The organism is Myxococcus llanfairpwllgwyngyllgogerychwyrndrobwllllantysiliogogogochensis, from assembly GCF_006636215.1.
Lineage (GTDB): Bacteria > Myxococcota > Myxococcia > Myxococcales > Myxococcaceae > Myxococcus > Myxococcus llanfairpwllgwyngyllgogerychwyrndrobwllllantysiliogogogochensis.
The window spans coordinates 1-57184 of the sequence record NZ_VIFM01000020.1; the positions used below are offsets into that span (position 1 = coordinate 1).

The following is a 57184-nucleotide window of genomic DNA, read 5'->3' on the forward strand; positions in this document are numbered from 1 at the left end:
GCCCACCACCGCCACCTTCTTCGCTTCCATGTCCGCCCTCCGTCGAGTCATGCCCGGGAAAATCCCGAGCACTCGACGACTCCACGAAAATGGGGGGCGAAAGGTTACAGGAGGCTCACCACCAGGACGCGGCGCGTCGTGCCGGGCAACGCACCGTACGGGCAGCCCGGATGCGCAAATTCCGCGAGCCAGGTGTCATCCCCTCGCGAGCCCTTTCCCCCGCGAATTCATCGCGAGTCGCCTGCACGGAAATCCCGGTTATGGTGCGGGCACTCAGGGCCGGTTGGAGTCACGCATGCGCCACGTCACCATCGCCGTTGTCGCGAGTCTGCTTCTCACGGGCTGCAGCAACTATTGGTGGGTTGCCCCACTGCTCCCCATCGACCGCTTCGACCACCCGAGCACCCGGTCCAACACCCAGCCCGTCTACAGGGAGCCGCCCCCCGCCCCCTCCAGCGAGCCCGTGTACGGACCTGCCCCTTCCTCGGATGCACCGGACGCTGAAAAAGAAGAGTCCAAGTCCGCCGACGAAGCCTCCTGAAACCTCCTGGAAGGGTCGCACGTACCAGGGTTCGTCATATGGCGCGCACGCTCGCGCCACCCCAGGACGTGCCCCATGCCTCAGCTCGCCGCCCCGCCGCAGCCGCTCCGCGCTCCGTCATTCTTCCTGCTGGACCCCGCCCACGACGTCGAGCGCCCCCTGCTCCGTCACGGCCGCCCCACCCTCATCACCTTCCTGCGCGGCACCTGGTGCTCGTCCTGTCAGGCCTTCCTGGAGCGCCTCTCCCCACTGCACACCACCCTGCAGGCGCGCGGCGTGGACCTCGTCGGCGTCGTCTGCCAGGGCCGCCACTGGGTGAAGAGCTGGCTTGCCCTCAACGCCCTCCCCTTCCCCCTCCTCGTCGACGAACAACGCACCGTCGCCAAGGCCTATGACGTCTACAAGGCGCTCGGCCTCGACGGCATCCACATCGCCCGGCCCGCCACCTTCCTCGTCGATGCCCAGGGCCACATCGTCTGGCGCTACCTCGGCGACGACCGCGCGGACCGCCCCGCCGACGCGAGCCTCCTCGACGCCCTCCAACTCCTGCGCTGAGACATGTCTGATACTTGATTTCGCTCGGACGGAAACCTTCCGCCCCGGCTGATGACAGACACAGCTTCCGGGTCTGGTTCACCTCGTCCCTGAGTGGATACGACCCCAGACGTCACGCCAGAGGAGGCAATGTCAGAGGTAGTCGTAGAATGATGGACGTCACGGCGGATTTCCCGCCGGCTCTGAACAAGGCACGCACCCATGAAGATGCTCCTCGCCGCCCTGCTCACGCTGCCCCTTCTCGCCTGTGGCCCCGCCTCCGAGCCCGCGCCTTCCGAGACCCCTTCGCAAGTCGAAGCCCAGTCAGAGCAGTCCAGCGAGCTGTCCTCCTCCGCGCCCCGCGAGCGCTCCATCCGACTGCGCACCGGCGTCACGCTGCGCTACGTGGAGCAGGGCTCGCGCCACGGCCCCGCCGTGGTCTTCCTTCATGGCTACACGGACTCGCACCACACCTGGGACTTGAACCTGTCCCTCTTCTCCCGTGACTTCCACATCTACGCGCTGGACCAGCGCGGACACGGGGACTCCCCGCGCCCGGTGTGTTGCTACACGCAGCAGTTCTTCGCCGCGGACGTGGCGGCCTTCCTCGACGCCGTCGGCGAGCGACGCGCCATCATCGTCGGCCACTCCATGGGCAGCTTCATCGCGCAGCAGGTGGCGCTGGACTTCCCGCGCCGCGTGGAGGCCCTGGTGCTGGTCGGCTCGGCGCCCACCGTCGCCGGCAACGAGGTGGCGCTGTTCCTCAAGTCCGTCGTCGACGAGCAGGTGGGCACCGTGGACCCGGACTTCGTCCGCGAGTTCCAGTCGAGCACCTTCGTACGCCCCGTCCCCGCCTCGTACCTGGACACGCTCATCTCGGAGAGCCTGAAGGTCCCCGCGCGCGTGTGGCAGGACACGCTGGACGGCATGCTCGCGGAGGACCACTCCGCGCGCCTGCGCTCCATCCGCGTGCCCGTGCTCGTGGTGGGCGGAGACCAGGACGGCTTCTTCCCCGTCGCGCAGCAGCAGGCGCTCGTCAACGCGCTGCCCGATGCGCGATTCATCCTCTACCCGAACACCGGCCACGCGCCCCACGCGGAGCTTCCCCAGACGTTCGTGCGCGACGTGAGCCAGTTCCTGCGGCGCGTGTCCCGGTAGCGCTCGGCACGGACTACGCGGGCCCTTCGGCTGCCGCGTCCTCAGGGGGCTTCAGGTTCGCCCCCGGCGTGTCCGAGCGGGCCAGCAGCACGGCGGCGGTGAGGATGAGCGCGCCGCCAAACACCTGACGCAGACTGAGCCGCTCGTCGAGGAAGAGCGCGCTCAGCACCACCGCCGTCAGCGGCTCCATGTTGGACACCAGCGAGGTGTTCACCGGGCCGATGCGCGCCATGCCGAGGAAGAAGAGGAAGACGGCGGCCACGGTGGAGATGAGCGACAGCCCCACCACCGCGCCCCAGCCCAGGCCCGTGGTGGGAAAGGACGGCCCCTTCACCAGCATGGCCAGGCCGAAGACGAGGCCCGCGGACGAGAGGATGACGGTGCTGGAGACCAGCGGCCCCGCCTTGCCCGCCACCCGCGCGCTGGTGACGACGTACACCGCGTAGAGCAGCGCGGACAGCAGGCCCAGGAAGACGCCCGTCGGCGTCACCGCGCCCTGCCGCAGGTCCGCCGTCAGCCCCGTGCCACACAGGGCCAGCACCACCGCCACCCACTTGAGCCGGCCCAGGCGCTCGCGGAACACCAGGACTTGAAGAAGCGCCACCAGCGCGGGGAACGAATACAGCAGCAGGGCCACCAGCCCCGCGGGAGCGAACTGGAGCGCGGCGAAGTACACGCCCGCCTCGCTCACGTAGCCCACCGCGCCCAGCAGGATGAGCCCCACCAGCAGGCGGCCCTTCGGCAACGGCTGGCGCATGGCCACCATGAAGGCGGCCAGCACCGCTCCGGCGAACGTGAAGCGCAGGAAGAGCAGCGTGAAGACGTCCGCGCCCGCCGCATAGGCGAGGCGGCCGAAGAGTCCGAGCGCGCCGAAGCACGCTCCGGACAGGGCCACGATGAGGAAGCCAGCGGTGCGATTCATGACGGGAGCGGCGGCACGCTGCTCCAAGCCGCGCCCCATGTCACGCGCCACGCGTCCGGCCCCTCCAGCCCGGACAGAGGGTTACCAGTTGTTCACGGACCGCAGGTCGAACACGTCCGGGAAACCATTGGCGCGCAAAATTTGTGAGGCCACCGCGCTGCGACCACCGGCGGCGCAATACACCACCACGGGGGTGCCGGGCGGGCCCACCTCGGCGACACGCTGGGGCAGCTCCTGCACGGGGATGTTGCGCGCGACGTCGGGGTGGCCCTGCTGAAACTCCTGGGGGGTGCGCACGTCCAGCAGCACCGCGCCATCCGCGACGAGCTGCCGGGCCTTCTGGGACAGTTCCTGGGGCGTCATGCGCGGCAGCATGCCTGATTCAGGCAACAGTGGCGCGCGCTTCACACGAGCCCGTGTTGCCTTCACGGCGAAACGCGCCGCTCACTCCTCCGCCCCTCCCGCGTGGAGGTCCACCGTCTGCGAGAAGTCCTCCTCCGACTGGACGATGAGCGTCTGAAGACTGGGGAAGCGCGGCTTCACCAGGGCGACGAGCCCATCCAGCCTGTCGCGGGCGTCATCCTCCCGCGTGTACTCGAGGGTGAGCTCCGTCACGCTGTCCGAGCGCACGTCCTCCAGCTTCATCCCTCCGTCCATCTCCAACGTGAGGCTGCGCAACCGGGGAAGGAACTCCACCAGCAGGCTCATGGCGAACTGCCGGGCGCCGAGCCTCAGCGTCTCCGTGGTGTCGACATGCACACGCCTGCGCCGCCAGGTGAAGGCGGGCATGAGGACGATGCGGGAGTGCGCGTGGCCATTCCACTCCGGCTCGAAGCCGTGCTTGCGCAGGGTCTCCACGATGACGCGGCCCACCTCCTCCGCCTGCGCGGACACCTTCGCGTCCTCTTCCTCCGACAGCTCGCCTTCCCTGTCGTCATCCTCCACGTCGTTCACCAGGCCGTAGGCCAGGTGCAGCGGATGCCCCTCCAGCGCGGAGTCCGTGTCCTGCTCGTGGAAGAACACCGTGCCCCGAATCTTCTCCCCCTTCGCCCGGCGCTCATCCGCCACGCCCCGGGACACCTCCCACCCGCCGCTCAGCGTGGTGGAGGCCGACACCTCCGCGACGAAGCCCTCGCGCCGCAGCTCCTGGAAGGCCGCCTCCAACCGGTCGGAGGCAATGACCTCCGGCCACGTCTTCTCCTCCTCCGCCCGCGCCCGGATGAACGCGAGGAATTGCTCCATCACCCTCCGCTGGACCCGCACATCCACCACGTCGTCCCAGTCGGAGCTGCCCGTGTAGTCGAAGACCTGGTCCAGCGGGTGATGGCCGTATTCGAAGACCCGAATCACGCCCTCCACCACGCCGGGCACCAGGGCCACCTCGTCCTCGGGCAGCACCTCCTCGGGCACGAAGCCCAGCGCCCCCAGTCGCTTCGCCAGCGCCTCCGCCTGCGACTCCAACCCCAAGCGCCGCGCCAGCCCCAGCATCGGCACGTCACCGTGTGTCGTGGCGAGCGCCTCGAAGCGGAAGCTCCAGTCCTCCTCGTCGAACGTCTCGATTCCCACCGCGAGGTGCCCGTCATCGAGCCACTCCGTCGCCGCGTCCTGCCCCGCGGGCTCGAGCAGCTCCTGGCCGAGCGCGAGCGCCTCCAGCTCCAGCACGTCGTCGGCCGGGTTCGGCCCGGTGTCCAGGGCCCCCAGCCGCCGCGCCAGCTCCGTCGCCCGCTCGAAGAGCCCGCGCTGCCGGGCCCACAGCGGAAACCTCACCTCGCCCCGCGTCGACGCGAGGAAACGCGTGATGACGAGTCCCACTCTCTCATCAATCAAGTCGATGCCCACGAACGCGGAGCGGGAGGTCGGATACGTCGCGACATTCACGTTCGCCACACCGGCCATCACCTCGTCGGAGATGGCGCGCACCCGCGCCCTCAGTTCTTCCTCGTTCACACCGGGCTCCTACTCGTTGAGAGCATCGCGAAGACGCGGGCCACATACCGGCAGGAGAACGGGGGGCCCCAGGGGATGTCGCATCGCGCCGGCCTTCACGCACATGCCCGCATCCACGGCCCGCACTCCATCGTACGAGAGGCCAAAAACTGGAGGTGTCACGGAGGGGCGCTACAGTTCTGTGCCATCATGTCACTCGACAAGCAGGCATTGATGCTCCAGCTCGCCGAGCGCCTCCAGCAGAGCGACAGGCTGGCCCACCGGGCCGAGGCCGAGGCCCGCGAGGCGGCCCGCAGTCTGGCCACCGAGTCGGAGAAGCGAGAGGACGGCCGCGCCGCGCTGGAGTTCGGCAGCCTGGCCACGGGACAGGCGAATCGCGCCCGTCGCGTGCAGGAGGAGCTCAAGGCGCTCTCCAACTTCGGCCAGGGGCCGGTGCCGCGCTTCCCGCGTCAGGGGCCCGTGGGCCTGGGCGCGCTGGTGGATGTGAGCACCGAGGACGAAGAGGGCTTCGCCGAGCGCACCTTCTTCGTGCTGCCCGTGGGCGCGGGCACGGAGCTCACCGGCCCCGGCGGCGACGGCTTCCTGTCCGTCATCACCCCCGCATCCCCCGTGGGCCGCGCGCTCATGGGCCGCAAGGCGGGCGACACCATCGAAGTCACCCTGGCGGGCGAGGTGCGCGAGTGGACGGTGCTCGAGGTCGCCTGAGCCCGGGTGTCCCACCCCTGTCGTCCGGGGTGTCCTGCCCCCGACGAAACGTCAGCGAGCACTAGAACCCATGGGCCCTGACACGCGTGAATCCAGGAAGATGTTCCCACTTCCCGCACCGCGTTCACTCCAGGCGCCCTCCAACTCGACGCTGCTGCCGCTCACGTGGCCCGCCGCCCTCATCGGCCTGCTGTTCGGCGTGCTGATGACGTATGTGCCGTACGAGTTCCGCGTGGCCGCCTTCCGGCCGCTCTACCCGTACGTTCGCCTGCTGGGACTCACCTACCTCACCGGCAGCATCTGCTTGATGGGCGCGCTCTTGTATCCGCGCGCCCCGCGCTGGCTGGACGTGGGCGGACGCGTGCTGCTCGGCGCGGCCATCGGCCTGTACTGGTGGGTGCTGAATGTCATGCCCGGCAGCCTCACGGGCATCGTGCTGTATCCGCTGTTCTTCATCGGGCTGCTGCTGGAGGCGTGGCCGTCCATGCGCCAGCGGCCCACCCTGCGCATGCTGGCGGCCCTCACCGGCACCGCCTTCGGCGTGGCGCTGCTCACCGCGCCCGAGCGCTTCCCCTTGTCCGTCTACGCGCACCTGTCCCCGTTGCGCCCGGTGGTGGGGCTGCTGTTCACCGTGGGCGGCGTGGGGCTGCTGCTGCCCACGCGCTGGCTGCACCCGCGCATGCCCGCGCTGCTGATGGGCGCGCTGGCGGTGCCCTACGGGCTTCTGGCCTACGCGCTGGCCCGAGGCTCCGCGTGGCTGGGCGCGAGCGTGTACACCGTGCTGGCCCTCGCGTGCGTGGCCCAGGCAATGAACTGGCGACCGCGCGCGCCGCGCACCGTGGGCTGGAAGCTCCTGCGAGGGCTGGCCTTCGCCGGACTGGTGCCGCTGCTCGCGCTGGGCGGGCTCGCCGCGTACATGGCACAGCGGGCCATCGAGAAGCAGGTGCGCGACGACACGCGCTACGCCGCCGCGGGCGAGGCGGACTTCCTGCGGCGCTACCTGGACGACTCGCGCGAGTCGCTGCACCTGCTGCTGGAGTCCCCGGGCTTCCGCGCGGCGCTCGCCAGCGGAGAGCGGGAGCGGTTGGAGCCGTACCTGGCGAACCTCGCCGCGCGCGAGCGCACCTTCCACGCCGCGTTGACCATGGACGAGAACGCCCAGGTGCTGGCCACGTCCGAGGGGCCGGAGGGCTGGGGCTTCAACATCCAGGGGTACTTCCCCGAGCCCCCCGCGCCCGGCGAGCTGCCCCTGTCGCTGCCCTTCATCCGTCCGCACAACCATCCGCTGGTGGCGGTGGCCCTGCCGTTCGAGCTGGAGGGCTCCCGGCGCGGAGTGCTGGTGGGCCTCTTGTCCCTGGAGCGGCTGAGTGAGGCCGCCACGCCCGCGTCCCAGCGCTTCCGCGTGCAGGTGTTGGATAGGCGCGGCCAGAAGGTGCTTCGAGACACCGCCGAGGGCGCGCAGTTGTTGGGCGAAGCCCACCTGCCGGAGGCGCTGCGCGAGGAACTGGAGCGTCCAGGTGGGGGCGTGCTGGAGGCCTTCGACGCGGCGGACCGGCGCGTGCTCGCGGCCGAGGCCCCGGTGGAGGGCTCGCCGTGGAGCGTCGTCGTGACGCAGGAGCTGGGCGTCGCGTACGCGGCGATTACGCGCATGAGCGCGGCGGTGGTGGGGCTGGTGCTGATGGGCGTGCTGATGGCCCTGGGCCTCTCCCAGTTGGTCGCGCGCGACGTCATCCGCCGACTCGACACGCTGCGCGAGGCCACCGCCGCCCTGGCCGCGGGTGACCTGGCCCGACGCGTGGAGGTGGAGGAGGACGACGAGCTGGGGGAGCTGGCGCGCGGCTTCAACGAGATGGCGGACCGCACGGGCGCGGCGCAGCAGGAGCTGAAGGAAGCGGTGCGCACGCGCGAGGAGTTCCTCAGCGTGGCGAGCCACGAGCTGCGCACGCCGCTGACGCCACTCAAGGGCTTCGCCGCGCTCACGCTCCAGCGCCTGGAGAAGAGCGGCGACTTCCCGGAGCGCGAGCGGCTGCTCAAGGCGTTGCGCTCCATGGCCCGGCAGACGGAGCGACTGGCGAGGCTGGTGGATGACCTGCTCGACACCGCGCGCATCCAGGGCGGACGCTTCGAGCTGGAGCGACAGCGCGTGGACCTGACGCCGGTGCTGCGCGAGGTGATGGAGCGCTTCGAGCTGCGCGGCGAGGGCGGCATCACCTTCGAGCTGCGCGTGCCCGAACATCCCGTGGAGGGCGACTGGGACGCGCCCCGGCTGGACCAGGTCATCACCAACCTGGTGAGCAACGCCGTGCGCTACTCGCCCCAGGGCGGCGCGGTGTGCGTGACGCTGGAGGAGGCGGCGGACCACGTCCTCATCCACGTGAAGGACCAGGGCATCGGCATTCCCCCGGAGAGCCTGGCGGGCCTGTTCCGCCCATTCGCTCGCGCGTCCAACGCCACCGCGCGGCACTACGGCGGCCTGGGCCTGGGCCTCTTCATCTGCCGCGAAATCGTGGACCGCCATGGCGGCACCATCTGGGCGGAGAGCCCGGGGCCGCAGCAGGGCAGCGCCTTCCACGTGCGCCTGCCTCGCCTCGTCGAGCCCCAGGTCACCGACGTGGCGGCCTGAGCGTCCACGGCCCTCGCCTCAAGGCTTGGGTTCGGGCGCGCCAGGCACCGACAGCCATTCCTCCGGGATGTCGCCGCGCGGAAGCTCCAGCACGAAGGTGGAGCCGCGCCCCAGCTCGCTGGTGGCCTTCACCGTGCCGCCGAAGGCCTCGACAATCTGCCGGGTGATGTAGAGCCCCAGGCCCAGGCCGCCGTAGTGCCTGTCGCTCACCGCGCGCTCGAAGCGCTCGAAGATGCGCGGCAAGTCCCGAGCGGAGATGCCGATGCCCCCGTCCTCCACGATGAGGCGCGCGGTGCGCCCATCCGCCTCCACGAGCAGGCGCACGGGTTGGCCGGCGCCGTACTTCAGCGCGTTGGAGAGCAGGTTGGTCACCACCTGCTCCAGCCGCAGCCGGTCCCACCGGCCCAGCACCGGCACCGGCGCGTGCATCTCCAGCGAGCAGTGCAACTGCGCCGCGGAGGGTGCGAAGCGGTAGAGGATTTCCGCCGCGACGCTCGCCAGGTCCATCTCCTCCAGCTCCAGCTTCAAGCGGCCGGCGGTGATGCGCGACACGTCCAGCAGGTTGTCCACCAGGCTCGTCAGCTTGCGCACCTGGCGCTGCACCACGTCCAGCGTCTCGGAGACGCGCTCCGCGGACACGGGCTTGCCATTCGCCGCCAGCAGGTCCACCTGCTTCTGGAGCAACTGCACCTTGAGGTGCAGCGGCGTCAGCGGCGTCTTCAGCTCGTGACTCGCGATGCCCAGGAACTCGTCGCGCAGGCGCACCGCCTCGCGCGCTTCACGCAAGAGCCGCGCGTTGTCCAGCGACAGCGCCGTGCGCCGCGAGAGTTCCTCCGCCAGTCGCTCGTCCTCGTCACCGAAGGCCGGCGCCCCGTCCGTGCGGAACAGCGCCAGCGCGCCGATGATGCGCCCGCGCGCCACCAGCGGTACGCCCAGGTAGCTGCTCAGCCCCAGCGAGAGCAGGAGCCGCGCGTGCTCCGCGTCCCGCGTGAGGGCCACCTGCTGCTCCTCCGTCAGCTCCGCCGTCCGCTCCGTCCGGCCCGTGAGGAACAAGGAGGGCAGGCCCCGAGGGTCCAGCGTGTCCGGCGGATACCGGCACAACATCTCCACGAGCAGCACGTGCCGCTCGGGTTCCGCGTGCACGGCGGCGACGGCGCGCACCGACTCGCCCGACGAGCCCAGGAAGAGCACGCCCGCGTCCGCCAGCGAGGGCACCAGCAGCCGCAGCAGCGGCTCCATCTGCGCCTCGGTCTCCAGCTCGGCGCCCAGCAGCGCGCCCGCCTCGGCCAGAAGCCTCGCGGCCCGCGTCGCGTCCAGGCGGGGCAGCAGCTCCTCCCGCGCACGCAGGAGGACCCCCGACGGAGCCTCCTCCGCGCTCCCGGCGGGCGATATCGGGAACACGCTGCCTCGGAGCACCACCACCGTGCCATCCGGCCGGCGCAGTCCCCAGCGCTCCTCGCGAACCCCTTCTCCCGCGAGCGCACGCGTCAGCGGAGAAACTTCCAGTGGCACGGACGCGTTCTCCGGGCGCACCCAGTCGCACCCAGGCAGGCAGCCATGCTCCAGGCGCTCCGGAACGGGGATGCGGAACTGGTGTCCCGCCTCGGCGTTGAAGGCCAGGACATGGCCCGCGGCATCCATCAGCAGGAGCGCTTCGCCCGTCTGCTCGATGAGCAGACGAAGGGCCGCGTCGCTCAGCCGGGCTTCCGCCCGTTCCACGAGCACCTGACGAATCTTCGAAAGCTGGGCGCGGCCAGAGGACATGAGTTCAGGGGATTTCTGCTCGTGGCATGGTGGCATCCCGACCCGCCCGAAGGAAGACAGCTCCCCGCCCTCGCTCAACACCTGAGAGGGCGCGGTCTGAATCCCAACCTTCCTGGGGTCAGGTCAGCCCCCTTGCCTGTACTGCAGGAAATCCTGAATCGTTGGATAGTTGTACATCGCCCGGACTCCTCGTTCGTGCGACGCGTCCACTTCCTCGAGCCTCAACATGCAGACGCCGCCCGCCAGGCCTGATTGGACTCCCCACGAGCGCCGGTACCGGCTCGTCATCGACAGCCTGAAGGAGGTCGTCTTCCAGACGGACGCGCAGGGTGCGTGGACGTTCCTCAACCCGGCGTGGACGGAAATCACGGGCCACACGGTGGAGGACTCGCTCGGCAAGCCCTTCTCGGAGTTCGTCTACGAGGAGGACCAGCGGCGCAGCCTGGAGGGCTTGCGGCGGCTGGTGACGAAGGAGCTGGAGTACGTGCGCACGGAGGTGCGCTACGTGAATCGCGGCGGCGGCTTCCGGTGGGTGGAGGTCTACGGGCGACTGATGGTGGGCGAGGACGGCGCGGTGCTGGGCACGTCCGGGACGCTCAACGACATCACCGAGCGCAAGGCCTCCGACGGCGCGCTGGCGCGGCGAGAGCGCTACCTCACCGCGCTGGTGGAGATGCAGCAGCGGCTGCTGGCGGTGCGTGACGGCGGAGATTTGTACGGGCCGGTGCTGGAGCCCCTGGGCCAGTCGTCGGGCGCCAGTCGTGTGTACGTCTTCGAGCTGCACCCGGGCCCCGCGGGAGAGCGCTGGTGCAGTCAACGCGCGGAGTGGTGCGCGCCCGGCGTGCGCGCGGAGATAGACAACCCGGAGCTCCAGAACCTGCCGATGGAGCCGAACCTGGAGCGGTGGGCGAAGACGCTGTCGCGCGGGGACGTCATCGAGGGGCTGGTCGAGACCTTCCCCCCCGTGGAGCGCGAGCTGTTGGAGCCGCAGGGCATCCTCTCCATCCTGGTGCTGCCGCTGCGCGTGCAGGGCGTGCTGACGGGCTTCGTGGGCTTCGACAACTGCGCGGAGGCGCGGCGCTGGGACCGGTTGGAGGTGGACCTGTTGTCCGCGGCGGCGGGCGCCATCTCCGTGGCGCTGGAGCGCAAGGAGTCCGAGCGCGCGCTGCGCGAGCGGGAGCGGCGCTTCCGGCAGCTCGCGGAGAACGCGTCGGACGTGCTGTACCTGTACCGCTGCGAGGCGCCCAGGGGCTTCGTCTACGTCAGCCGCGTGGCGCACGCGAAGCTGGGCTACGGGCCGGTGGCGCACTACGGCGACGCGGACCTGTGGTACCGGCGCGTGCATCCAGAGGACCGGGACGCGCTGGAGCGACTGCTGGAGGCCCCGCGCGCCTCGGCCGGTGCGCCGGTGACGGTGCGCTACCTGCATCCGGATGGGCGCACGCTGTGGCTGGAGCACGTCGTCGTCCCGGTGACGGACCCGATGGGGCGCATGGTGGCGGTGGAGGGCCTTGCGCGCGACATCACCGAGCGACGTCAGGCCGAGGAAGCGCTGCGCCTGTCCGAGGCCAGCTTCCGCGCGCTGCTGGAGGGCGTGCCGGACGCGGCGGCGATTGAGCGGGACGGGCACATCGTCTACGCGAACGCGGCGCTGGTGGGCACGCTGGGCTTCGAGCGCGCGGAGCAACTGGTGGGCCGTCAGTTGTCTGAGTTCGTGAAGGACATGCGCGGCACGGAGGCGGTGAGGGCGGGCGCGCTCACCGGTGAGCGGCGGCTGGTGCGGCGCGACGGACGCACGCGTGTGGCGGAGGTCGTGTCCCTGCCCCTGCGCTTCGACGGCCAGCCCGCGGTGGTGTCCATCGCGCGCGACGTGACGGAGCAGCGGCAGCTCCAGGCGAGGCTGACGCTGGCGGACCGGCTGGCGTCGGTGGGCACGCTGGCCGCGGGCATCGCGCACGAAATCAACAACCCGTTGGCCTTCGTGCTGTCCAACCTGAGCTTCATGTCGGACGAGTTCCGCCGCAACCTGCCTCCGGGCGACGGTGCGACGGCGCTCCAGGCCCGGCTGCGGGGCGAGCCTGATTTGGGCGAATGGGTGGAGGTGCTGCACGAGGCCTGCGAGGGCGCGGAGCGGGTGCGGCAGATTGTCCGTCAGCTCAAGACGTTCTCCCGACCCGACGAGGAGAATGTGTCGCCGCTGGACGTGCACGGGGTGCTGGAGTCGGTGGCGATGATGGCGGCGAACGAGATTCGCCACCGCGCGCAGCTGCGGCGCGAGTACGGCGACATTCCCTCGGTGATGGCCAACGAGGGGAAGCTGAGTCAGGTGTTCCTGAACCTCGTGGTGAACGCGGCGCAGGCGATTCCGGAGGGCTCCGCGCACCGGCATGAAATCCGGCTGGCGACGCGGCGTGATGGACGCTCGCGGGTGGTGGTGGAGGTGCAGGACACGGGCGTGGGGATTCCGCGCGAGGTCATCGACCGCATCTTCGACCCGTTCTTCACCACGAAGCCGGTGGGCGTGGGCACGGGCCTGGGCCTGTCCATCTGTCACAGCATCATCCACGGGCTGGGCGGTGACATCACCGTGGAGAGCGAGCCGGGCAAGGGCACCCTCTTCCGCGTCAGCCTGCCCACCATGGAGCAGGACGCGCGCGCGGTGGCGGCGGCGCTCGACGTGACGCCCCGGCCCCTGGTCCAGCCCCGAGGACGCGTGCTGGTGGTGGACGACGAGCCCGCGGTGGGACGCGTGTTGCAGCGCATCCTCCGGGGCCACGAGGTGGAGGTCGCCTGCAGCGGACGCCAGGCGCTGGAGCTGCTGGAGCAGGGCATGGAGCCGGACGCGGTGCTGTGTGACGTGATGATGCCGGACCTGACCGGCCGCGACGTCTACGAGTCCGTGCGGCGCGAGCACGCGGGCCTGGAGGGACGCTTCGTCTTCGTGTCGGGCGGGGCCTTCACCACGGGCGCCCGGGAGTTCCTCGCCAGCATCCCGAACCTCCTGCTGGAGAAGCCCTTCGACGAGGGCCGCGTGCGGCGCGTGGTGGAAGACCTGGTCCGGCTGCGACGTCCCACCGCGGAGGCGTGAGCATGTGGAATGACGTGGAGCTGAGAGACCTTCCGGCGTGCGCGGCACGGCTGCTGGACGAGGTGCGCCGGGCGGACGGGTTCGCCTTCGTTCGCGAACAGGCGGCAGAAGCCGAGGCAGTGGACGAAGGGCTCGTCACCGAGATGACGGCGGGGCTGGTGAAGAGCTTCGGGATGTACCGCCAGCCTCGCTACCTGCGTCCGGAGGCATATGCCTGGGAGGAGCGGGACGGCGTGCGCACGGCGCGCATCCGGCCGCTGTCCGCCCTGCTCCTCTACTGGGCGGGCGGGGACGTGAGCCCCTACGTGCCGCAGGTGGTGTGGGGCACGGGACTCGTCGGCCACCACTACGAGGAGACGGCGTCGGAGAACGTGCTGGAGTTCGGCGCGACGAACTTCGACTCCTCTGGCGGCTTCGACCTGGGCTCGCCCGGACAGACGCTGGTGGAGCTGGCCGAGGACGAAGCGCTGAACGAGCTGGAGGTGTTCGTCCCGCTCAAGAAGCTGCTGCTGGTGCGCACGCTCCAGTGCGCGCACGCGGCCGTGCGCAAGGCCGTGAAGTCAGAGGCCTTCCGCGAGCTGCCTCGCGAGGAGTCGTTCCGATTCTTCGCCACTCCAGGACACGACGAGCCGTCCTTCGTGCTGCCACACGAGCCCTGAGCGCGTCCTACTTCACGCCGTCCAGCGGCAGCGGCCCGCTGTCCAGGACTTGCTGGCGGGTCACCACCTGGCCGTACTCGGCTGTCCGGTACGCGGTGCCTCCGGACTCCGTCGCCCCGTGCAGGCGCACGTCGTCCGCGGCGGGCAGGTAGCCTACGCGCAGACGCAGCTCGCGCACGGCGGACAGCTCGCGCGTCACCTCGGGGCCCGTGGCATAGGGCATCGACGTGCGCAGCGGCAGGGGCACGAGCAGGCGGCGGGACGCGGTGGTGCCGGGCTCCACGCGACTCAGGGCGGGGACCTCGGGGGCCTCCACGTCCAGGTTCTCCGGGACGGGCACGAGCTGACGCAGCAGCACCGCGCCATCACCGGAGAGGTCCACATAGGCGCGCTCGGGCGCGAGGCCCACGTAGCCCGTGGGGCCCCACTCCGGCAGCCCGTCCACCAGCAGCACCGCGTGGGAAGAGGCGTTGCGCACCGCGTACGCGACAGCGAGCCCCTCGGGCCCGCTCGTCACCGACTCCACCTTCAGCTCCACTTGCGCATGGGCCACGCGTCCTCCCGGATGCGCGGGCTGATTCGAAGCCCGCGTGCAGCCCACGATTATCGCCAGCGCCATGCAGCAGGCGCCAGCTTGGAGCAGGGCTCTCATGCGAGAGGGCTGTTAGTAGTGCGGCCGGGTGGGCAGGTTCAGGTCGTCGCGGAGGACGTTCTCACCGGGGCGGCCACCCTGCACCACGTCCGGCGTGGCCGGGTTCTGGTCCAGGTCGACGGGCAGACCCACCGCGGACGTCTCCAGGTTGCGCGTGCCGTCCTTCGAACCGTTCGCCAGCGTGCCGTTGTTCATGTCGGACGCGTGCACCAGCTCGTGGAACAGGCCGACAATCGGAGGACGGTTCATCCACTCGTCAGCGCCCAGGGAGATGCGCGAGGTGTTGTAGTTCACCGTCGCGTCCGTGCCCTTGCCCGGCGTGCCGTCCTTGTTGAAGAAGCCGTCGTTGAAGGCCGTGCCGGACGCCGTGTTGCCACCGGACGTCTCCGAGATGGTCGTCGTCTTTCCGCTGTCATCCAGCGAGCGCAGCAGGTCCTGGCCCGACGGCAGCGAGCGCATCGCGTCCAGGTCCGACTGCACGCGCGCCTGGAACTCCGGCGTGCCCTTCACCGACACGGAGCTGCCCCGCTTGTCCGCGTCCGTCATGTCGACGATGGTCCGCGTGTCTCCGGCCGAGTCGGCGCTCTCCTCGCCCTCCTCGACATAGAGCTTGTCCGTCCCGCCGTTGCCGTTGACCGTGTCCTTGCCCGCGCCACCCGCCACCGCGTCGTTGCCCTCGCCACCACTCAGCGAGTCATCGCCCCGGCCGCCGATGACCTGGTCGTCACCCGCGCCACCCGTGGCGGTGTCGTCACCCGCGCCCGCGTCGATGTAGTCGCGACCCTCGCCGCCATTCACCAGGTCATTGCCGTCCAGGCCGTAGAGCACGTCGCGACCCGCGCCACCGTTCACCAGGTCGTCGCCCGCGCCACCCTCGACGTAGTCGTCGCCGTCGTCACCCGACACGGTGTCGGTGCCCGCACCACCCAGCACCGCGTCGTTGCCCGCGCCGCCGATGAGCGTGTCGTTGCCCGCGCCGCCCGTCAGCTTGTCGTTGCCGGCGCCGCCGTCCACCGTGACGTCCTGCGTGACGCTCGCGTCCAGGGTGATGCTGTCGTTTCCGTCGCCGCCCTGGATGATGGCGCCCTTGGCCTGCTCCGCCGTCAACGTCACCGAGTCCTTGCCCGACGTGACGGTCAGCGACCCATCCTTGCCCTGCGACACCGTCGCGGTGTTGTTCCCCGTTCCCAGGTCCACCACCGTCTGGCCACTGGCGTTGGTGCTCACCTGGGGACCCGCGGCAGCCGCCGCGTCCTTGATCTTCTCGCCGACCTTGGCCACGGCCTTGCCCACGGCCGACCCCGGACCCACCGGCGCACCCTCGCCACGAATCTCCGAGAGCACCGGACGGGACGCCGCACCCGTGCGCGGGGCCGCCTCGAAGCCGTCCTGCATCCGCTGCGCGACGGCCGTCTTCACCGCGTCGGGACGCTGGGCCTGGGCGGGCTGCTTCACCGGCTCCGGCTTCGGCTCGGGCTTCACGGACGTGGTGGGACGCGAACCGGACTTGCCAATCGTGGTCATGACGACTTCTCCCTGAGAACGAGGCACCCGGTACAGTCCCAGCGGCCAATGCCGGGGCGGACGAACGCCGACCTCCCCGATTATCGGGGTCCCCGGGTGGGAGTTGCTTCGTTTCTTGAATCCTGGGAGCGAATCGGTGGATCCGCGTGGCCGAGGCCGGCGCAAGCCCCCTGCGCAAGGACAGACGTCTGGGTTTACTTCCACCCTCCAGCGCCCGCCACCGCAACGCCTGACATCGCTCCATCGGTCATCGGGGGGACCCTCCTCCCGGTGACCGATGCGGCCCGGGAGCGGACGGGAGACTGTGCCGTCCACGTCAGCCCTCACACCCCGAGGAAACACATGAACCGCACCCTGCTGCTGCTGTCCGCCGCTGGATTGCTCGCCCTGGGCGCGCTCTCGCTGGGCAGGCCTCCTCCGCCTCCTCCGCCGCCCGTCACCGACACCAGCCACACCGTGGCCCAGCCGGATGAGCAGCCGGCCACCGCCGTGCTGCCGCTCATCGTCGCCCAGCCCTCCGATGGCGCCCTCACCCTCTCTGGCAAGCTGTCCGGCGCCTATGTCCAGCCGGGCGCCAGCGAGGCCTTCGCGTGGATGGAAATCAAGGCCCGCCCCATCGAGAGCGGACGCCGCGTCCCGGTGAACATGGCCCTGGTGGTGGACCGCTCCGGCTCCATGGAGGGGCAGAAGCTCACGGACGCCAAGCGCGCCGCCGCCGAGCTGGTGAGCCGCCTCACCCCCGAGGACCGTCTGGCGTTGATCCACTACGGCACCGACACGAAGGTCATCGCCAGCCGGCTCGTCACGGACGCCTTCCGCGAGGAGCTGCTCGCCGCCATCAGCGCCATCCGCGCGGATGGCTCCACCAACATCAGCGGCGGACTCTCCGATGCGGCCACCGCGCTGCGCGGCCACCTCGCCCAGTACCGCGTCAGCCGCGCCATCCTGCTGAGTGACGGCCAGCCGACGACGGGCTTCGTGACGGAGCCGGAGCTCTTCAACCTCACGCGCAGCCTGCGCGACGAGGGCATCACCGTCAGCGCGCTCGGCGTGGGCGAGGACTTCCAGGCCAGCCTCATGCGCGGCATGGCCGAGCAGGGCGGCGGGTTCTCCGGCTTCATCGACAACTCCGCCCGGCTGGCGGAGGTCTTCTCCCGAGAGCTGGACCAGGCCACCAGCACCGTCGCCCGCCGCGTGGAGCTGCGGCTGACCCTGCCCCCGGGCGTTCGCGACGTGGAGGTCATGGGCCTGCCCACCACCCGCGAGGGCAACGTCGTGAAGGTGCCGCTGTACGACCTGGCCAGCGCGCAGTCCGTGCGTGTCGTCGTGAAGCTGACGCTGCGCGCGACAGCCTCCACCGAGCCCGTGCGGCTGCTCGACGCCACCGTGCGCTACCTGGACGTGGCCCGCGACGCGACGGCGGAGGCGACGCTGCCCCTGTCGGCCCAGGTCACCGAGGACGCCGCCCTGGTGCGCGCCCACCTGGACCGGGACGTGCGCGTGCACGCGGTGCGAGCGTTGGGTACCCAGCAGATGCGCGCCGCCGTGGAGGAGATGAAGCGGGGCAACCGGAAGGCCGCCGTCGGTCTGCTGGGCAACGCCAAGAAGCTTTTTGGCTCGTCCCCCTCCGCGCTGTCGGGGGAGCTTGCGGAGCTGGACCAGACAGAGGCAGCCTATGGGCGGGCGTCGAATGACGGTGACGTTCGCCGCGAGTCGCTGAACCTCTACAAGAAGACGATGAAGAACTTCGGCGAGAACAACGCCTATTAGTCAGGACGGTGCAGCCCCCATGGCCCTCTCCCTGCAGTTCCTCCACCGCGAGGAGTTTGAATCCCGCACCTTTCGCGCGCTGGGGGGAGGAGCCTGCATGGGCATCTTCGCGGCGCTCGCGCTGCGCGTCTGGGAGCCCTTCACGCCCATCGTCCGGCTGACGCTGGAGCCGGGCTACTTCGCGGTGGTGGCCGCCGCGCTCGCCGCCGCGAGGCCCCTGAAGGGCTACGGGCTGGGCCTGCGCGCGGCGCTCACCGTGCTGCCCGTCTTCCCGTTCCTCTTCTCCGCGCCCCACCCGCTGCCCCAGAGCCTGGCGGCCTGCATCGCCGCGGCGCTGGTGACGTGGCTGGGCAACGGCCGTGAGGCCGCGGGAACCTCCACCGCCGTCGCCGCGAGCGCCGCCGCCGCCGGCATCCTCGCCCCGGTGGGCCTGTACGTGCAGCAGGTGCTGGATGCCCGCTTCCTGGGCGACATGAACCTGGTGTCCCTGGTGGTGGGCTTCGCCTGCGTGGCCCTCTTCTGGAGCATCGGCACGCTGCCCTCGCACCTGGTGCTGCACACCGACACGGTGGAGGCCCGGGGCCTGGCGCTCGGTGACTCGCTCAAGGGCGAGGCGCAGGAGCTGGCCGCGCGCGCGCTCGGGTTGTACCAGCAGTGCAAGACGGCGGTGCTGCGCATGCCCGCGAGCACCGGCCGGCAGGAGCTGGTGGGCGTGCTGGAGAAGATGGCGTCGGAGAGCTTCTCGCTCGCGGAGGCCCACGCGGCGCTCACCGCGCAGCTGGACTCCGTGGTCGCCCATGACGTGGACGCGCAGGTGAAGGAGCTGCGAGCGCGCGCCGCCGCCATCCAGGACACCATCGCCCGGCGCCAGCTGGAGCTCGCCGCGTCCTCACTGGGCGAGGAGCTCAACCACCTGGATGCCCTGAGCCGCAAGCGCGAGCGGCTGTTCGCCCAGCTCCACGCGCAGGTGGCGCTGCTGGAGCGCGCCCGCGTGTCCTTCATCGGCGTGCAGGGCCATGAGCTGGGCTCCAAGGGCGAGCAGGCCGCGCAGCTCGCGCGACGACTCAAGGGCCTGGGTGACGACTCCACCCAGCCGCCCGCCCCCGAGGACGCGCAGGACACGCCGCGTCCCACCTCCGAGGCCACGCGCCTGCGGAGCTGACGCCGCGCCCCTAGTTCTTCTTGGCCTTGCTCCGGGTCTTGCGCACGGCGACACGGGCCGGCTGCTTGCGCTGGGTCTTCGCCCGGAAGCTGCCGGGGGGCGCGTGCAGCTCGTCGGCGATTCTCCGCTCGATGGCTTCTCGCGTGTCTCGCGCGACGATGAGCGCCGCCTCGATTTCCTCGCGCACCCGCGCCGCCTGCTCCTCCGCCGCGGCTCGGTACTCCGAGGTGGTCCGACGTAGGGCCAGTGTCCCTCGGTCCGCCGGCTCCACGCTCCGCGCCACCGCTGCCTGCCCCCGGGCCCTGCTCCCCCGCGACTTGTCTTCCCCTGCCTTTTCCGCCATGGGAGCCTCCACGCGCTGATCCCTTCCGTCGAAAGTGGGCCGTGGTCTCCTGTCGGGGAAGTCCGCCGCTCAACTCGGCCCCCATCCAGGCGGGAGGGCAGGCACCCAGCCGGCGGACCGGCAAGCAGCGGTGCTTCTCTTGCATCGCAGAAAAACGTAAAAGCAGGCCGGATGATTGTGGCGCAAGGGTGCCGGGCCCCTGCTACTCACAGCGACGCCGCATGGGCGGGCAGCGTCCAATTGCGAGGGATACCGTGGCGGTCAGCGAACCCTTTTCATTTCTGAAGCACCGGAAGCACAACCTGGACCGGATGACGCTGGGCGACCTCGTCTACTCGTTCTTCACGTACTACGCGGTCCTGGCCTACATCACCGTGGGCATCGTCAGCCTCGTGTACGCGGTGAAGTGGTTCGACAACCCGGTGCGCATGCTGCTGGCCATGCTGGCCGCGAGCGTGGTGTTCCCGTTCGGCTGGTACCTGGTCCACAAGAACATCCTGCACAGCCGCTTCCTCTACAAGACGCCCTTCACCGCGGCGACGTGGAAGCGCATCCACTTCGACCACCACCAGGACCCCAATGACTTGCGCGTGCTCTTCGGCGCGCTGGCCAACGTGCTGCCGACGGTGGGCGGCGTCATCGCGCCCATCGGCTATCTCATCGGCGGGAAGTCAGGAGCGGCGGCGGCGCTGGGCTGGGCGATGGTGGTTACGTGTTTCTATGAGTTCTGCCACTGCATCCAGCACCTGAACTACACGCCGAAGCTGGGCTTCCTGAAGGAAATCAAGCGCCTGCACCTGTCTCACCACTACCACAACGAGCAGGGCAACTACGGCATCACCAACTACTTCTGGGACCGCCTCTTCGGGACCTTCTATTCGAAGGCCGGTGAGAAGCCCAAGAGCCCCACCGTCTTCAACCTGGGCTACACCGCCGAGGAGGCCAAGCGCTACCCGTGGGTGGACAAGCTCTCCAACGGCACGCGCGGTGATGACCACCCGCGCCGCTTCTGGCAGGGCAAGGAAGGCCAGGGCACGCAGCCGGAAGACGCTTCGGCGCGAGTGGGCGGCGAGCCGTAGACGAAGGGAAACGGCGAGCCTCCTGAAGAGGCTCGCCGCGAGACTTCACCCGCCCGACGCGGCTAGTACTTCACCGAGCCGTTGGGCAGCATCAGCGTCGAGTTGGACTTCTGCAGCGCCACCATGGAGCGCGCCATGTCCAGCACGAGCACCGCGCGGCCACGCACGGACAAGTCCCTCACGCGAGCCTCGAACGTCACCGGCGCCACCCGCGCGTCCAGCTCCGACGCCTGAGCGCCATTCCGGGCGAAGTCACCCAGCGCGTTGAAGTGCACGGTGATTTTGACCTTGTCGACGCCCGGCGGCACCGTGAAGCGCGCGGCCAGCGGCGAGTGGCCCGGCGTCGCCAGCTCCAGCATGTTCGACATCACCTGCACCGGCACGGGCTTGCCCTCGGCGGTGGTGATGAGCACGTCGGAGACGGGCACCTTCAGCGAGGTGTAGTCCGTCAGGCCCTCGCCCCTCACCCGCAGCTCGAAGCTCTGCGTGGAGGGAGTGCCGGGGCCATCCCCGCCGCCGGGGACGGGGCCGGGGTTTTCACCGCCGGGAACAGGGCCCGGGTCCTGACCACCCGGAGCGGGGTCTTCACCACCAGGCACGGGCGTCTCCACACCCGGGTCGTCGCCCGGGAACGGGACGGAGTCTTCACCGCTGCAGGCGGCGAGCACGAGGGCCGAGGCCCCCAGCGTGGACAGCAGGAACTTCTTCATGACGTGTCTCCTCGAAAGCTTTTGAGTGAATCGATGTCTGGAAGGTGTGTGTGGAACGGGGCTCAGGGAATGCAGATGAGGCCCGTGGGAATGGTGAAGTCGACGGCGAGCGCCTGGGCGGCCTGGGGCGTCGCGGGGCCCGGGTCGAAGCCACCGGGGAACGCACCGGCGTCACAGGAGTTGTTGTACGCGTCCAACTGCGTGTTGAGGGTTTCGAGCGTGGTGCAGTCGACGGAGCCCAGCGCGGTCAGCACGAGCGCCAGCAGGTTGGGCGGGACGGTGAGGCCGCCGAACAGGCGCTGGTTGCAGGTGGCCACCAGCATCTGACGGGCGACCAGGAAGCGGATGCGGTCCAGTTGGCTGCGCGGCAGGCCGGTGATGGGATACTTCGCCGGGTCACCCCACAGGAGGCCCTCCGCGCCCGGCAGCGTGGCGACGATGCCGATGCTGCCCAGGGGAATGGGGCCGCCAGCCAGGCACTGCTGCACCGCGGAGATGTGGCTCTTGTAGAAGCCCAGCGTCCGCGTCGCGGTGCACACCTCCGGCGGCGGCTGCACGCAGGTGATGCGCGCGGTGCACAGCGAGGAGCCCAGGTCGAACCCGGAGGTGAACACGTTGTCGATGTGGTCGTCCACCAGCCCATCGAGCAGCGCCAGCGTCCGGCAGTCGTCGTAGCTGTTGAGCGTCAGCGCGAAGTTGGACGTCACCGACTGGCCCACCGGAATCACCACCGGCGGCGGCGGGAGGAAGGAGAAGCCCTCCAACACCAGCAGCGGGTCCGCGGCCGTCAACAGAATGGACGGCAACGTCGGGTGGACGTTGTTGACCTGGAAGCTGAAGTTCGCAGTGAAGGGATACGTCGAGACCTCCACGGAGGCCTGCCCGTTCACCAGCTTCGAACACGTCAAATCATGCGCTTCCGCCACACCCGCCAGCCCCACCACGGCGGCACACGCCGCACCCATCCAACCGCTCAACGCCTTCATTTTCTTGCCCCGTCCTGCTTCGTCTTCTCGAGCCGGGATGACTCGTGTCGGGGGGACCTTTTTCACCGGATGTGCCACGCGAGGGACGTGTCAGGTCGCCTCCACGCCGACGAACCCACCTCCCTGGAGGCCGAGCAGGCGCGACGCGAGGGCCCCTTGCGTGGAACTCGCGTTCCCCTCGGTGGGAACGACGCTTCCGACTCGAAAAGGCGATGACTTCTCCTCCTGGGAAAATCCCGGGAGCAGGCAGGCACGGAAGTGAGGCCTCTCGTTCCCAGGCTGAGGACTGGCCCGCACTTCCCGAGCGAATCCGACGTCACGGGGAGCATCTACGAAGACCTTCGTTGACATCTACGAACCCATTCGTATGATGAGTTCGTGGATGCTGGATGCGAGGAAGCCATGAGCGAGTCGAAGCTGCCGCGCCCCACGGATGGCGAGCTGGCCATCCTGAGGGTGCTGTGGGAGCGCGGTGACAGCACGGTGCGAGAGGTGCACGAGGCGCTTCACCGGCGAGAGCCGGCGGAGGCCACGGGCTACACGACGGTGCTGAAGCTGATGCAAATCATGACGGACAAGGGCCTGGTGGCGCGCGACGAGTCCCAGCGCGCGCACGTGTACCGGGCCCATGCGACGGAGCAGCGCACGCAGCGGCAGCTGGTGACGGACCTGGTGGAGCGCGCCTTCGGCGGCTCTCCGGCCCGGCTGGCCATGCAGGCGTTGTCCTCGCGCAAGACGAGCCCGGAGGAGCTGGCCCAGTTGCGCCAGCTGCTCGATTCCATGGAAGGAGCGGACGAATGAGCAGCCTGGTGATGGAGTCGATGGGATGGGCGCTGGTGCACTCGCTCTGGCAGGGCACGCTGGTGGCGCTGGGGTTGGCGGTCGCGCTGATGACGGTGGGCCGGCGCGCGGCCAACGCGCGGTATGCGCTGGCGTGTGGCGCGCTGGTGCTGACCGTGGTGCTGCCAGTGGCCACGGGGTGGCGGCACGCGACGCAAGCACGCGCCACGCGGGCGGCCGAGCACGCCGTGTCCACGCGGGACCTCCGCCAGGAGTCGCTCGTCGCGGCGCGGACCCGGGCCATGGCGCGGTGGGACCGCTCCGCTCACACCGGGGTCTCCGAGCGCGAGCCCGCGCGGGCCGCGACTTCCGACTGGACCCGCATGGAGCCCGCGGGCCTGCTGACGCTGGTGGTGGAGCGGGTGCGCGAGTCACTGGCGGACCTGTTGCGCTGGGTGGTGCTCGCGTGGGTGGCGGGCGTGGGCCTGAGCTCCGGACGGCTGACGGCGGAGTGGGTGCAGTTGCGCCGGCTCGCGCGCCGTGCCCTGCCCGCGCCCCACGAGTGGCAGGAGCGGCTCGACACGCTGTCGCGTCGCCTGGGCCTTTCGCGCGCGGTGCGGCTGCTCCAGACGACCGAGGTGGACGTGCCCTCGACGGTGGGCTGGCTGTCTCCGGTGGTGCTGCTGCCGGTGTCCGCTCTCTCCGGCCTGCCCACCCGTCAGTTGGAGATGGTGCTGGCGCACGAGCTGGCCCACATCCGCCGGCATGACTTCGCGGTGAACCTGGCGCAGGTGGTGGTGGAGACGCTCTTCTTCTACCACCCGGCCGTGCGGTGGATGTCCAACGTCATCCGCGTGGAGCGCGAGCACTGCTGCGACGACGTGGCGGTGAGCGCCAGCGGCAACTCCGTCTCCTACGCTCGGGCCCTCACGGCGCTGGAGTCCCTGCGGGTGCTGCCCTCGTCGGAGCCGAGCCACGCGATGTCCGCGCTGGGCGGCTCGCTGCCCGAGCGCGTGCGTCGCCTGGTCTCTCCGCCCGCGCCGCGCTGCTCCTCCCGCTGGGTCGCGGGGGCGTCGGTGCTGACGCTCGTGAGCAGCCTCGCGGTGGCCGCGCCCCTGACGTCGCTGGTGCTGGGCCAGGCCCCCACCTCCGACGTGTCCAGGCCGGGCGTCGCGAACGCCGCCGTCCCCGCGCCGCCCGAGGCTTCCGAGCCTCCCGCGCCGCCGAGCCCGCGGGCCCTCCCCCGCCTCCCCACGGCGCCGAGGCCGCCCGGAGACGTCAAGGTGGCCCTCCCCATGAAGCTGGCCGCGGCGCCCGACGTGAAGGTGAAGGTGTCCACGCGCCAGGACGACGAGGACTCGGACCTCGACGAGCGCACGAAGGTGGGCGCCGGTCAGTCGCTCTCCGTCGACCAGCTGGTGGCGCTGAAGACGGCGGGCGTGACGCCGGAGCGGGTGCGGGAGCTGGAGTCGATGGGCTACGAGCCCACCGTCGCCAACCTCGTCGAGATGGGCCACATGGGCGTCACCTCCGAGTACATGAAGCAGATGACCGTGAGCTTCGGCCGCAAGCTGGAGGCCAACGCGCTGGTGGAGCTGCGCGCCCTGGGCATCACTCCGGAGTACGTGGCGGCGCTCAGGGACGCGGGCTTCGACACGAAGAACCCCGACGACGTGGTGGAGGCGCGCGCGGTGGGCGTGGACCCGGAGTACGTGCGCGGACTGAAGGCCGCAGGCTACTCCGGCATGTCGCTGGAGGACATGTCCGAGCTGCGCGCGGTGGGCGTGGACCCGGCGTACATCGGCGCGCTGGGCAAGGCCGGCCTGCCCAAGCTCTCCGTGAATGACCTCCAGGAGCTGCGCGCGGTGGGTGTCACGCCGGAGTGGATGGAGCAGATGCGCTCGGCCGGCGTGGAGACGAAGGACCCGGACGAGCTCACCGAGCTGCGCGCCCTGGGCATCACCCCGGACTTCCTGCGCGAGCTGAACGCCGCAGGCCTGAAGAACCTCTCCCCCGATGAGCTGGTGCGCCTGCGCGCCGGCGGCGTGGACGCCGACTTCATCCGGCGCCTGCGCGACTCCAAGTAACACCGTTACACCGAAACACCTGTCACCGAGTGGCCGGGGAGCAGCGCTCGCTCCCCGGCCCCGTGACACCCCTCCCCTCTCACGCCCTTCCCCACGGACGCGCCCACACGGGCTCGCGCCGGACGGCAGGGCTCCGTCCAGAACCGAAGGAGCCTCACCATGATGCGTCGCGTGTCGTCGCTGTTGACCTGCTGTGCCCTGTTGCTGGTGGCCACCACCGCCTCCGCCGCGAAGGAGCTGCGAGGCACCTGGACGTCCTCCTCCCGGGAGAAGTCCGCGGAGAACTTCCACATCAGCCTCATCCACCCCGACGACGAGGACGGCGGCAACGGGCAGATGGGCTTCTCCGAGCCCCGCGCGGCCTTCCAGGGCCTGCCCACGGCGGACGGCCCGGCCACCTTCACGCTCTCCCGCGAGGCCGGCGTCTTCACCTTCACCGGCACCTTCCAGGCCGGAGACGGCGCGGGCCACTACCGCTTCGCGCCGAGCGACACCTACGCGAAGTCCATGGCCGCGCTCGGCTACCCGAAGCTCACCGAGCTTCAACAGTTCCAGCTCGCCGCGACGAACGTCACCACCCAGCGGGTGAAGGAGCTGGGGGCCATGGGCTACAAGGACATCCCGCTGGAGCAGCTGCTCACGGTGGGCATCTTCAACGTGTCACCCGAGTACATCCGCGAGCTGGCGAAGCTGGGGTACGAGAAGCTGACGCTGGAGCAACTGGTGCAGGGCCGCATCCACGGCGTCACGTCCCAGCGCGTGAAGGACCTGGGCTCTGCGGGCTTCCCCAAGCTGTCCTGGGAGGACCTGCTCGCCATGTCCATCCACGGCGTCACCGCGGAGTACATCCGCGACGTGCGCGCCATGGGCTACGGCGGCCTGGACGCCGAGAAAATCGTCGCCTTCCGCATCCACGGCATCACCACCGAGTTCGCCCGGGAGATGCGCGGCCTGGGCTTCAAGGACCTGGACGCCGACGAACTGGTCGCCATGCGCATCCACGGCGTCTCCACGCCCTTCGTGAAGGAGATGCGTGAGCTGGGCTTCAAGGACCTGGACTCGGACGACTTCGTCGCCATGCGCATCCACGGCGTCACCATGCCCTTCGTGAAGGAGATGCGAGAGCTGGGCTTCAAGGAAATCACGCAGGAAGAACTGGTCTCCTTCCGCATCCACGGCGTGACGTCCGACTTCGTGAAGAAGCTGCGCGACGCGGGCTACAAGAACATCACCCCGGACGAGCTGGTGCGCCTGCGCATCCATGGAATCGATGAGACGTTCATGCGTTCCATGTCTCGTGGCGGCAAGGGCGACGCGGGCGGCAAGTAGCACTCCAGGGCCATTCAGGAAACTCCGCCTACTTACGTTCTTTACCGAGGGAGCCCGGTGTCCCCGCTTCGCGGGACACGAGGGAAATGGGTCATGTCATCCGGTATCAGAGGGGCCATCGCGCTCGGAGTGTCGCTGTGGAGTCTGGCGACGAGCGCGGCGGTGGAGGGGCCGGGGAAGGAGCAGTTTCTCCAGGCGGCGCGGGCCACGGGCTCGATTCAGGTGGACGGGAAGCTGAACGAGGACGACTGGGCGCGCGCGCCGGTGTTCGACGGCTTCGTGGAGCGCTATCCGGCGGCGGGCCGGACGCCGTCGGAGAAGACGGAGCTGCGCATCCTCTACGACGGAGACATGCTGTACGTGGGCGTGGTGGCGCGCGACTCGGAGCCTTCGCGCATCGACCGGCGGTTGGGGCGGCGGGACAGCGCGCCGTACTCGGACACGATTCACGTCCTCGTCGACCCGACGCATGACCACCGCACGGCGTACAGCTTCTCCGTCACCGCCGGCGGCGTGCAGAGCGACGGGCTCTACTACGACGACCGCTACTACACGGAGGACTGGAGCGGCATCTGGGCGGGCGCCTCGGACGGCGTGGAGGACGGCTGGGTGGCGGAGTTCGCCATTCCCCTCTCGCTGCTGCGCTTCCCGGAGGCGCCGGTGCAGACGTGGGGCTTCTCGGTGCGGCGGGACATCGCGCGCAAGAACGAGGAGCTGGAGTCGGTGGACAACCCTCGCAACCACAACGCCAACGTGTCGCGGCTGGGACACCTGACGGGCCTGGAGAACATCCAACCGCGCGGGCGGTGGGAGCTGATGCCGTACCTGGCGGCACGAGGCCTGGCGCGTCCCCAGTTCTCGGACGCGTCACGGCCCGCGCCGCGTCTGCTCAGCCCGTCCATGGACGTGGGCCTGGACGTGCGCGCCGCGCTCACCAGCCAACTGGCGCTGGCGGCGACGTTCAATCCGGACTTCGGCGAGGTGGAGGCGGATGAGCTGCTGCTCAACCTGAGCACCTTCGAGGCGTACTTCCCGGAGCGGCGCCCCTTCTTCACGCAGGGCATGGAGCTGTTCCAGCCGGTGGGCATGGACGTGGGTGGCGCGCCGCTGGCGCTCTTCTATTCGCGGCGCATCGGCCTGGATACGCCGCTGCTCGGCGCGGCGAAGGTGACGGGCTCGGTGGGCGGCGTGCAGGTGGGCGTGCTGGACGCGCTCGTCACCGGCCCCTGGCAGGCGCGCGACGAGGCGAGCCCGGACCGGAACCTGCGCTTCGACTGGCGCAGGCCGCTGCACCTGGGCGCGGGGCTGGAGCTGCCGGACGAGCCCTCCGCGACGACGCACTACCTGGTGGCGGTGGCACGAGGGAAGGTGGGCGCGGGCTCGCGCGTGGGCGGCGCGGTGGCCATGGCCAACCCGCTGTCGGGCACCTGCACCGCCGAGGACGCGGCCCTGGAGGACTCACAGCAACCGGCGTCGTGTCGGGGACGCGGCGGGCTCGCGGGCGCGCTCGACTTCGACCTGAAGACGGCGGACAGCACCTGGGGCGTGTACGGGATGATGGTGGCCTCACGCGTGGATGGCGGCCCGCCGGAGCGCGTGCTCGCGGATGGCACCCGGTTGCAAACCGGGGACTCGGGCGTGGGCGGCTATCTGCGCGCGGGCCGCTTCGGTGGCGAGGGCCTGCGTCCGGAGGTCGGCGTGGATGTCGCCACGCCGAAGCTGTCGCTGGTGGCCACGGGGTTCCAGCGCTCGCAGAACGAGGTGGCCCCCCGAGCCTCGCTGCGCTACGCGCGGCCCAATGGCCTGGGCCCGTTCAAGGCGCTGTTCGCCAATGCCCACGCCGGTGGAAAGTGGACGGCGGATGACCGGAGCGAGCACCGGGTCACCTGGTTCAACCTCTACGCGAGCGCCACCCTGCCCAGCTTCGACACGCTGAGCGTGGAGACGGGCCTGGACCTCAACGGCTACGACGTGCGGGAGCTGGCGAAGACAGGCATCCCGCTGGAGCGGCCGGACCGGATGTTCGTGAGCCTCAGCGGCGAGACGAACCCCAACCGCAAGGTGTCGGTGGAGGGGTACGTCGCGCTCGGCCACCGCTTCCAGGGCGGACCGAGCGCTCCGGCCTGGGACTGGGGCGGGGAGGTCACCTTGTCCGCGAGGCCGCACCCTTCGCTCCAGACGGAGCTCTCCGTGGGCAACGACAAGACGGACCATGGGCCGCGCTACGTGGAGACGCTGGACGATGGCCGCTTCCTGCTGGGCTCACTGGACTCGCGCTTCCTGTCGCTCACGCTGAGACAGCAGTGGGTGCTGACGCCCCGGCTCACCTTGCAGGGTTACGCGCAGCTCTTCACCGCGCACGGCACCTACGGCCCCTTCTTCACGGCGACGTCCGACGCGCGGCGGTCGCGCATCCGGCTCGACTCGCTGACCGCCGTCGCGCACGACGACGACAGCAGCTTCTACGACACCGCGCTGAACGTGAATGTCGTCGCGCGGTGGGAGTACCAACTGGGCTCCACGCTCTTCCTCATCTACTCACGCTCGCAGCAGGGGCTGCCGGAGCCCGAAGGTGAGCGGCCCTCCGCGACGCTGCGTCCGCGACAGTTGCTGGCGGGTCCGGCCAACGACGCGGTGATGCTCAAATGGAGCTACTACTGGGGCGTGTGAGGTGACGGGGCCTCACGGCAGGGCGCACAGGCGCGAGACGGCGGAGCGCGCCTCGTTCACCACGCCCTCATGCGTGGCCAGCGAGAGGCCGGGCCCCACGTGCCCGTCATCCGACTCGGCGGGCTCCAGCGCCGGCCGCGCACGCGCACGGGCATGGTGCGCATAGGCGCGCGCGAGGACATCCAGGTCCGCGCCGTAGCGCCGCACGGCCTCGCGCAGCTCGGTGTCACGAACCTCCAGGGACTTCACCCGCGAGGACAGCGCCTCGAGCTGGCTCGCGTTCAAGGCCAGCGAGTGGGAGTCATGCTGCCTGTCTCGGAAGCCATCCGTCACGCGCAGCTCCTCCAGCACCAGGGCCTGCACGGAGGCACAGGTCTCCTTCTTGCGCGTCTGGCACGCGGACAAGCCCACGAGCCCCGCCGCCAGCCCCCACACGAGCACACGGCGGCCGGGCCCCGAGAGCCGAGGCCACCTGGCGCGACATGGGCGTGGAGACAGGCGCACGCACCCACGCTCGGCGTGCCACCCCGGGCTGTCAATTCCAGCCGGGAGCCGGTGTCGCGGGGCGAAAAGCCCGGGCACTCGGGACGGCGCTTCCGGGGGTCGCGACGCGCAAATGCGCGGTTCTGAAAAGACGCGCGCACGGCGGTCCTAGAGGCACGGGCAGGCGGGGGCCCGCCGCGAGGGCTTGGGAGCGTCGGCTGGCGAACGACTCGGGCAGACGAGTGCGTGCACGCGAGAAAGGCAGGTCCCAGTTTCGCCGCGGGTGGCGTGGAGGAGGAGGGTGCAATGGTTTCGCTTCGAATCGCCTGTCTCGGGCTGCTGATGGCACTGTCGGCGTGTGCCTCGTCGAATCCAGCCGTGGTGAGGGCCCCCCTCGAGGAGGCGTCTCCGGTGGTGGGCCTGCAGGAGGAGGGTGGCACCTACGGCTATCGCGCGGAGGACCCGGTGCGCGTGGGCTGGGGCAACCCGGGCGTCATGGCCTTCTTCGAGCTGCTGCGCGGCCCCCAGGGTCAGCGCGTGGCGTGGAAGCGGCTGGGCCCGTGTTGTGACACCGGCCCCACGCCCTCGCTCGAGTACGCGGGGCTGGAGGTGTTCGAGGTGGGCTACGAGGGGCTGGAGCTCCCCGTGCGCCTGTTCATCGACCCGAACCACGGGGCCGCCATCCGCGCGCCCCGGGGCTTCACCATCGAGGGCTTGACCTCCCGCGAGACGCCGACGACTCCGTCGGACGTCATCGAGCTGTAGCCAGGCGCGCGAGCGGGGTGCTCACTCCAGCGACGGTGACTCGTCGTTGGGGATGAGCACCTTGCGCGCGAGCGACACGGGCAGGCCCAGTTGCAGGAAGCGGTCGTGGAAGTCCTTCAGCACGAACTTCTTCCCGCTCGCCTCCAGGTGCTTCCGGTAGTCCTCGCGCAGCTTCAGAATCTGCATGCGGCCGGCCGCGTAGTACAGGTACGTGGGGTTGGACGTGCCGCGCTCCACCTCGCGCATCGCGGGGAAGGGCTCGAAGTACGCAATCTCCGCGTAGCGCTTCGCCACCACGTCCACCGGCTCGTTGTACACGTGCAGCGCCAGCGCCGCGTACCACCGCGCGTGCCGCTGGAGCGCGCGCCGCAACTGGCCCAGGCGCACCGACGGGTCTCCCTGGCCCAGGCCCTCGTCCACCATCATCTGCTCGGCGTAGTGGGCCCAGCCCTCCACCACGGAGGCAGGGGTGAAGACCTTGCGCACATCCGTGGGAATCTTGGCCCCGTAGAGCAACTGCACGAAGTGGCCCGGCATGGCCTCATGCACGGTGATGCCCAACAGGCCCGCGCGGTTGAAGTACGTCAGGTGCTGCGACTTCTCCTCGGTGGACCACTCCGCCTCCACGTTGGTGATGTTGTAGTACGCCTCCTTGGCCTTGCTCTCGAAGGGGCCCGGCGTGTCCATGGACGCGAAGCCCAGCCGCTCGTACGGCGGCGTCTCGCGCACGGACGGCAGCGCGTCCGAGGGCAGCGTGAGGATGTCCTTCTCGCGCACGAAGCGCTGCAGCTCCACCAGCTGGGTGCGCGCCAGGGGAATCAGCTCCTCGGAAGTGGGGTGGTCCTTCACCAGGACCGCCATCACCTGCTCCGGCGTCTTCGACGGGTCCACCTTCGCCGTCTCGCGCGCCACCCACGCCTTGTACTCACGGATGGCCCGCTCGTTGATGTCGCGAAGCTGGTCCGCGCTCAGCGAGATGTGCTCTTCCAGCGCCAGCTTCTTCTCGAACAGCTCGCGGCCCAGCCGGAAGTCGCCGTTGGCCTGGGGCAGCAGCTCCTCCTCCAGCCACTCGGTGAAGCCCTCCATCTGCCGCAGGGCATCCGCGCGCGCGGCGTGGAAGGCCTCGCGCTCCGCCGGAGGCACCTTGTCCAGGCCCTGGGCCTCCAGGGCGCGCGGCAGGTCCACGCGCAGGTACACCTGCGTGCCGCGCGCGTCGCGGATGGCCTGCTCCGCCCACAGCCGGGGCACACCCGTGAGGTTCGCCTTCGCCGCCTCCAGGACTTGAGGGATGCGCGCCATGCGCGAGCGCATGTCCCGCATCCGCTCGTTCAGCGGCGCGAAGTCTCGCGAGGACAAACTCGACAGACCCCCGGAGACGAGGCCCACGTAGGCGCCGGGGTTCTTCTCCCAGATGCGCTCCTCCTCCAGCTCCAGCAGCTCCGCGCGAATGGCGTTCTGCAGCACCACGCCGTCGACGGCGTCGTCACCGGAGAGCGCGGAGCAGTTCACCTGCTCCAGTCGGGTGAGCCAGCCGCGCAGCGCCTCCGCCTTGCGTTGCAGCGCTTCCTTGGAGACGTCCTGCAGGTGCGCGTCGTGCGCGTGGAAACCCAGCCGCGTCGCGCGCACGGGGTTGGCCGCGGAGAACCAGTCCAGATACTCGCGGATGAAGTGCGAGTAGGAAGCGGTGGCGGCGCGAGAGGGCGTTGGCAAGGAGGAGGAGGACTCCGACCCGTCCTTCGAGCGCGACGCGCACGCGGAGAGACTGGCCAGCAAAATGACTGCGACACGAATGCGCATGAGGGCTCTCTTCAAGGATGACGGGCCGAAGTCTCGGCACTCGTGTGGGCAAGGGGTAGGCGGAAACAAGCGCGCTCGCAAGACGCCGTCGTGCGCTCAACCCGTCGGGTCGCCCCGGAGGACACCCTTGACGTGCGCTGACTCACCGTTGCGCGAACGCCCCCGTGGGTCCGTCCTGAGTCGGACGCTCACGACGCGCGCACAACGCCTGCTTGCTCACCGATGACGACGTGACGCAGGCTGGGACGACATGACTCCGCGCGCCTGTGTCCTGTGGTCCCTGGTGTGGCTGTCCAGTGCGTGTGCCTCGCGTGGGCACCTCCCGAGCACCCCACCTCCTCCAGCGGAGTACGGAACTCCGCACCCCTTCCTCCTCCAGGCCGCCGCGCCCGATGGCCGGTGGCTGCTCGCGTGTCAGGCGCGCGAGGACACCAACAAGGATGGAACCATCGCGGTCAGGGTGGGCAGCCATGGACAGCTCGGCGGTGACGAGGCGCGGCTGTATCTCTTCCGGGAGCCCGGAGCGGGCCTCGCCGTCGACGACGTGCTCGCCGTGGACTCCCTGGCACGACACATCGTCCTGGTGCGCGAGGGCGCGCTCCGACTCCTCGACACCGTGACGGGCACGGAGCAGGTGCTCGCGCCCTGGACCGCCGACGACGTGGGCACGAACGCGTCCCAGCCGCCCGTGCGCGCCAGCTTCTCGCGCGACGGCCAGCGCCTGCTCTATCTGAAGACCGAGGCTGGGAAGAAGGTCGCGGTGCTGCGGGACGTCGCGCGTGGCGAGGAGCGCGTGCTGGACGCGGGCCCGGGGTTGCTCGGACAGGCGAGGCTGCATGAGAACGGACTCTGGGCCGTCTTCGACGTGGTGGCGCAGGACACCGACGAGGACGGCACGCTGACCTGGCCTCATCAACAGACGTCCCTCGCTCCGGCGCGATGCCGGGGACCGGTCAGCTCCGCCTCCCAGGGCGAGCGGAAGGGCGACAGTCCCGTGCGCCGCTTCCTGCGCGTGGACGGCGGCACGCTCATCGAGGGCAGGGACATCCTCCAGCCGCTGGGTGATGGCCTGCTTCGCACCCTGCCGCATGGCGCCATCGCCTTCGAGGACGCGCGGGGCAACCAGCAGACGTGGGTGCCCGAGAGCTGCCGGGCCCGGCTGTACGCCGTGGACGAGCCCCGTAGACTGCTCGTCGTCGGCTGCAAGACGAGGGACCCGTTGGGGACGACGCTGGAGCTGCACGGCCCCGAGCTGCACCTGTCCCTGGAGCGCGAGGTGTCGCCGTACGCACCGGTGAGGAGGTCCTCCAACGAAGAGCGTCCTCGACTGCTGCCCACCTTCGTCCTCACCAGCAAGGACACCGAGCGCACCTACGCCGTCTTCATCCTGGACATGGAGCGCCACACGCTCGTGCCCCCTCCCATCCCCGCCAGCACCTGGGTTCATGCACAGGGTTCCCATGCGCTGCTGCGGGAGGACCCCACGGGAGACGGCGGAGAGCGTAGGAGGCCTCGACTGTGGCTGTGGAACGCGGACACCGGCGAGAAGCGTCTGGTCGGCGAGGCCAGTGGAGACTTCCAGGAGCGGGCCGGAGAGCGAGTGCTCTACATGGGATGGCTGATGGACCTGGGCACCGGCCAGGTGCTGGGTCCCGTCACCGAAGCGCCCCTGGCCATCGACACGCGGGGCGGAGCGCTGCGCTACACGCATGCCGCCCCCGCGTGGGCCGACCCCAAGCCCGAGAAGACCGTGCCCCTGGGCCCCGTGAAGTGGGAGCCCGCGGTGAATCCCTCCGTGAAACCCACGAGCCCACCCGGGAATACCTCCGCCGCTCCCTCTCCGAGCGGCCCCTGAGCCGCGCGTTTTCCGGGGGTTGATAGCGACCACGGAGGTGAAAGCCCCTTCCCTCTCGCCTGCTCCGTGCGCACATGGAGCGTGTTGGGTGGCTGGAGGCGCCAGAGGGCCGGCTGGCGCCTCCGTTTCTCGCCCCTGGGACGACCGGACGACCCCACCGCGCGGGTCGCGTGCATTTCCACGCCCCTCGCCCGTCCCGGGATGCGATGAGGTCTTCCGCCGCATGCAGGGGGGTTCTTGCGCCTGACGCGTGCGGCAAGGTCCTGGCTGGGCTAAGCGTCTCACCGCGGTCCTGGCCCCGCGCCGGGCCGAGCCCCGGGGCCCGCTCGCTGGAGGAGGTACCAAGCAATGTCTGACGTCGTGAAGAAGAAGCGCCGCTGGCCCTACGTGCTCGGAGGAGTCTTCGCGCTCCTCGTCGTCGTCGTGCTCGGGGTCCTCTGGCGGCTCGACGCCATCCTGCTGAAGACAGCGCGCGAGCAGGCCGCCACGTATTCGCAGAAGCTGGGTCGCCCGATTGAAATCGGGGACATCTCCACCCAGCTCTTCCCCACCGTGGGCGTGGAGGTGGAGAACGTCTCCATCGGCGCCGCCGAGGGTGAGGAGCTGCCGCTCGCGCAGATGGCCTCGCTGGACATCAGCGTCGCGGCCGGCCCCCTGCTGTCCTCGCGTGGCAAGGACATCCAGGTGAAGAACGCCGAGCTGTCCGGCCTCACCATCAACGTGGTGCGGCTGGCCGACGGCACCACCAACGTGCAGCGCCTGCTGCAGCGGTTGGAAGAGCAGAGCCCGAAGGAAGAAGAGAAGCCGCCCGAGGACGAGTCGCAGCCCACGGACCTCTCCGGCGTCCATGTCGAGCGCGCCGCGCTCACCGACGGCACCATCCGCTTCGTGGACCGCTCGGGGGGACTGGCCGCGCGGGAGCTGGCGGTGAAGGATTTGGACATCGAGGTGAAGGACCTGCGCGCCGGCAAGCCGCTGGTGGTGGACCTGGCCGCCGCGGTGCTCGCGGACAAGCAGAACCTCCAGCTGTCGCTGCACGCCGCGCCGCTGCCGCCCACGCTGATTCCCACGCCGGAGCGCGTGACGCTCAAGGCGCAGAAAATCGACCTGTCTCCGCTGGGTCCCTTCCTGCCTCCCGACGTGGGCCTCCAGGCTGGCACGGTGGACGCGGACTGGAAGGCGGAGCTGGGCGGCGCGGTGCCCGGGGGCAAGGGCCCCACGCGGCTCGTGGGTGTCATCTCCGCGCTGGGCCTGCGCTTCGCGGGCTCCGAGGGTGGCAAGGCGCTGGACGTGGTGCTCGACACGGACGTCGCGGGCGACCTCGCCACCGGAGACCTGTCGCTCGACAAGCTGAAGCTGGACCTGGGCCCCGCGAACATCACCGGCAAGGGCCAGGTGAAGGGCCTGCTGTCGGAGAAGCCGTCGGTGCAGGGCTTCGAGCTGGTGGGCCGCAACCTGGACCCCGCCGTGCTCGCCGAGTACTACCCGCCGCTGAAGAAGCAGCTGAACGGCATGATTGCCGGCCCCATCGGCCTGGAGGTGCGCGGCAGCGGCACGCAGGACGCGCAGGCCATCAACGTGGACGTGGACCTGACGCCGGTGCGCCTGCGCGTGCCGGCGCAGCTCACGAAGAACGCGGGCGGCGCCATGAAGCTCACCGCGCGCGTGGCGGGGGCGGCGGCCAGCGGCGGTGCGCTGAAGTTCGACGCGAACGCGGACCTCTCTGGCGTGGACCTGCGGCCCGGCCTGCTGGTGGACAAGTCGCCCGGCCAGCGGATGGACTTCGCCGTCGCCGGCACCTACGCGCCCGGCAAGGGCGGCGCCGGCATGAAGGTGGAGGTGCCGAAGATGACCGCGCACGTCCTGGAGGACACGGTGACGGGCAGCGCGTCCTTCGCGCTCGCGGGTCAGGGCAAGAAGCAGACGACGACGTTCTCCGCGGACGTGAAGGCGAACAAGCTGGACGCGGACGCGCTGTTGTTCGACGAGAAGGAGCTGGCGGCGCGCAACGGCGGCACGGTGCCGGCGCCGGAGTCAGCGGAGCTTCCTCCCGAGGACCCGGCGCGCTTCAACGGCTACCGGGGTGACATCCGCTTCGCGGTGGGAGCGCTGCGCTACAGCGAGATGGACCTGAGCAACGTGACGGGCGTCATCAAGATGACGGACGACCTCATCTCCGTGGAGAAGTTCTCCTCGGGTGTCTTCGGCGGCAAGGTGGCGGCGGACGGGACGACGATTCGTCTGGGCCCCGCCGCCGCGCAGCGGCCCTTCGAGGCGAAGGTGAAGGTGGACGGCGTGCAGGTGGCGCAGGCGCTGGCCCAGGCCACGCCGCAGAAGGTGATGACGGGGACGTTCAACGGGAACGTGGACGTGAAGGGCATCGGCTACACGCCGGAGAAGCTCAAGGAGACGCTGCTGGGCGGCATCAGCGGCAACATCCTGGGCGGCACGCTGCTGGGCAAGGACCTGGTGGCGTCCGTCTCCGAGCCGCTCGCCAAGGCCCTGCCCTTCGCCTCCAAGGCGCTCAAGAGCGGAGAGGTGACGTCGCTGAGTGAGAACCTGCCCTTCGGCGTTCAAATCAAGAACGGCGTCGCGCAGTTGTCCAAGCCCATCACCTGGACGCGGCCGGAAGCCGCGATGAGCTTCGACGGTGGCATCAAGCTGGACGGCACGCTGGACCTCATCGGCTCGGTGGCGCTGACGCCGTCGACGGTGAAGACGCTGACCCTGGGCAAGGTGACGCCGCCCTCGGATATCCCCGTGGGCCTGAAGCTGACGGGCCCGGCGTGGAAGCCCGAAGTCACGGGCGTGGACGTGAAGCCGGCCGTGACGACGCTCGCGAAGCTCGCGGCCTCGTCGCTCGCGGGCAACCTCATCGGCGGCAAGCGCGGCGAGCAGGTGCAGCAGGTCATCGAGGGCGGCGAGGCGAAGCTGCGCGCCGACGCCGAGGTCAAGCGCAAGGAGCTGGAGGCCAAGGCCGCCGAGGAGAAGGCGCGGCTGGAGGCCGAGGCGAAGAAGCGCGCAGAGGAAGAAGCGAAGAAGCGCCTGCGCGGCATCTTCGGCAAGTAGTCCCGTCGCGTGCGGGCCAGGGAGCTTCCCTGGCTCGCGTCCGGGATTTCATGTCTGGTTGTACGTTCGTCCGATGACAGTGTTTGCAATGAGCCCGGCCTGAAGCCGGGCCATTGTCTCAAGTGCCGGGCCTGGAGACGCTCCCTGTCAGCAAGGGAGGTCTCATGTCTGGTGTCTCGTCGAAGTCGTGGGTCATTCTCGTGGCGGTGGGGCTCGCGGGGTGTGGCGCGCCGGAGTCGTCGCCCGCGGTACCGGAAGAGGTGGGTCAGTCGGAGCAGCGGTTGCTGACGCTCGTCACCTGTCCCGTTGGCTCCACCCAGGTCACGTATTCGCCGCCGCTGCGGAACCTGCCTCAGGACGTCAACATCACGTCCATTGGCCTGGCGAGCAATTGCTACTCCCTGCTGGGCTCCAGCGTGACGTCCGCGACGTCCTCTGTCTCATTCGTCATGAAGGGCTACTCCTGCACGGACCTGCTCGACATCGGTCCAGTAACCACGCTGCTCACCTGGAACACCGGGGAGAGTTCGACGATGCGGCTGACGCAGACCACCACAGCCGTCAATGGCACCGCCATCGTCGTCACGCAGACCGGAACGGTCCTCTCCGGAAAGTTCGTGGGAGCCACCGTCGTGCGCACCGTCACCCTGCTCTCGACCGACCTCGCCGCCTGTGACTCTCCCGAGGGACTCGCGGGCATCTCCGGGCCGATGACCATCACCCTCCTCGGACTTCTCTGAGCCACATCCCCGGGCCCCCGTTTCATGAAACGGCCTGAAACGAGGTGAAACAGCTCTGGTCCCCGAGCGACACCTGTGTCGCCCTCGGGGACGATGGTGGCACGCGCCCTGCTAAGGCCCCCTGTCGACGTCCCACGTCAGACAGGAAGCGAGCGCGCGATGAACCCGAGCGAGGACTGTGGCTGCACGGACCCGGCGACCACGCCCATGCCCCACGTGGCACCCGTGAGCGAGCGCCACCGAATCCTCATCATCGGCGGAGGCACGGCCGGCATCTGCGTGGCGGCGCGCCTGGCTCGACTGGGCCAGAAGGGCGTCGCGATTCTGGAGCCCTCCGAGCGGCACTACTACCAGCCGCTCTGGACGCTGGTGGGCGCGGGTGAAGCGCGCATCGAGGACACCGTGCGCGATGAGGCCGACTTCATCCCCCGGGGCGTGAAGTGGCTGAAGGACGCCGCCGAGGAAGTCGACCCCGTCCGCCGCGAAGTGCGCACCCGGGGCGGGCTGCGCGTGGGCTACGACTTCCTCGTCGTCGCGCCCGGCATCCAGCTCGACTGGGACAAGGTGGCCGGCCTTCGCGACGCGCTGGAGACCGAACACGTCAGCAGCAACTACGACGTGAAGCTCGCCCCCAAGACGTGGCGCATGCTCCAGCGCTTCCAGGGCGGCACCGCCCTCTTCACCCACCCGGCCACGCCGGTGAAGTGCGCGGGCGCGCCGCAGAAAATCATGTACCTGGCCGCCGACCACTTCCGCCGCACGGGGGTGATGGAGCGCTCGGAGGTGGTGTTCGGCTCGGGCGCGAAGACAATCTTCGGCGTGCAGGCCTATGCCCGCGTGCTGGAAGACGTGGTGAAGCGCTACGGCATCCACACCCACTTCGAGCACAACCTGGTCGCGGTGGACGGCGCCCGCCGCGAGGCCACCTTCGAGACGACTCGGGAAGGACAGAAGAACCGCGTCACCCTTCGCTACGACCTGCTCCACGTCACCCCGCCCCAGAGCGCGCCGGACTTCATCAAGAACAGCCCGCTGTCATCGCGCGACGGCGCGTGTGTCGGCTGGGTGCGCGCGGACAAGCACACGCTCCAGCACCCGGGCTTCCCCAACGTCTTCGCGCTCGGAGACGCCTCCGACCTGCCCACCAGCCGCACGGGCGCGGCCATCCGCAAGCAGGCACCCGTGCTCGTCGAGAACCTCCGGGCCGTCATGGCCGGGCGCATCCCCACCGCGCGTTATGACGGCTACGCGTCCTGTCCCCTCACCACGGGCTACGGCAAGCTGCTGCTCGCCGAGTTCGACTACGACGGCAAGCCCACGCCCAGCTTCCCCCTCATCGACACGCTCCAGGAGCGGCGGGACATGTGGCTGATGAAGAAGTACGGCCTGCCCCAATTGTACTGGAAGTTGATGATGCGCGGCCGGGCCTGAGCCGGGCCAGGTGCGAGCCGCCGCGCACCGGGCTATGCAGCGACAGATGCCCACGTCCCGAACCCCGCGCTCGTCCCAGCTCGCCCTGTCCGCGCTCGATGCGCTCGCGGGCGCCGTGCTGCTCGTGGACGCGAGTCGGCGCGTGGTGGGCCTGACCTCCGCGCTGGAGGCGCAGCTCGGCGCCCCGGTGCGCGAGGGGACTTTGCTCTCGGAGGTGCTCGTCCCGCAGGGCGGCGTCGAGCGACTGGAGGCCGTGCTCACCACGGGGCGGGAGACGACGGCGCGGCTGCGCGCGGGGGCGGAGACGCAGGCGGTGCGTGTGCGCGCGGTGGCCTTGGAGAAAGAGGGCTGGGCGCTCACCGTCACTCGAGAGCCCACCGCGCGCAGCGCCGAGGGCGCCGAGGTGTTCCACGGCCTGTGGACCCAGGACGCCGAGCTGCGGCGGGTCTTCCGCATCGTCGAGAAGGTGGCGCGCGCGGAGTCGAGCGTGCTGGTGCGCGGCGAGTCGGGCACGGGCAAGGAGAACATCGCCCACGCGCTGCATGCGCTGTCCGTGCGTGGCAAGGGGCCCTTCCGCGCCATCAACTGCGCGGCGCTGCCGCCGAACCTGCTGGAGAGCGAGCTGTTCGGCCACGTGCGCGGGGCCTTCACCGGCGCGGTGCGCGACAGTCCGGGTCACTTCCGGCTGGCCCATGGGGGCTCGCTGTTCCTGGACGAAGTGGCGGAGCTGCCGCTGGACCTCCAGGCGAAGATGTTGCGCGTGCTGGAGACGCGCACCGTCATCCCCGTGGGAGGTCGGGCGCCGGTGCCGGTGGACGTGCGCATCATCGCCGCCACGCACCGAGCCCTGCGACGTGAGGTGGAGGCGGGCCGCTTCCGCGCGGACCTGATGTACCGCCTGCGCGTGGTGCCCATCTTCCTGCCCACGCTCCGGGAGCGACGCGGGGACATCCTCCCGCTCGCCCTGCGCTTCCTGGGCGAGCTGCACCAGCGCGGGACGCGGCGCGTGGAGCGAATCGCCCCGGGCGCGCGCCGACTGCTGGAAGCCCACACCTGGCCCGGCAACGTGCGCGAGCTGCGCAACGTCATGGAGTACGCCTACGTCATCGGCGAGGGCGCGGTGCTGCGCGAGGTGGACCTGCCCCCGGAGTTCTCCGAAGGGAGGACTGCTTCATCCCCCAGTGTCGCCCTCTCGCCGACGGCGGGTGTCCTGCTCGACGAACAGAAGGTGCGAGCGGCCCTGGCCCGAGCAGGCGGCAACCGCTCCGAGGCCGCACGCCTGCTCGGTGTCAGTCGCGTGACACTGTGGCGCCGCCTGCGCGCCCTGGGCGAAGCCGGGCACTGAACCTGTTCCACTGGGGCGACAACTGTTTCACCAGGGTGTTTCAGGTGTTTCCCCAGGGACGGCGCCCCCTCCGAAATGGGCCCGGGTCCTGCTCGGAGAAGGGGCACTGGCACGGCACTCGCAATATCGTCGGGGGCGCATGGCGGTCATCTCTTCAGGGAAACGGGCGATGCTCTTCCGACAGCTCTTCGACGCGGAGTCCTCGACCTATACGTACCTGCTGGCGGACCCGGCGACGCGAGAGGCCGTGCTCATCGACCCGGTGCTGGAGCAGGTGGAGCGGGACCTGCGGCTGCTGACGGAGCTCGGGCTGAAGCTGACGGTGGTGATGGAGACCCACGTCCACGCGGACCACATCACCTCGGCGGGACTCCTGCGTGCGCGCACGGGTGCCCAGGTGATGGCCTCCCCCCGAGGAGCGCCCTGTGTGGACCGACAACTGGTGCATGGAGACCAGGTGCGCGTGGGCGGGTTGGAGCTGCGCGTGCTGGAGACCCCCGGGCACACGGATGACAGCCTCAGCTTCCTGTGTGACGGGCGGCTCTTCACGGGCGACGCGCTGCTCGTTCGCGGCACGGGCCGCACCGACTTCCAGAACGGCGACTCGGGGCAGCTCTACGACTCCATCACCCGCGAGCTCTTCACGCTGCCCGATGCGACGGAGCTGTATCCCGGCCACGACTACGCGGGCTTCACCGCGTCCTCCGTGGGCGAGGAGAAGCGACACAACCCGCGACTGGCGGGCAAGTCTCGCGAGGACTTCATCACCTTCATGAACGAGCGGCGGATTCCACCCCCGCGCAAGCTGGACGTGGCCGTCCCCGCCAACCGCGCCTGCGGTCTGGACCCCGAGCCCCTGTCACCGTCCTCCGCATGACGTGACGTGCCCTCGGGCACGGGCGTCCGCGCCGTCATCCCAGAACCCTGGTGTCCGACCCCGAGCAACGGGACGGCGCCCTATTGCCCGCGTCCTTCCCTCATCGGGAGGACGAGAGAAGGAGTCACCGTCTTGAGTCACCTCTTCGACAGCGCCCATCCCCAGCCCGCCGGATACCGCGACGTGGACGTACGACAGCTCGCGGCGGAGCGCCCCTCGGGGCTGCACCTGGTCGACGTGCGCGAGCCGTCCGAGCTGGATGGGATTCTGGGACACCTCGATGGCGTGCGTGCGGCACCGCTGGCCACGGTGCGCGAGGCGGCGGCCTTGTGGCCCAGGGACACGGAGGTGCTGCTCATCTGTCGCTCGGGAGCGCGGTCGGCGCGGGCCGCCACGCAGCTGGTGGAGCTGGGCTTCACGCGGGTGATGAACCTGCGCGGGGGAATGCTCGCGTGGAACACGGAGGCGCTGCCCGTGGTGCGGCTGCCCTCCAGTGCGACGCCGACCCTGGCGGAGGTCCGCGACACCTTGCGAGCCCGGCTCCCCGGTGTCTCCGACGTGGAGGCGCTGCCCCGAGAGCCTTCGCGCGCGGAGCTTGGCGCCGTGCTGGACGCGCTCCAGGCCACGACTCCCTCGGGGCTGGTGGACACCGCGAGCTTCGAGCGGACGCTGCGCGAGGTCCGGGACCTGCTCGCCGTCGCGCGGTCTGGGGGCGCTTCGCGATGATGTTGTACGTGGGCCTCGCGGGCGCGTTGCTCGTGGGCGTGTTGTTGGGGTTGTTGGGTGGCGGCGGTTCCATCCTCACGGTGCCCTTGCTGGTGTACGTGCTGGGTGTGGAGCCCCGCACGGCCATCGCCATGTCGCTGGTGGTGGTGGGGGTCACCAGCGCGAGCGGAGCGCTCTTTCATGCACGGGCAGGTCGGGTGCGGTGGCGCACGGCCTTCGTATTCGGCGCGGGCGGGATGGTGGGCGCGTTCCTGGGGGGAAAGCTCAATCCCCTCTTCTCCGCGAGTACGCTGATGTTGTTCTTCGCGGGGGTCATGGTGGCCGCGGCCGTCGCCATGCTGCTGCGCACGGAGGCCACGCGGGTGTCCACCGAAGTCACTCCGCGCGCGGCACCCCACGTGGGACGGATACTCCTTCAAGGCCTGGGCGTGGGAATCCTGTCCGGCCTCGTGGGCGCGGGCGGAGGGTTCCTCATCGTCCCCGCGCTCGCGCTGGTGGGCCTGTCCACGCCGATGGCCACCGCCACCTCGCTGGTGGTCATCGCGCTCCAGTGCGCCGCGGGCCTCGTGGGACATCTGGGTCATGTGGAGTTGCCGTGGAAGCTCACGGGCGAGGTCCTCGCGGTGGCGCTGGCGGGGAGCCTGCTTGGAGGAAAGCTCGCGGGACATGTGGCGCCGGGCTCGCTGCGCAAGGGCTTCGCGGTCTTCGTGCTCGCCACGGCCACCTTCTTGCTGTGGGCCCAGCTTCCCCTCGGACTGCGCGCGCGGCTGGGACAGGGGCTGGCCAGCGCGGGCGCCTGGCCCTGGGTGGCGGTGGCCACGGGCGTGGGCCTCCCCATTGTCCTGTGGCGGCTGCGTGTCGTCCGACAACGCGCGACAAGAGGACACTGACCACAGGCGCGCGTCCCGTACACTTCCCCCGTTGACCCGTGACGCCGCCGCATCGAGAGTCCTCGGCATGAAGCTGAGACCCATCGCAGAAGTGGGCGCCGAGCTGGGCCTGGCTCCCGACGACGTGCATCCCTGGGGAACGAATCGCGCCAAGGTGTCACTCGACGCGCTCGGCAAGCAGGGCGACCGGCAGGGACGGCTCGTGCTCGTCTCCGCCATCAACCCCACGCCTCCTGGCGAGGGGAAGACCACCATGTCCGTGGCCCTGGCCATGGGCCTGCGCCGTCGCGGACGCAAGGCCGTCGCCGCGCTGCGAGAGCCGTCCCTTGGTCCCGTCTTCGGCGTGAAGGGCGGAGGCACCGGCGGCGGACAGTCCAGCCTGGAGCCCGCGGCGGACATCAACCTGCACTTCACCGGCGACCTGCACGCCATCACCAGCGCCAACAACCTGCTCGCCGCGCTGGTCGACAACGCCGTGTATTACGGCCAGCCGGTGGCCATCGATTCCACGCGGGTGCGGTGGCGGCGCGCGATGGACATGAACGACCGGTTCCTGCGCAACGTCATCATCGGCCTGGGCGGCAAGGCTCACGGCGTCCCGCGAGAGGCCGCGTTCGACATCACCGCCGCCAGCGAGGTGATGGCCATCCTCGCGCTGTCGGAGAACCTCAAGGATTTGGAGGAGCGCCTGGGCCGCGTCGTGGTGGGCCACTCGCCGGACGGCAAGCCCGTGCGCGCGCGCGATGTGGACGCGGCGGCGGCCATGGTGGCGGTGCTGAAGGACGCGCTGATGCCCAACCTGGTGCAGACGCGCGAGGGCGGCCCCGCGCTGGTGCACGCCGGCCCCTTCGGCAACATCGCCCACGGCTGCAGCTCCGTGGTGGGTACGCGGATGGGCCTGGCCTACGCGGACGAGGTCGTGACGGAGGCGGGCTTCGGCTTCGATTTGGGCGCGGAGAAGTTCCTCGACATCAAGTGCCGCAACACCGGCCTGTGGCCTCGGGGCGTCGTGCTGGTGGTGACGCTGCGCGCGCTGAAGTACCACGGAGGCGCACCGCTCGCGCGCGTGGCCGAGCCGGACAGCGCCGCCCTGGCGCGTGGCTTCGCGCATCTGGAGAAGCACCTGGAATCGGTGCGCGCCTTCGGCCTACCGGCCGTGCTGTGCGTCAACCGCTTCCCGCAGGACACGGAGTCGGAGCTCGACGAACTGCGCGCCTTCGGCAAGGAGCGCGGCGTGGAGATGGCCGTGTGCGAGGGCTTCACGCGCGGCGGCGAGGGCGCACTGGAGCTGGCGGACCGGGTGCTCGCGATGCTGGACGCGACGGATGCGGCGCCGCCCGCTCCGCGCTTCCTCTACGAGTTGAAGCAGTCGCCCGAGGAGAAGGTCCGCGCCATTGCCCGCACGGTGTACGGCGCGGAGGACGTGGCTTTCACGGCGTCGGCGCGCAAGGATTTGGAGATGGTGCGCGAGTTGGGAGGCTCGGAGCTGCCGGTGTGCATGGCGAAGACGCACCTGTCGCTGTCGGATGACGCGACGAAGCAGGGCCGGCCGCGCGGCTTCACGCTCATGGTGCGCGAGGTGCGCCTGTCCGCGGGCGCGGGCTTCATGGTGGCGCTCACGGGCGACATCCTCACCATGCCGGGCCTGCCTCGCGAGCCGGCGGCGAAGCGCATCACCGTCCACGACGACGGCCGCATCACCGGGTTGATGCAGGGCGAGTAGCCGTCGCCCGGTGCATCGACGAGCACGGGCGGCCCGGACGTCGGGCCGCTCCCGCGCTCACACGCGGAACGACGTGGACAACTCCTGGAGCCGGCCGAGCGTGGCGTTGATCTGCGTCACCGCTTCCTCGGCCGTCATGGTGGAGGTCACCACGTCCGCCATCATCGAGGACAACTGCGTCATCACCTCGGTCATCTGCGCGATGCCCGCGTTCTGCTGGGTGACGGAGGCGACAATCTGGCGCGCCGCCTGACTGCTCTCCTGCACCACCGTGGTGATTTCCTTCAGCGAGTCGGCCGAGGCCAGCACCTGCTCGATGTTCTCCTCCATCTTCTCGCTGTCGCCCTCCGCGATGGAGGTCGTCTGACGGATGGCCTGATTGATTTCGAGCAGAATCTTGCCGATGCGCTGCGTGCTCTGGAGGGACTGGCCGCTGAGCGCGCGCATCTCCCGCGCCACCACCGCGAAGCCCCGGCCCTCCTCGCCCGCGCGCGCCGCTTCAATCGCCGCGTTGAGCGCCAGCACGTTGGACTGGTCCGCCAGGTCCTTCACGCTGCTGATGATTTCCCCGGCGTGCACGGCCTGGTCGCTCAGGTGCGCGATGCTGCCCACCAGCGTGCCCACCCGCTGACGAATCTGCTGCATGCCCTCCGCGCTCTGCTCAATCGACTGCTGGCCGGACGAACTGAACGCGTCCGCCTGCGCCGCCACCTTCAGCACCATCTCCGCGCGGCTGGCCGCCATGCTGGAGGTCTGCGCGATTTCGGCGATGGTGGTGCTCGCCTCGGTGAGGCTGCGGGACTGGTTGGTGAGGAAGTTCACCTGGTCCTGGCTCGCCTGCGTCAGTTGCGCGGCCGCCGAGGACAGCTCCATCACCACGGACCGCAGCGTGGCGGGCACCTCGCGCAGCCGGTTGACCATCACCTGGAGGCTGCGGCCCAGGTCTCCCACTTCGTCCTGCCCGGCCGTGTCGATGGGCTGCGTCAAATCCCCCTCTTGGGCGATTTTCTGCGCCACCGCCGACAGCCGCGCCATGGGCACCGCCACTTCCCGGTGCAGCCAGAAGGACAGCGCCACCATCAGCGCCAGACACACCAGCGACAGCGCCCCCACCAGCCACGAGTCCCCGCCCGCCAGCACCACCGTGAAGATGACCGCCAGGAACACCGCGGCGACAGCCGGAGACAGCATCACTTTCTGCTTCAGCTTCAAACGCACCGAGCCCCCTCCCTCTCCGCGACCACGGAGCCCTCCGGCGTCATGCCGCCGTCCCACCCGGCCAGGCTCCGGCAGTTGAAGCGCGGCTCCCTGGGGAGCCTGCTGCGCCAGCTCATGTCGCCATCCTTCCGAGGAGCCCCGAGGACCCCCTGAAGCTCGGACGGACCGGTGATCCGCCGAAGCGCAGGATAGCCAACTGAACACTTGCTGCTAAGCCTCCCCCCGAAGGTCATCCCACAGTGTCACCCGAGGGGTTTCCACCAGTCTGGGTGGAAATAGACCCCTGCACTGGAAGGATCATCCCAGGGAGTCGAGGCGGCGGCAGCCATCGACGCGGAGGACGAAGTCGGCGCCGAAGGCACCGGCGGGGGTGAGGGCGCCGGGAGAGGGCTGGGCGAGCAGCTCTTCCACGGCGTGGATGGAGGCGCGGGCGGTGAAGGCGTAGCCCTCCGGCACTTCCAGCCAGGCCTGGGCGGAGCGGCCATCCGGGGCGCGGGCCTGGGCCCAGACCTGGGAGCGGCTGGACAGGCGCATGTCGGCGTCGGGGCCCTTCACGCGGGACTCGACGAGCTTCATCAGTCCGTCGCGCACGAGGCCGACCTTCAGGACCTGGCGGAGGACGGGATAGGTCCACCGCAGGGCGCGAGCGGAGGACGAGGGGAAGGCCATGTACGTGGTGATGTTGGGGATGCCGGTGGTGCGGTACGCGGTGGAGAGGTCGCCCCAGGGGATGGGCATCACGGTGCGCTCGCGGTCGATGAAGCGCTGGCGGCGGGCGCCCTGGCCCATGGGGAAGGGTTGGAGGACGCCGTCGCGGCGGACCTTGCCGCCCTCGGGGAGTTGGAGGAGGGCGGACTTGGTGGTGCCGGCGCTGGCCTGGGAGCCGGCGCAGATGGCGATGTCGAGCTCGGTGGCGCCGGGGACCTGTTCGGCGACGTAGCGGGCGAGGCAGTCGGTGGGGACGACGTCGAAGCCGACGCCGGACATCAGCGAGACGCCGCGCTCCCTGGCTTCGGCGTCATGGCGGAAGGAGCCCTCGAAGACGGGAATCTCGCCGGTGATGTCCAGGTAGTGGGTGCGCGAGGCGAGGCAGGCCTGGCGCATGGGCTCGCTGGTGTGGACGAAGGGGCCGGCGGCGTGGAGCACCAGGGGCAGGCCCTCCATCGCGGCGGCGAGCTGGCGTGCGTCGTCCAGCGCGGCGGGACGGACCTCCAGGCCGAGCGCGTCGGCCAGCGGGGCCAGCTTCTCGCGGGAGCGGCCGGACAGCACGGGCCGGTGGCCCCGACGCACGGCCTCCTCGGCGATGAGGCGGCCGGTGTATCCAGAGGCGCCATACAGCAACCAGCGGGGAGTCGAGCTCGAGGTCGTCGTCACGGCCGGCGACGCTACCAGGAGCACCGGGCGCGGGATGGCCCGGGTTCGGACTGTGCTCGCTATCTGTCAGCGACCGTGCGCGAGCCGCCCTGCCCTCACCGGGCCAGCGCGACTTCGGACCGGTGATTCACGTGCGCGTCCTCGACGCAGACGAGCAGCGCGCGCAGGGCCGAGGGTGACGGCGCCGTCAGGAGTGCCTCGCGCAGCCGCGCGTTGCGCAACAGCGCACCGATGCGCGCGAGCACATTGAGATGCAGGCCCGCCGTATCCGGCGGCGACACCATGCCCACGAAGACGTGCACGCGCCCTCCGTCGGCCTCGCCGAAGTCCACGCCCTGGGAATGGACTCCCACGCAGGTGACGATGCGCGACACGCCAGCGAGCCGACAGTGAGGCACCGCCACGCCCCCCACCATCGCCGTCGAACCGAGCTGCTCTCGCGCCAGCAGATGCGCCGCCAGCTCCTTCGGCGACACCCGCGCCCGAGCCGACATCAGCCCCGCCAGCTCGTGCACGACCCCCACCCGCTCGCGCGCCTCCAACGACAGGCGGACAGCTTCTACGTCCAGGAAATCAGTCCACCTCAGCATGCCTCACCTCCTCGGGCGCCCGGCTGCCTCCCGAGTCGGCGCAGAGATGTGTCCACCGCCGCGATTCCGCATCCCTCCGCTGTCTTTCTTCGAGCCCACTACACACTTCTCTCCGGTTTTTCGGGCTCAGTCGTTTCGACCCCGCCCCTCTCGCCTTCTCAACCTCGTCGAAGGCAAATCCACGGACCACCGCGTCATCGAGCAAGAACGTCGAGCGCCCCGGGACACGCCCTCCGGAGCGGCCCCGGTCCACGCATTGTCGCCCTTGGACCGGCTCCGCCAGATGCTCCGTGCCCGACATCCGCCTCGCCCTCCAGGGCGGCCCATCCGCGCACGGCACTCAGCGCGCGAGAGACATCTCGTTGCGAAGCGGCAGGCACGCCTCCTCCGCGCGAACGAGCAACGCGCGCATCACTCCCGCCGAAGGCGCGGCCATCAACTCCGCGCGCAATTCGGGGGCATGCAGCAGCGTCGCGATGCGCGAGAGCACATTGAGATGCAGCCCCGCCGTGTCCGGCGGCGACACCATGCCCACGTAGATGCGCACCAGCCCATCCTCGGGCGCGCCGAACGCCAGCCCACCCCGGTGGATGCCCAGACAGGTGACGATGCGCTCCACGCCCGCATGGCGACAGTGCGGCACCGCCACGCCTCCCTCCATGACTGTCGACCCCAACTGCTCTCGCGCCAGCAGGTGCACCGCGAGCTCTCGCTGCGACACCCCGGCCCGGGCCGACATCAGCCCCGCCAGTTCGTGCAACACAGCCCCCCTGTCTCTCGCCACAAGCGACGGGCGGATGGCCTCCACGTCCAGGAACTCGGTCCACCTCAACATGCCTTCCTCCCAGGGCGGCACATCACCACCCGCACGGCGGAGCACCGAGGCTCCGCCACGAACTCGCCCGACTCGAGGACCCTCAAACCGCCACCGCCACGCGCTCGCGCCCGGACAGGACGATGCACGCGGCCAGCACCCGCGCCGTGAAGGCATCCCGCTCGTCATCGTCGAACGCCCGTGCGAGCAGCTCGGGGTCGTCATCCAGGAACAGCGTGGAGCCCAGCCGGTCATACACGTGCTCCAGCAGGCCTCGGCAGCACGAGCACCGCCGAGCACCATCCAATGCATGTTCCGCACGCACTCGCGCCTCCACCAGTCGCTCCACGCCGAGCACACGCACCGCCTTGAGCGGCGCCTCACCAGGCGACGGACCGACCTCCCGCGTGTCCCGCGAGTGGAACAACGGCAGTGACTTCACGAATCGGGGCAGCCACATGGGTCCTCCGTGCCGGGCCTTCATGACCCGCGCACGCCCCTTCCCATCGCATCCGCCGTGCCGACCGCCCTCGCGCCAGACGCTCGGAATCCGGAGCCTTTTTCCAAGGGTCCCCGCCGTCACCGTGCAGACCGCAACCTGGAGCCCCGCGCGGCACGGCACGTTGCGACGCTCCCGCGTGTCCCGGGCCGCGCTCGCTCGCCTGCCCGCCCACCCGGTGTGGCAGCATGCGCGCCCCATGAAGCCCCTCTCCTCCGCACTCCTCTTCTGCGCGCTGCTCTGCGCCTGTGACGACTCCGACCCGGGCTCCCCCGACTCGGGCACCCAGGTGGAGCGCGGCCCTCGCGCGATTCCTCTCGAAGGCGACCCCAACGGCCTGTTCTGGGACGCCACCACGCAGACGCTCTACATCGCCGACGACCAGAACCACCGGCTCCTCAAGTACCGCGATGGAGAAGGCGTCTCGGTGGCAGCCACGCTTCCGGACGCGCCCGCCAACAGCCCAAACCTGGGCGAGGTCGTCCGGCTCCAGGACGGAACCCTCGTCACCGTGCGCTTCGGCTTCGGCAACGCGGGCGCGGTGTTGTTCGTGCGTCCGGATGGCACCCCGGGCACCGTGCCGGGACTCCCCGTCAACCGCCGCCGCATCGGCCTCACGGTGACGAAGGACGGACGACTGCTCGACAGCTACTTCGTGCGCAACAACAACGTGAACGTGGGCTCGGTGGCGCACGTCACGCTGGAGGGCACCGAGACGGAGCTGGTGGGCGCGCTCCAGAAGCCCGTGGGCGTGCTGGCCGTGGAGGACACGCTCTACATCGCAGACCAGATCGCCGGGAAGGTGTACCGCTCCCCACTGTCCAACCCGTCGTCGCTCACGACGCTCGCCACCATCGCCGAGCCGGACCTGTTGGCCCTGGGGCCTGGGGGCTCGCTGCTCACCGGCACGCGCCAGGGCTCGGTGCTGCGCATCTCCACCACGGACGGCTCGACTTCCGCGCTGGCCACGGGCTTCCAGCAGGTGCGCGGGCTCGCGTACGACGCCGTCAACCGCCGGCTCTTCGCCGCGGACCACGACGACGACGAGACCAACGGCACCACGCACTTCCTCCAAATCATCCCGGTCGACTGATGCGACACACTCCGTGGTTTTTGCTCTGGGCCCTGGCCTCCGCGCCGGCGCTCGCGGACGAGGCGTGGCTGAGACCGACGCTCGTGGGGGAGCTGGACTACCGCCAGCATGCCTCGGACGTAGAGGGCTTCGACGGCTTCACCCTCGCGCGCCTGCGGTTGGGCGCCGAGGCCCGTCCCCTCCCCTGGCTGGTGGCGCGCGGCGTGGCGGAGTGGGCCCAGGAGAAGCCCGCCCTCATCGACGCCTTCGTCGCGGTGACGGTGCTGCGCGACGTGCGCCTGTCGCTCGGCTACACGAAGACGCCGCTGTTCCCCAGCGCGCACGACGAGAACCTGCAGGCCCGCGCCATCCCCGAGCTGTCGGGCCTGGCGCAGTCCTTCTGGCCCCGAAGAGACCTGGGACTCGAGGCCCGGTGGTCGCCGATGAACCTGCCCGTGGAGACCTGGGTGCGCGTGGGCAACGGCTCGCGCAGTCCCCTGGGCAATGACAACCAACTGCCCGCGCTGGATGCCCGGGTCGATGGCCGGTGGGGTCGCTCGGCGGGCGTGCCGGAGTCCTTCTGGGGCGTGCGCGTGGGCGCGGGGGCGCATGTGGAGAGCGCCTATGACCGCGCGGGCATCGGCGGCATCGGCCCGCAGGGCTTCGTCTACTACCGGCCGCCTCCCGTGAGTGGGACGCGCACCGTGACGGAGGCACACGCGCGCCTGGACGTGGGGCCGGTGCGAGTGGCCGCGGAGGCCGCCGCCGCGTGGGAGCGGCGCTCGCGCGACACGGATGGGAACCCGGAGACGCCGCGCGAGGCCCTGCCCGAACTGAAGAGCCAGGGCGCCTCGCTGGAGGTATCCTGGGTGGCCTGGGGCAAGCCTCGCGACGACGGACCTTCCTGGCCCCGAGCGAACGAGGACTCCACCCAGGCACTCCAGGCGCTGCGCGAGGGGCAGCTCCCCCTGGGTGCGCTGGAAGTGGCCGCGCGCGTCGAGCGACTGTGGCTGGGCCGTGGCGCCTCCGACGTGCAATCCGGTGGCGGGACGAGCGGCGCCCTCGCCGTGCGCTGGTGGACCACGTCCTTCCTGGGGGTCGGCGTCGCGGGGTACGTCCAGCGCTACGACACGGCGCCGCTCGAGGAGCCGGACCGACGCACCTCCTGGCTCGTGCTGGCGCGCACGACGGTGAACTTCAACTAGCGCAGCGCGCGGCCGTGGAGTCGGGCCTGCTCCTGACAGGCGCCCTGACACTCGGGGAAGAGCAACAGGAAGCGGGCCTGCTCACGGCAGCGCGGCACCAACCCCGTGTGCATGGGGGTCGAGCAGAGGCGCTGGAAGCCCGCCCACGCATCGTCGAACACGGCGGCGCGCGCGTCGGGCTCCAGGGACAGCACCGCGCGGCGCTCCGAGGCCAACCAGCCGACCATGGTCGCCAGGGCGCCTCCCAGCGCGAGCACCCAGAGCAGGTCCTTCCACCACGGACGCGCCAGGGTGGCGGGCTCGCGCTCGACAGCGGAGTCAGGGGAGGACGACACGACGGACAGGTGCGGATTGGGACGCATGACGGCGACTCCAGGGGCAAGCCCCGTGCCGCGCGGCGTCGTCGGTCCTCCGAGGGGGCGTGTCCCTCGAAGTCCCGGGGCCGTTGCATTCGGCAAGCGTGCGCGTGGGAGGCCGTGCATCGCGCAAGGCCTCCACCGTCGAGTCCGCGACGGAGTGCTCAGCGCACGGCGTTGCGCAGCACGGGGGCGAGCTCCTGGCGGCAGGCCTCGTCACACTGCGGGAAGCGCTGGATGAACTCCGCCTGCTTCTGGCAGCGCCGGAGGAGGCGGGGCCCGGCATCGCCCAGGCACATGAGGTCGAAGCTGTCGCGCGTCTCCTCGAAGAGGGCTTCGCGCTGGGCGGGGGACATGGCGTTGATGGCGCGGTTCTCTCCGCCCTGGAGATAGGCCCACACGCCGGCGAGCACCAACAGCACGATGCCCAGTATCACTCCCTGGCGGACGCGCTTCTCGTTGCGGGTGGGGGGCCTGTCTCGGGTGAAGATGTTGTCGTCGCCACCCTCGTTGTTCCCATTCAAACCCATAGGCCCCTGTTCCACCGCAATCCGGGGACCAACGCCAGCATTGGTTGCTGGGGGTGTGTTGCAGCCTGCACGAAAGGGCGGGGCGCGGGTTGCGAACCGCACGACGGGAGCGAGTCGGGCGCCGTGGAAGTCCCCGTGAGGACTCACGTCGTGCAGGTCGCACGGCCGGGCTCGGGCGATGCAATTAGACTCCACGCATGGATGCACGGCTGGAGCAGGCCCCCGTTTCCGGGGAGCGCCCGATGCGGGTGCTGGTGGTGGATGACGAGCGCAACATCCGGCACACCTTGAGGGTGTGTCTGGAGGGGTTCGGCTGCGAGGTGCGGGAGGCGGCCACTCCGGAGGCGGCGCTGGCCGCGCTCGCCCAGGGGCCCGCCGACCTGGCCTTCGTCGACCTGCGGCTGGGCACCTCGAGCGGATTGGATTTGCTGCCCCGGTTGCTCGCCGAGTCACCCAACCTGGACGTGGTGCTCATCACCGCGTACGCGACGTTCGACACGGCGGTGGAGGCGGTGCGGAGGGGCGCGCGCGACTACCTGCCCAAGCCCTTCACGCCGGCGCAGATACGGCATGTGCTGGACCGCTCGCGCGAGCACCGGGCGCTGTCGTCGCAGTTGGAGAGCCTGGAGGGGCAGCTGGCGCAGGCGGTGCCGGAAGCGACGCTGGAGACGACGTCGCCGGTGATGCATGCGGCGATTGGACTGGTCTCGCGCGCGGCGACGTCCGACGCGGCGGTGCTGCTGCGGGGAGAGAGCGGCACGGGCAAGGGCGTGCTCGCGAGGGCGCTGCATTCGATGAGTGCCCGGCGGCGGCGGCCCTTCGTCACGGTGAACTGTCCGACGCTGTCGGAGCAACTCCTGGCGAGTGAGTTGTTCGGCCACGTGCGCGGGGCATTCACGGGGGCTGTGAAAGACCAGCCGGGGCGGGTGGAGCAGGCGGAGGGGGGCACGCTGTTCCTGGATGAAATCGCGGAGATGAGCCCCGCGCTCCAGGCGCAGTTGTTGCGGTTCCTCCAGGAGAAGCAGTTCGAGCGACTGGGCGAGGGCCGCACGCGCAAGGCGGACGTGCGCGTGGTGGCGGCGACGAATCGCGACCTGGAGAAGGACGTGGCGGAGGGCCGGTTCCGCGAGGACCTGCTCTACCGGCTCAACGTCATCGAGGTGAAGTTGCCGTCGCTGCGGGAGCGGCCGGAGGACCTGTTGCCGCTGGCGAGGCGGTTCGTGGCGTTCTTCGCGAAGGCGGCGCAGCGGCCGACGACGCCGGAGTTGTCGCCCGCGACGGAGAAGATGCTGCTGGCGTATCCGTGGCCGGGCAACGTGCGCGAGCTGCGCAACGCGGTGGAACGAGCGCTCATCGTGTGGCCGGCGGGTGTGCTGGAGCCGCAGGCGTTTCCGGAGCGAATCGCCGCGGCGGCGGGCTCGGTGGTGACGCTGGGCGGGCCGCACACGCTGGAGGAAGTGGAGCGCGAGCACACCCTGCGCGTGATGACCTCCGCGCCGACGCTGGACGAGGCGGCGAAGGTGCTCGGCATCGACGCGTCCACGCTGTGGCGCAAGCGCAAGAAGTACGAATCCGGAGGCAAGGGGGAAGGCTGAGCCGGTGGACCTCTACGAGGCGCCTGAACATGTGAACGGCGACCCTCCTTAATCGCCGGTCAACTCCCGCTTGTGGTCCTCGATGATTTCATTGAGGAGCAACTGCTGGACTTTGTCGCGCGCGCGCAAGCGAACACCCGTGCTTGGCGTCGACGCCGAGGGCGCATCGATAAGCAGGATTGCGCTGCGCTCCGGGTGTTCCAGTGGAATGACGTCTGACGAAGCCCCGAGTTGGGTGAAAGAGAACCCCATGCGAGTGAAGAAGTTGTAGACCTTGGCCGGAGTCTCGGGTTTCTTCCCAAGGCGGTAGTACTTCGTTTGCTTTTCTGGGTCGGTCGCGAAGACGAGCCTGGTTACAATTGTCGTCCGCAGCCAGTCTGAGAATGTCGGGAAGGGCTGCTTGGCTGAACCCTTGCCGCGCACCAAGTCCTCTTCGCGAATGCGGATGATCGCCGCGTCCAAGCCATCGGGCGTCGGGCGGGTGAGTTCGAAGAAGTCGTCCGGGTAGCGTTCCTCGGGGTGTTCCTCGCCGATGGTGAATTTGAGGTAGCGGCGAGCATCGGGGCGCTCTCGTTGAGGGTCCCCGAGGTCCTCGAGCAGTGCCGAAATCGAGGTAGTGCCAGCCTTCAGTCTCAAGCGGCCCGTCGATGAGCCCATGGTTTCGAGAAACTCGCGATAGACGCGAGGCAACGCGTTGAGTCCTCCATGGGGTCTGGCCAGGGCAGTCATCTGCTCGACAGTGGCCGGCTCGAAGCCCTGGGTGCTCCCGGGATTCCATCGCTCCATGAGCGGGAGCAACTCCTTCATCGTCAAGGGCGGCGGGGCCTTGAGAAGCTCGGACCAGGTCATTTGCACCGCTGGTCCTCGATGTCGCAGCGAGCCATGAACAGCGTGTCCTGACACGTCTGACAGGAGAGCACTGTCTCCCCCGACTTGCGTCGCATTTTAGCGCGTTCCTCGAGGTGCTCCTCGCGCTTTCGCTCGTTGATAAGGGCTCTGCTCGGAGGCTTCCAAACCCCCTCACTGTTAGAGGGAGAGCAGTCGACGGGCCCGCGATAGAATACCTTGAAGTTGAAGCTCTCCGTGCCGGAGGGCGCGAAGTAGATCTCGGTCATCGAGTCGGCGACGTGACCGCTCTTCCCGATGAGTTTGGCGCCCGCACAGGTTCCTGGTTCGTTTCTGTATCCGGGTTCCTCTGCATCAATCCTTTTCTTTGTGTGCTCCCACTGTTCTTCCAGCTTGGTGGTGGCCTCGGCACCAACTCTGGCGCACCGTGGGTTGATGGCGATGAAGTCCTCTAGCGTTGCGGCCTCCTCAACAATCTTGCAGCCATGAACCTCGGCGATGGCCTTGAACCCAGGGGGCGTCTCGCCAGCCGATATCGCGGCGAATTTCTCACCGTTGCGGCACACCATGACCCCGACCATGTACCCGCCAGACCCGCGACGATGTTTGCCAAGTTCATCGCGCTCCCTTTCGAGTGCGGTGATTTGCGCTCTTCGTGCATCCAGGGTCGATGGGTTGATTTTGGGGTTTTGACGCTGGATGCGCTCCAGTTCGGCAGCCCTCGAGGTGAGCCTCTTGTTTGCCTCCGCCCATGCGTCCTCGTGCTCCCTGAGGTTCTTGAGAATCTTGTTGGCGATGTCGAGGCTCCCTTCCGCACGCTCGATCACCGCGTGGCTGTCCGCATCCTTCTGGCAGAGGAGGCACAGCCCCTCGAAGTCATCCCCGTAGGCGAATCCCGTCCCCCCATTTGATATGAACGTGGTGTTGAACGAGTTGCCGTTGTGCAGGGTGACGTCGAGGTAGCGCACGACGCCCTTGCCCTCAATCTTCACGTCCACACTGCCGCTGCCCCAGGCCATCTTCCCCTTGGACTTGGAGGAGATGAGGCCACCCGCCGTGCCCTGCTCATCACCCGAGCTGGTGCTCAGCTCGGAGTCCGTGAGTGCAACCGGGTGGCCATTGATGGTGACGCTCGTGCTTCCATGGGTGAGCGTGGCGTCTTGGGCCGAGTTGACGAAGGGCGTGGGCACCGGGCCTCCCGGCGTCGGTACCTTGCAGACGTCAGGTGCGGCCGAGGTGTGCGTGTTGCCGCTCCCCTTGTGCAGGATGGAGCGACCGTTGGCGAAGACACGGCTCATGGTTCCTCCTTGGCCCTTCGAATCATCTCCACGATGCAGGCCCCCCACGCGCCCACCGTCGGCACTGCCATAGGCAAGTGTCCTGCGAGCGCCAGGCTGACGTCAACGTGGGGTGAACCTCACTCAACGCGGCGTCGCCACACGAGGATGCGCGCTGATTCGGAACCCCGCGGGCAATACACCGCTGGGAATCTCCGGAGACAACGAGACGCCCTCGATGAGCTCATAGGTCAGCAGCCACCGGTCCGTCTGCTGCTCCCGGACCACGACGCGGGCTCGGACGTTGTAGAGCGCGATCTGCTCCTCGGTCGGCGGACGGAAGCCCGAAATCCAGAGCAGCACCTCCGTGTTCAACTGATGGTCGGGACTCCCGTTGCGCACCTGCACCCGGGCATCCTCGACCTGTCTGCCCGAGCCACGTCCCGGATACGGCCGCGTCGCCGCATCCACCACAGCGGGTCCCGTCCGCGCATCGATGACAAGGTCATCCTCTCCCGTGTCGGGCGCGCCGCCAGCACCCGGCTGTGGCACCGCAACCGTTTCCGGTCCCGTGCCTCCACGAGGTGCCTCGGGCCGCGGCGCCGTCGTTCCGCCACCAGGGCCCGGAGGATTGGGTGCCGTTGCGTCACCGGGTTGCGTGCCCGTGCCGCGAGCCGCCTGCTCACGGCGCTGGCGCTCCCGGTCCGATGCCGTGACGCCCCACTGCTGCGTGGTGTCCACCGGCGCTGACGGGTCCGTGCGCCGCACCTCCAACAGGTACGTGGCCAGATCCAGCAGCCCTCCCGTCGCGGTGGGATTGCTCTGCGCCGCGAAGCGCTCCATGTCCGCGGCCGTCGCACCACTGGCGATGATGCGGTCGCCTATCGTGCGCATGTCCTCCGCCGTGAGCGGCCGGCCCGCGGGGATGCCCATGCGTCGCGACATGCGAGCGAAGGCCCGGAGACGCTCCTCACCCACGCGCTCGGCCAGCCCAATCATCGCATCCGCCAACGCCGGGTCCGGCATCGAGCGCCCACTGCCACCACCACCGCCGCCACCTCCACCACCGCTTCC

The 57184-nt window shown here is 69.9% G+C and carries 48 protein-coding genes (1 of these 48 cut by a window edge); 27 read left to right on the forward strand and 21 right to left on the reverse strand.

Annotation, left to right across the window (positions count from 1 at the left end; genetic code table 11):
* Positions 1-295 precede the first annotated feature (295 nt).
* The 3 genes from FJV41_RS07205 to FJV41_RS07215 all read left to right on the forward strand — a co-directional run bounded on the left by FJV41_RS07205 (position 296) and on the right by FJV41_RS07215 (position 2233).
* Positions 296-541, forward strand: coding sequence for a hypothetical protein (locus FJV41_RS07205; RefSeq protein WP_141641674.1), 246 nt, complete (start codon positions 296-298; stop codon positions 539-541).
* 75 nt (positions 542-616) lie between these two features.
* Positions 617-1096 carry a peroxiredoxin family protein gene (locus tag FJV41_RS07210; RefSeq protein WP_141641675.1) on the forward strand — a complete coding sequence of 160 codons (480 nt, stop codon included), beginning with the start codon at positions 617-619 and terminating at the stop codon, positions 1094-1096.
* Positions 1097-1297: 201 nt separating this feature from the next.
* On the forward strand, positions 1298-2233 hold the full coding sequence (locus FJV41_RS07215; protein WP_141641676.1) for an alpha/beta fold hydrolase: 936 nt from the start codon (positions 1298-1300) through the stop codon (positions 2231-2233).
* 13 nt (positions 2234-2246) lie between these two features.
* On the opposite strand, the gene FJV41_RS07220 is transcribed toward FJV41_RS07215, so the two are convergent.
* The 3 genes from FJV41_RS07220 to FJV41_RS07230 form a co-directional block, all read right to left on the reverse strand.
* A complete protein-coding gene (locus FJV41_RS07220; RefSeq protein ID WP_246137058.1) occupies positions 2247-3206 on the reverse strand; it encodes a DMT family transporter in 960 nt (319 codons plus the stop codon).
* Between the two features lie 30 nt (positions 3207-3236).
* Positions 3237-3518, reverse strand: a complete 282-nt coding sequence (locus tag FJV41_RS07225; protein WP_141641727.1) for a rhodanese-like domain-containing protein — start codon at positions 3516-3518, stop codon at positions 3237-3239.
* A gap of 81 nt (positions 3519-3599) precedes the next feature.
* Positions 3600-5102 (reverse strand): DUF6891 domain-containing protein, encoded by a 1503-nt coding sequence (locus FJV41_RS07230; protein ID WP_141641678.1) that lies wholly within the window; start codon positions 5100-5102, stop codon positions 3600-3602.
* Positions 5103-5291: 189 nt separating this feature from the next.
* Here FJV41_RS07230 and FJV41_RS07235 point away from each other — a divergent pair, with 189 nt between their 5' ends.
* Both FJV41_RS07235 and FJV41_RS07240 read left to right on the forward strand, forming a co-directional pair.
* Positions 5292-5807 carry a GreA/GreB family elongation factor gene (locus FJV41_RS07235; RefSeq protein WP_141641679.1) on the forward strand — a complete coding sequence of 172 codons (516 nt, stop codon included), beginning with the start codon at positions 5292-5294 and terminating at the stop codon, positions 5805-5807.
* Positions 5808-5907: 100 nt separating this feature from the next.
* A complete protein-coding gene (locus tag FJV41_RS07240; protein ID WP_246137059.1) occupies positions 5908-8430 on the forward strand; it encodes a sensor histidine kinase in 2523 nt (840 codons plus the stop codon).
* A gap of 18 nt (positions 8431-8448) precedes the next feature.
* Here the strand turns inward: FJV41_RS07240 and FJV41_RS07245 are convergent, their stop codons facing one another.
* Entirely contained in the window at positions 8449-10194 is a 1746-nt protein-coding gene (locus FJV41_RS07245; RefSeq protein WP_181790461.1) for a sensor histidine kinase, read from the reverse strand.
* Positions 10195-10420: 226 nt separating this feature from the next.
* Here FJV41_RS07245 and FJV41_RS07250 point away from each other — a divergent pair, with 226 nt between their 5' ends.
* Positions 10421-13282, forward strand: a complete 2862-nt coding sequence (locus FJV41_RS07250) for a PAS domain S-box protein (protein ID WP_141641681.1) — start codon at positions 10421-10423, stop codon at positions 13280-13282.
* Positions 13279-13941 carry a hypothetical protein gene (locus FJV41_RS07255; RefSeq protein WP_141641682.1) on the forward strand — a complete coding sequence of 221 codons (663 nt, stop codon included), beginning with the start codon at positions 13279-13281 and terminating at the stop codon, positions 13939-13941. The genes FJV41_RS07250 and FJV41_RS07255 overlap by 4 nt, the downstream gene beginning before the upstream one ends.
* 7 nt (positions 13942-13948) lie before the next feature.
* On the opposite strand, the gene FJV41_RS07260 is transcribed toward FJV41_RS07255, so the two are convergent.
* Entirely contained in the window at positions 13949-14560 is a 612-nt protein-coding gene (locus FJV41_RS07260; protein ID WP_246137060.1) for a hypothetical protein, read from the reverse strand.
* Positions 14561-14605: 45 nt separating this feature from the next.
* Entirely contained in the window at positions 14606-16117 is a 1512-nt protein-coding gene (locus tag FJV41_RS07265) for a M91 family zinc metallopeptidase (RefSeq protein ID WP_141641684.1), read from the reverse strand.
* A 342-nt stretch (positions 16118-16459) separates the two neighbouring features.
* Here FJV41_RS07265 and FJV41_RS07270 point away from each other — a divergent pair, with 342 nt between their 5' ends.
* Complete coding sequence (locus tag FJV41_RS07270) at positions 16460-17887, forward strand: vWA domain-containing protein (protein ID WP_141641685.1); 1428 nt, start codon at positions 16460-16462, stop codon at positions 17885-17887.
* Between the two features lie 19 nt (positions 17888-17906).
* Positions 17907-19049, forward strand: a complete 1143-nt coding sequence (locus FJV41_RS07275) for a hypothetical protein (RefSeq protein WP_141641686.1) — start codon at positions 17907-17909, stop codon at positions 19047-19049.
* 10 nt (positions 19050-19059) lie between these two features.
* On the opposite strand, the gene FJV41_RS07280 is transcribed toward FJV41_RS07275, so the two are convergent.
* Positions 19060-19392, reverse strand: coding sequence for a hypothetical protein (locus FJV41_RS07280; RefSeq protein WP_246137061.1), 333 nt, complete (start codon positions 19390-19392; stop codon positions 19060-19062).
* A gap of 254 nt (positions 19393-19646) precedes the next feature.
* On the opposite strand from FJV41_RS07280, the gene FJV41_RS07285 reads away from it, so the two are divergent.
* A complete protein-coding gene (locus tag FJV41_RS07285) occupies positions 19647-20471 on the forward strand; it encodes a sterol desaturase family protein (protein ID WP_141641687.1) in 825 nt (274 codons plus the stop codon).
* 62 nt (positions 20472-20533) lie between these two features.
* Here FJV41_RS07285 and FJV41_RS07290 read toward each other — a convergent pair whose 3' ends face one another.
* Positions 20534-21181 (reverse strand): hypothetical protein, encoded by a 648-nt coding sequence (locus FJV41_RS07290; protein ID WP_141641688.1) that lies wholly within the window; start codon positions 21179-21181, stop codon positions 20534-20536.
* A gap of 62 nt (positions 21182-21243) precedes the next feature.
* Positions 21244-22167, reverse strand: coding sequence for a hypothetical protein (locus FJV41_RS07295; RefSeq protein WP_141641689.1), 924 nt, complete (start codon positions 22165-22167; stop codon positions 21244-21246).
* 402 nt (positions 22168-22569) lie between these two features.
* On the opposite strand from FJV41_RS07295, the gene FJV41_RS07300 reads away from it, so the two are divergent.
* From FJV41_RS07300 to FJV41_RS07315, 4 genes are all read left to right on the forward strand, one after another.
* Positions 22570-22968, forward strand: a complete 399-nt coding sequence (locus FJV41_RS07300; RefSeq protein WP_141641690.1) for a BlaI/MecI/CopY family transcriptional regulator — start codon at positions 22570-22572, stop codon at positions 22966-22968.
* Positions 22965-25034 carry a M56 family metallopeptidase gene (locus tag FJV41_RS07305; protein WP_141641691.1) on the forward strand — a complete coding sequence of 690 codons (2070 nt, stop codon included), beginning with the start codon at positions 22965-22967 and terminating at the stop codon, positions 25032-25034. Before FJV41_RS07300 ends, FJV41_RS07305 begins: the two co-directional genes overlap by 4 nt.
* Positions 25035-25193: 159 nt before the next feature.
* On the forward strand, positions 25194-26363 hold the full coding sequence (locus FJV41_RS07310) for a 4-hydroxy-3-methylbut-2-enyl diphosphate reductase (protein ID WP_246137062.1): 1170 nt from the start codon (positions 25194-25196) through the stop codon (positions 26361-26363).
* Between the two features lie 93 nt (positions 26364-26456).
* Complete coding sequence (locus FJV41_RS07315; protein ID WP_141641692.1) at positions 26457-29033, forward strand: carbohydrate binding family 9 domain-containing protein; 2577 nt, start codon at positions 26457-26459, stop codon at positions 29031-29033.
* A gap of 12 nt (positions 29034-29045) precedes the next feature.
* Here the strand turns inward: FJV41_RS07315 and FJV41_RS07320 are convergent, their stop codons facing one another.
* Positions 29046-29474 carry a hypothetical protein gene (locus FJV41_RS07320; RefSeq protein ID WP_141641693.1) on the reverse strand — a complete coding sequence of 143 codons (429 nt, stop codon included), beginning with the start codon at positions 29472-29474 and terminating at the stop codon, positions 29046-29048.
* A gap of 348 nt (positions 29475-29822) precedes the next feature.
* On the opposite strand from FJV41_RS07320, the gene FJV41_RS07325 reads away from it, so the two are divergent.
* Positions 29823-30281, forward strand: a complete 459-nt coding sequence (locus FJV41_RS07325; protein WP_246137063.1) for a fibril protein — start codon at positions 29823-29825, stop codon at positions 30279-30281.
* Between the two features lie 21 nt (positions 30282-30302).
* Here FJV41_RS07325 and FJV41_RS07330 read toward each other — a convergent pair whose 3' ends face one another.
* Positions 30303-31991, reverse strand: a complete 1689-nt coding sequence (locus FJV41_RS07330) for a DUF885 domain-containing protein (protein ID WP_246137064.1) — start codon at positions 31989-31991, stop codon at positions 30303-30305.
* Positions 31992-32328: 337 nt separating this feature from the next.
* Between FJV41_RS07330 and FJV41_RS07335 the strand changes: the two genes are divergently transcribed.
* The 9 genes from FJV41_RS07335 to FJV41_RS07375 all read left to right on the forward strand — a co-directional run bounded on the left by FJV41_RS07335 (position 32329) and on the right by FJV41_RS07375 (position 44734).
* Positions 32329-33933 (forward strand): hypothetical protein, encoded by a 1605-nt coding sequence (locus FJV41_RS07335; RefSeq protein WP_141641695.1) that lies wholly within the window; start codon positions 32329-32331, stop codon positions 33931-33933.
* A gap of 348 nt (positions 33934-34281) precedes the next feature.
* Positions 34282-37002, forward strand: coding sequence for an AsmA family protein (locus FJV41_RS07340; RefSeq protein ID WP_141641696.1), 2721 nt, complete (start codon positions 34282-34284; stop codon positions 37000-37002).
* Positions 37003-37166: 164 nt separating this feature from the next.
* Positions 37167-37742, forward strand: coding sequence for a hypothetical protein (locus tag FJV41_RS07345; protein ID WP_141641697.1), 576 nt, complete (start codon positions 37167-37169; stop codon positions 37740-37742).
* 159 nt (positions 37743-37901) lie between these two features.
* Positions 37902-39173 (forward strand): NAD(P)/FAD-dependent oxidoreductase, encoded by a 1272-nt coding sequence (locus FJV41_RS07350; protein ID WP_141641698.1) that lies wholly within the window; start codon positions 37902-37904, stop codon positions 39171-39173.
* Between the two features lie 46 nt (positions 39174-39219).
* A complete protein-coding gene (locus tag FJV41_RS07355) occupies positions 39220-40518 on the forward strand; it encodes a sigma-54 interaction domain-containing protein (RefSeq protein WP_141641699.1) in 1299 nt (432 codons plus the stop codon).
* 169 nt (positions 40519-40687) lie between these two features.
* Entirely contained in the window at positions 40688-41395 is a 708-nt protein-coding gene (locus tag FJV41_RS07360; protein WP_141641700.1) for an MBL fold metallo-hydrolase, read from the forward strand.
* A gap of 132 nt (positions 41396-41527) precedes the next feature.
* Entirely contained in the window at positions 41528-42121 is a 594-nt protein-coding gene (locus tag FJV41_RS07365) for a rhodanese-like domain-containing protein (protein WP_141641701.1), read from the forward strand.
* The gene (locus FJV41_RS07370; RefSeq protein ID WP_141641702.1) at positions 42118-43011 is read left to right on the forward strand and encodes a sulfite exporter TauE/SafE family protein; all 894 of its coding nucleotides are present in this window, start codon (positions 42118-42120) and stop codon (positions 43009-43011) included. The genes FJV41_RS07365 and FJV41_RS07370 overlap by 4 nt, the downstream gene beginning before the upstream one ends.
* 67 nt (positions 43012-43078) lie before the next feature.
* Positions 43079-44734 carry a formate--tetrahydrofolate ligase gene (locus FJV41_RS07375; RefSeq protein ID WP_141641703.1) on the forward strand — a complete coding sequence of 552 codons (1656 nt, stop codon included), beginning with the start codon at positions 43079-43081 and terminating at the stop codon, positions 44732-44734.
* Positions 44735-44791: 57 nt separating this feature from the next.
* Here FJV41_RS07375 and FJV41_RS07380 read toward each other — a convergent pair whose 3' ends face one another.
* From FJV41_RS07380 to FJV41_RS07400, 5 genes are all read right to left on the reverse strand, one after another.
* Positions 44792-45952: a methyl-accepting chemotaxis protein gene (locus tag FJV41_RS07380; protein WP_246137065.1), complete on the reverse strand. Its 1161-nt coding sequence runs from the start codon at positions 45950-45952 to the stop codon at positions 44792-44794.
* 297 nt (positions 45953-46249) lie between these two features.
* A complete protein-coding gene (locus FJV41_RS07385; RefSeq protein WP_141641704.1) occupies positions 46250-47326 on the reverse strand; it encodes a saccharopine dehydrogenase family protein in 1077 nt (358 codons plus the stop codon).
* A gap of 95 nt (positions 47327-47421) precedes the next feature.
* A complete protein-coding gene (locus FJV41_RS07390) occupies positions 47422-47916 on the reverse strand; it encodes a PTS sugar transporter subunit IIA (RefSeq protein ID WP_141641705.1) in 495 nt (164 codons plus the stop codon).
* Positions 47917-48256: 340 nt separating this feature from the next.
* Positions 48257-48751: a PTS sugar transporter subunit IIA gene (locus FJV41_RS07395; RefSeq protein ID WP_141641706.1), complete on the reverse strand. Its 495-nt coding sequence runs from the start codon at positions 48749-48751 to the stop codon at positions 48257-48259.
* Positions 48752-48833: 82 nt separating this feature from the next.
* A complete protein-coding gene (locus FJV41_RS07400) occupies positions 48834-49190 on the reverse strand; it encodes a hypothetical protein (RefSeq protein WP_141641707.1) in 357 nt (118 codons plus the stop codon).
* 238 nt (positions 49191-49428) lie between these two features.
* Here FJV41_RS07400 and FJV41_RS07405 point away from each other — a divergent pair, with 238 nt between their 5' ends.
* Together FJV41_RS07405 and FJV41_RS07410 are read left to right on the forward strand one after the other, a co-directional pair.
* Complete coding sequence (locus FJV41_RS07405) at positions 49429-50322, forward strand: YncE family protein (protein ID WP_141641708.1); 894 nt, start codon at positions 49429-49431, stop codon at positions 50320-50322.
* Positions 50322-51506 (forward strand): putative porin, encoded by a 1185-nt coding sequence (locus FJV41_RS07410; RefSeq protein ID WP_141641709.1) that lies wholly within the window; start codon positions 50322-50324, stop codon positions 51504-51506. Before FJV41_RS07405 ends, FJV41_RS07410 begins: the two co-directional genes overlap by 1 nt.
* Here FJV41_RS07410 and FJV41_RS07415 read toward each other — a convergent pair.
* Positions 51503-51868, reverse strand: a complete 366-nt coding sequence (locus FJV41_RS07415) for a hypothetical protein (protein ID WP_141641710.1) — start codon at positions 51866-51868, stop codon at positions 51503-51505. The two genes, FJV41_RS07410 and FJV41_RS07415, sit on opposite strands and share 4 nt — an antisense overlap.
* Before the next feature lie 158 nt (positions 51869-52026).
* The gene (locus FJV41_RS07420; RefSeq protein ID WP_174488158.1) at positions 52027-52392 is read right to left on the reverse strand and encodes a hypothetical protein; all 366 of its coding nucleotides are present in this window, start codon (positions 52390-52392) and stop codon (positions 52027-52029) included.
* Between the two features lie 242 nt (positions 52393-52634).
* Here FJV41_RS07420 and FJV41_RS07425 point away from each other — a divergent pair, with 242 nt between their 5' ends.
* On the forward strand, positions 52635-53987 hold the full coding sequence (locus tag FJV41_RS07425) for a sigma-54-dependent transcriptional regulator (protein ID WP_141641731.1): 1353 nt from the start codon (positions 52635-52637) through the stop codon (positions 53985-53987).
* A gap of 48 nt (positions 53988-54035) precedes the next feature.
* Here the strand turns inward: FJV41_RS07425 and FJV41_RS07430 are convergent, their stop codons facing one another.
* From FJV41_RS07430 to FJV41_RS07440, 3 genes are all read right to left on the reverse strand, one after another.
* Entirely contained in the window at positions 54036-54773 is a 738-nt protein-coding gene (locus tag FJV41_RS07430) for a hypothetical protein (RefSeq protein ID WP_246137066.1), read from the reverse strand.
* Between the two features lie 59 nt (positions 54774-54832).
* Positions 54833-56131, reverse strand: a complete 1299-nt coding sequence (locus FJV41_RS07435) for a DUF4150 domain-containing protein (RefSeq protein WP_141641712.1) — start codon at positions 56129-56131, stop codon at positions 54833-54835.
* A gap of 123 nt (positions 56132-56254) precedes the next feature.
* On the reverse strand, positions 56255-57184 hold the 3' portion of the coding sequence (locus FJV41_RS07440) for an eCIS core domain-containing protein (protein ID WP_181790466.1). The gene runs 2841 nt beyond the window's last position; the window shows 930 of its 3771 coding nt (coding positions 2842-3771); its start codon lies off the right edge, out of view; the stop codon is at positions 56255-56257.

Bases quoted from the DNA above. Each gene is read 5' to 3' on its own strand.
- FJV41_RS07205 (WP_141641674.1), top strand. From the start codon at position 296: ATGCGCCACGTCACCATCGCCGTTGTCGCGAGTCTGCTTCTCACGGGC.
- FJV41_RS07210 (WP_141641675.1), top strand. From the start codon at position 617: ATGCCTCAGCTCGCCGCCCCGCCGCAGCCGCTCCGCGCTCCGTCATTC.
- FJV41_RS07215 (WP_141641676.1), top strand. From the start codon at position 1,298: ATGAAGATGCTCCTCGCCGCCCTGCTCACGCTGCCCCTTCTCGCCTGT.
- FJV41_RS07225 (WP_141641727.1), bottom strand. From the start codon at position 3,518: ATGACGCCCCAGGAACTGTCCCAGAAGGCCCGGCAGCTCGTCGCGGAT.
- FJV41_RS07235 (WP_141641679.1), top strand. From the start codon at position 5,292: ATGTCACTCGACAAGCAGGCATTGATGCTCCAGCTCGCCGAGCGCCTC.
- FJV41_RS07240 (WP_246137059.1), top strand. From the start codon at position 5,908: ATGTTCCCACTTCCCGCACCGCGTTCACTCCAGGCGCCCTCCAACTCG.
- FJV41_RS07245 (WP_181790461.1), bottom strand. From the start codon at position 10,194: ATGTCCTCTGGCCGCGCCCAGCTTTCGAAGATTCGTCAGGTGCTCGTG.
- FJV41_RS07250 (WP_141641681.1), top strand. From the start codon at position 10,421: ATGCAGACGCCGCCCGCCAGGCCTGATTGGACTCCCCACGAGCGCCGG.
- FJV41_RS07260 (WP_246137060.1), bottom strand. From the start codon at position 14,560: ATGGCGCTGGCGATAATCGTGGGCTGCACGCGGGCTTCGAATCAGCCC.
- FJV41_RS07265 (WP_141641684.1), bottom strand. From the start codon at position 16,117: ATGACCACGATTGGCAAGTCCGGTTCGCGTCCCACCACGTCCGTGAAG.
- FJV41_RS07270 (WP_141641685.1), top strand. From the start codon at position 16,460: ATGAACCGCACCCTGCTGCTGCTGTCCGCCGCTGGATTGCTCGCCCTG.
- FJV41_RS07275 (WP_141641686.1), top strand. From the start codon at position 17,907: ATGGCCCTCTCCCTGCAGTTCCTCCACCGCGAGGAGTTTGAATCCCGC.
- FJV41_RS07280 (WP_246137061.1), bottom strand. From the start codon at position 19,392: ATGGCGGAAAAGGCAGGGGAAGACAAGTCGCGGGGGAGCAGGGCCCGG.
- FJV41_RS07290 (WP_141641688.1), bottom strand. From the start codon at position 21,181: ATGAAGAAGTTCCTGCTGTCCACGCTGGGGGCCTCGGCCCTCGTGCTC.
- FJV41_RS07295 (WP_141641689.1), bottom strand. From the start codon at position 22,167: ATGAAGGCGTTGAGCGGTTGGATGGGTGCGGCGTGTGCCGCCGTGGTG.
- FJV41_RS07300 (WP_141641690.1), top strand. From the start codon at position 22,570: ATGAGCGAGTCGAAGCTGCCGCGCCCCACGGATGGCGAGCTGGCCATC.
- FJV41_RS07305 (WP_141641691.1), top strand. From the start codon at position 22,965: ATGAGCAGCCTGGTGATGGAGTCGATGGGATGGGCGCTGGTGCACTCG.
- FJV41_RS07310 (WP_246137062.1), top strand. From the start codon at position 25,194: ATGATGCGTCGCGTGTCGTCGCTGTTGACCTGCTGTGCCCTGTTGCTG.
- FJV41_RS07315 (WP_141641692.1), top strand. From the start codon at position 26,457: ATGTCATCCGGTATCAGAGGGGCCATCGCGCTCGGAGTGTCGCTGTGG.
- FJV41_RS07325 (WP_246137063.1), top strand. From the start codon at position 29,823: ATGGTTTCGCTTCGAATCGCCTGTCTCGGGCTGCTGATGGCACTGTCG.
- FJV41_RS07335 (WP_141641695.1), top strand. From the start codon at position 32,329: ATGACTCCGCGCGCCTGTGTCCTGTGGTCCCTGGTGTGGCTGTCCAGT.
- FJV41_RS07340 (WP_141641696.1), top strand. From the start codon at position 34,282: ATGTCTGACGTCGTGAAGAAGAAGCGCCGCTGGCCCTACGTGCTCGGA.
- FJV41_RS07345 (WP_141641697.1), top strand. From the start codon at position 37,167: ATGTCTGGTGTCTCGTCGAAGTCGTGGGTCATTCTCGTGGCGGTGGGG.
- FJV41_RS07350 (WP_141641698.1), top strand. From the start codon at position 37,902: ATGAACCCGAGCGAGGACTGTGGCTGCACGGACCCGGCGACCACGCCC.
- FJV41_RS07355 (WP_141641699.1), top strand. From the start codon at position 39,220: ATGCCCACGTCCCGAACCCCGCGCTCGTCCCAGCTCGCCCTGTCCGCG.
- FJV41_RS07360 (WP_141641700.1), top strand. From the start codon at position 40,688: ATGCTCTTCCGACAGCTCTTCGACGCGGAGTCCTCGACCTATACGTAC.
- FJV41_RS07370 (WP_141641702.1), top strand. From the start codon at position 42,118: ATGATGTTGTACGTGGGCCTCGCGGGCGCGTTGCTCGTGGGCGTGTTG.
- FJV41_RS07375 (WP_141641703.1), top strand. From the start codon at position 43,079: ATGAAGCTGAGACCCATCGCAGAAGTGGGCGCCGAGCTGGGCCTGGCT.
- FJV41_RS07390 (WP_141641705.1), bottom strand. From the start codon at position 47,916: ATGCTGAGGTGGACTGATTTCCTGGACGTAGAAGCTGTCCGCCTGTCG.
- FJV41_RS07395 (WP_141641706.1), bottom strand. From the start codon at position 48,751: ATGTTGAGGTGGACCGAGTTCCTGGACGTGGAGGCCATCCGCCCGTCG.
- FJV41_RS07400 (WP_141641707.1), bottom strand. From the start codon at position 49,190: ATGTGGCTGCCCCGATTCGTGAAGTCACTGCCGTTGTTCCACTCGCGG.
- FJV41_RS07405 (WP_141641708.1), top strand. From the start codon at position 49,429: ATGAAGCCCCTCTCCTCCGCACTCCTCTTCTGCGCGCTGCTCTGCGCC.
- FJV41_RS07410 (WP_141641709.1), top strand. From the start codon at position 50,322: ATGCGACACACTCCGTGGTTTTTGCTCTGGGCCCTGGCCTCCGCGCCG.
- FJV41_RS07415 (WP_141641710.1), bottom strand. From the start codon at position 51,868: ATGCGTCCCAATCCGCACCTGTCCGTCGTGTCGTCCTCCCCTGACTCC.
- FJV41_RS07420 (WP_174488158.1), bottom strand. From the start codon at position 52,392: ATGGGTTTGAATGGGAACAACGAGGGTGGCGACGACAACATCTTCACC.
- FJV41_RS07425 (WP_141641731.1), top strand. From the start codon at position 52,635: ATGCGGGTGCTGGTGGTGGATGACGAGCGCAACATCCGGCACACCTTG.
- FJV41_RS07430 (WP_246137066.1), bottom strand. From the start codon at position 54,773: ATGGAGCGATGGAATCCCGGGAGCACCCAGGGCTTCGAGCCGGCCACT.
- FJV41_RS07435 (WP_141641712.1), bottom strand. From the start codon at position 56,131: ATGAGCCGTGTCTTCGCCAACGGTCGCTCCATCCTGCACAAGGGGAGC.